Genomic DNA, 57,671 nt, shown 5'->3' on the forward strand with positions numbered 1-57,671 from the left:
CGAAGTTTCGCTTACAGGGCTATCACCTTCTCTGGCTGATTTTCCCAAATCATTCAACTACTTCGTTTCTTGGTAACTCAAATGTCCAGTCCTACAACCCCAAGAAGCAAGCTTCTTGGTTTGGGCTGTTCCCTTTTCGCTCGCCGCTACTCAGGGAATCGAATTTTCTTTCTCTTCCTATGGGTACTTAGATGTTTCAGTTCCCCACGTCTACCTTCAACTGAGCTATGTATTCACTCAGTGATAACAGGTCTTTACTCCTGTTGGGTTTCCCCATTCGGAAATCTCCGGATCACAGTTTACTTACAACTCCCCGAAGCTTATCGCAGTTAGTCACGTCCTTCATCGGCTCCTAGTGCCAAGGCATCCACCATGCGCCCTTAATAACTTAACCTATATTATCTTACGATAATGGTTATGAGTTTAGCGATTAAACATTAATGTTTTAAACTCTTTAAAACGCGGTGTTCTCGGTTATTTTAATTAACAAAGAAATAAAAGATATTATCTAGTTTTCAAAGAACAAGTTTGATAACTAATGTTATCAATGGAGCTTAACGGGATCGAACCGTTGACCTCCTGCGTGCAAAGCAGGCGCTCTCCCAGCTGAGCTAAAGCCCCATATAATGGGCCTAAGTGGACTCGAACCACCGACCTCACGCTTATCAGGCGTGCGCTCTAACCAGCTGAGCTATAGGCCCATTTAGCTCTGAGAGTAGACCTCTCAAAACTAAACAAAGTTTACGATAAAGTGCAGGTTTCCGAAATTATCCTTAGAAAGGAGGTGATCCAGCCGCAGGTTCTCCTACGGCTACCTTGTTACGACTTCACCCCAATCATCTGTCCCACCTTAGACGGCTGGTTCCAAAAGGTTACCCCACCGGCTTTGGGTGTTACAAACTCTCATGGTGTGACGGGCGGTGTGTACAAGGCCCGGGAACGTATTCACCGCGGCATGCTGATCCGCGATTACTAGCGATTCCGACTTCATGTAGGCGAGTTGCAGCCTACAATCCGAACTGAGAACGGCTTTAAGAGATTTGCTAAACCTCGCGGTCTTGCGACTCGTTGTACCGTCCATTGTAGCACGTGTGTAGCCCAGGTCATAAGGGGCATGATGATTTGACGTCATCCCCACCTTCCTCCGGTTTGTCACCGGCAGTCTTGCTAGAGTGCCCAACTTAATGCTGGCAACTAACAATAAGGGTTGCGCTCGTTGCGGGACTTAACCCAACATCTCACGACACGAGCTGACGACAACCATGCACCACCTGTCATTCTGTCCCCGAAGGGAAAGTCCTATCTCTAGGATTGTCAGAAGATGTCAAGACCTGGTAAGGTTCTTCGCGTTGCTTCGAATTAAACCACATGCTCCACCGCTTGTGCGGGCCCCCGTCAATTCCTTTGAGTTTCAACCTTGCGGTCGTACTCCCCAGGCGGAATGCTTATTGCGTTAGCTGCAGCACTGAAGGGCGGAAACCCTCCAACACTTAGCATTCATCGTTTACGGCGTGGACTACCAGGGTATCTAATCCTGTTTGCTACCCACGCTTTCGAACCTCAGCGTCAGTTACAGACCAGAGAGCCGCTTTCGCCACTGGTGTTCTTCCATATATCTACGCATTTCACCGCTACACATGGAGTTCCACTCTCCTCTTCTGCACTCAAGTCTCCCAGTTTCCAATGCACTACTCCGGTTAAGCCGAAGGCTTTCACATCAGACTTAAAAGACCGCCTGCGTTCCCTTTACGCCCAATAAATCCGGATAACGCTTGCCACCTACGTATTACCGCGGCTGCTGGCACGTAGTTAGCCGTGGCTTTCTGGTTAGATACCGTCGAAACGTGAACAGTTACTCTCACGCACTTTCTTCTCTAACAACAGGGTTTTACGATCCGAAGACCTTCTTCACCCACGCGGCGTTGCTCCATCAGGCTTTCGCCCATTGTGGAAGATTCCCTACTGCTGCCTCCCGTAGGAGTTTGGGCCGTGTCTCAGTCCCAATGTGGCCGATCAACCTCTCAGTTCGGCTACGCATCATTGCCTTGGTAAGCCTTTACCTCACCAACTAGCTAATGCGCCGCGGGCCCATCCAAAAGTGGTAGCATAGCCACCTTTTACATAGTTACCATGCGGTAACTATGGTTATGCGGTATTAGCACCTGTTTCCAAGTGTTATCCCCCTCTTTTGGGCAGGTTGCCCACGTGTTACTCACCCGTTCGCCACTCAACTCTTTATCGGTGAGTGCAAGCACTCGGTGATAAAGAAGTTTCGTTCGACTTGCATGTATTAGGCACGCCGCCAGCGTTCATCCTGAGCCAGGATCAAACTCTCAATTTAAAGTTTGTGACTCTTTATTTTTACTAGCGAATTGACTTCGCAAAATGTTTATTTCTCTTATCACTTAGATAAGAGACCCTGCACATTTGCTTATCGAAACTTTGTTCAGTTTTCAAAGATCTACTCAACTTTTATTCATTCGCTTGAATAAAAATTCATTGATATGTCTTATTGACTTAATTATTATATCCAAACTTGCATCTCAATGTCAACAAGTTTTTTGAATTAATTTTTAAGCGATTTGAAATGTTTGATCACATCTCAACGACAAGAACTACTATACTCACTTTTGGCTTAAACGTCAACCCTACTTTTAAATTTTTTTGCATAAACTTTCACTTTCTACCGCTTAAAAAACGAACATAAATTATCACTAAATATTATTGTTCGTTTTTTACTCAATTAATCAGTATCTCTTTAACTAAAAAATAGTTTTTTACCCAGTAAAACACTTACATTTTCCGTGAAAAAATTTTTTCAAAAAAATCTGCAGACAAACCGTCTACAGATCCTTTAACAATTATTTAGTTACACGTGCCAAGAAATAACGCTTCTTGCCCCGACGTGCGATCACAAATTTTCCATCAAAGTTTTCTGCTGGATCGATCACCGCATCTAGATCTTGAACACGATCACCGTTGATATAGATCGCACCATTGGTTACATCTTCACGGGCTTGACGCTTAGATTTTTCGATCCCTGTGTCAACAAGCCATTCAACGATATTTTCCGGTTCAGAACTGATCTCAACTGTTGGCATATTCTTAAAACCTTGCTCGATCTCAGCTGCAGTCAAAGCTTTCACTTCACCTGAGAAGAGGGCCTTAGAGATATGTTCAGCCTGCACAACAGCTTCTTTTCCGTGAACAAATTCGGTCACTTCTTCGGCTAAGCGACGTTGAGCTTCACGCAATTCTGGATGTTCTTCAAGTTTCTTCGCTAATTCTGCGATCTGAGCTTCATCCAAGAAAGTAAAGTACTTCAAATATTTCACAACATCACGATCGTCTTGATTCAACCAGAATTGATAGAATTCATATGGTGTTGTTTTTTCTGCATCGAGCCACACTGCACCACCAGCTGTTTTACCAAATTTTGTCCCGTCAGCTTTCAACATCAATGGGATCGTCAAGGCAAATGCTTGAGTATCTGAGCCTTCCATTTTGTGGATCAGATCGATCCCAGCTGTGATATTGCCCCATTGATCAGCCCCACCGATCTGAAGTTGCACATCTTTTGTCTTCAATAAATGATGGAAATCGATTGCTTGCAAGATCTGGTACGTAAATTCAGTATAAGAGATACCTACTTCTAAACGGCTAGCAACGACTTCTTTGTTCAACATCGTGTTAACATTGAACAATTTACCGTAATCGCGCAAGAAATCTAATAAGCTGATCTCCTTTAACCAATCATAGTTATTAACGATCGTGATATTATCTTTACCGAAAAGAGCCTTCATTTGTCCGGTCAAGGCTTCTTCATTGTGGTGAACTTGTTCCATTGTTTGTAAAGTCCGTTCTGACTTCTTACCCGATGGATCACCGATCGAACCAGTCCCCCCACCGATCAAGATATGCGCACGATGACCAGCCATTTGGAATCGTTTCAACATCATAAATGGGATCAAGTGCCCAATATGCAAACTATCACCAGTCGGATCGACCCCACAGTAAACACCGATCGATTTTTTAGCTAATAATTCTTCCAGACCCGCTTCATCTGAAACTTGGTTGACAGCGCCCCGCCATTTTAATTCTTCTAAAATATTTTCCATTTAAGATCCTCCTTTTAATAAAAAAGTCCCCGATGAAAAATCATCAGGGACGAATTAATTTCCGCGTTACCACCCAGATTGCTACATAAATGTAACCAACTCTGTCATCGATATCGGAATGACCCGTTGTTGCTCCATAGTGTACTTCGCAAAAATCATATATACCACCTTCCAGCATCAGTGGCTCTCTGTGATAGGGATGAGATCTGCTACTATCTATTTCATCGCAAATAATAAAATATCTTGGTTGATTATAGCACAAAACTGGCTACTTACTCCAGAAAATTTATGCGTTAGTCTTCTTTTGCTGACATTCTGGGCAAATACCATACACATCATAGCGACTATTAACGATCTCGTAGTCACTTTGCGCCTGAGCCAGTTTTTCCAATTCTAAGTAAGTGTCATCAAAAATATCCTCGATCTTGCCACACTCTAAGCAGATCAAATGATAGTGGGGCTTAGCGAAATAATCATACCTCACATGTCCCGCACTATCCAAAGCCACTTCAGATACTAGGTCAGACTTCGCCAACAATTCGAGGGTATTATATACAGTCGCCAAACTCACCTTGATATCTTGCTTTTGCAGATATTGATGGATCATCGTGATCGATGGATGCTCATCTGAACACATCAGATATGCTAAGATCGCTTGGCGTTGTGGTGTTGATTTTATCCCGTGTTGCTTTAACTTTTGTGCTGAAGATACTAATAATGTTTGATCTTTCATTGGCTCCACCCACGCTATTATATATAGCCTGTCCTTTCTTGTTGACTTCTCACTTAGATGATACGCTATTTTTTCAAAAAAATCATCAAATACTTTTTCATGTCAAACATTTAGTATTTCAATGTGGTAAAAGAAGGAGCTGTAACTTAGCTATCAATAGTTTGAGTGACGCGGCCCAGCCATGATCAAATAAACTTGTTAAATGCCCGGACCATAGTAAGTTCAATTCGATCAGTAAAAGACATAGCGCAAAGCCTAAGATCAAATACTCACTCACATGCCCTGTTCGATAATAAAACAGGCGTTTACGCGCACTTTTCTTGAATTTAGAAAAAGGCCAAAACCAATGGATACTATTTTTGGAGAAACTATCTTCGATCAAATGCAAAAGATAGCCGATCAGTAGCCAAAATGGTAAGTGCATCGCTGCGGTCGCCAAATATGCTTTAGCAATAAATAAAGCCAACAAATAGACCCCTGCCGCAACAACTAATGAATGGGTCGCTCCACGATGGCCCAATGTTTTATTGGCTACTTTACTAACAACTTGACTCCGCTTACCGATAAATGACTTTGGATGGTCGATATCTGGTAAAACACTACCACAGACTAACGCCGCAGTATTGATAAATGTCACTTGATCGACTGCGGCTAGCATTGGCAAGCCTACAGCCAGTGAGACTGTTATATGTGTACGATATTGCATCGTTTTTCCTCAAATCTAACTAAATTGTCGTCACATACCGCAAAGTACTTCGCTCACCCTTAGTAACAACTTGTAATTGATATGGCAATTGCGCCTGTAATTCGGTAACGTGACTGATTATCCCGACCATGCGATTTTTCCCCTCGATCGTTTGCAAAGTTTCTAAAGCAACTCGCAAAGCTTCTTGATCGAGCGAACCAAAACCTTCATCGACAAATAACGCTTCAATCTCGATCCCTCCGCTCTTCTTTTGGATAACTTCTCCGAGTGCCAAAGCTAAGGCTAAAGCTGCTAGGAAACTTTCTCCGCCTGAAAGAGTGTGGACGCTACGTCTTTTGCCCGCATTATCATCGTAAATATCTAGTTCTAACCCCGTACTCGATGCTCCACGCCCAGTATCCTCATTTAAGCATAATTCATAGCGGCCATTAGTCAAATGGGCTAGGCGCGCATTGGCCGTTATTAAAACTTCCTTGAGATAGGTTTGTAAAATGTAGCGCTCAAAGCCCAATTTTTGTTCACCTTTACCTGTCACAACATCGACGAGCTCCTTTAACTGCCCTAACTGTGTAAATTCAGCTTGCTGTTGTTCAAAGAGCTTCTTTACCTGTTGATAGCATTTAGTATTGGAACTATATTTATGCTCTAGCTCAGCGACTGTTTGCTGTAACTTAGCTTCCGCCTGTTTTGCCTGCGATAATTCTTCGTTAGTTTGCTCCAAGTCAGGCTGTTTTTGACCAGCTACTTGTTTTGAAAGGATCTCGACCTGACCAGCGATAGAATCTAGCTCTTTTTGTTGCTCAGCTAAAGTTTGTTCTAAATGTCCAAGCTGAGCACTTTGGGATAACAATTCTTTTAATTCTGCTAACGTCATCCCTTTGGCAGCACAGGCCGCTTCTAAGTCGGCTTGTCTTTGAGCGATCACTTGTTGCAATTCTTGAGCTTGTTGCTTGGCTTCATTTAGCTTGGCCTCAGTTGCTACTAATGACTGCTCAGTTTGTTTTATATGTGCATTCAAGTCAGCCCAATGCGTTTCAAACTCAGCTATCTTCTGTTGCCAAATTCTCAACTGTGCCTTAGCTTGTTGTTCAGTCTGATACTCTACTGGCAACTGAGCTTGTTTTTCAGCCAATTGCGTCACCAATTTTTGCTTCTCAAGTTGGGCAGTTTGAGCTTGTTCATTTAACTCAGTCAACTTTGTCTGGGCTTGAGCGACCTTTTGTTCTAGGGTCGTCTTTTGTTCCTGCAAGCTCGCTGCTTCTTTTTCCTTATCTGTGAGTCCCCTTATCTCTTGGGTCAATTCGTGTTTAGTTTGGGTCAGTTCAACTTCTAAATGAGTTAACTCGCTTTGCTCTAAAGCAGGATATTTTTCAAAAAAATCCTGCATTTTCGTCTCAAATTCACGTTTCCGTTCAACATTTTCAGCGTTGATCTCATCTATTCGTGCCTGCAAAGCAGTAACTTTATCTTCCAGCTCACGTGCTTGTTGTTTAGCTTGTTCGACTTGTTCTTCATCGATCCCAGCCACTTCACTGACTTTAGCTGGAGCCGGATGGTCTAAACTCCCACAGACTGGACAGGGCTTGCCTGCTTGCAGTTTTTTGACCGCTGCAGCAATATAGTGATCCGCTAATTGATTAGCTAAAGTTCGAGCCTTAGCCCGAGCTTCTTGGCTGATAGTTGTTTCAGTAACTAATTTATTTTGCAAGTTTGCAATATTAGTTTGGCGCTTATCTAAGTCTGCTTGCTTTTCCAAAAGCTCGGCTAATTCTGCTTGTTGATACTTTACCCTTTCTAATTTTGCCTTTAACGTTTCTTTGGCTTGGATCGATTCTGTGAGCGCGTGCTGTTTTGCTTCGATAGCAGCTATTTTTGCTTGCTTTTTCTCTAAAATCGTCGTTATTTTTTGGATCTCAGCTGCCAAAGCATTCTGGCTAACTTCGACCTCTTCTTGCGTGGCCAAAAGCTCACTGACAACTTTGTATAGGGGCAAATTATTCTCCAGTTGTTTATGCTGGTACTGATAATTTGCGATCTCTTTACGCTTAGCTTCATACTCTGCCAATTGTGCAGCTGAACTTAACTGTTCTTTTTTTAGTTTTGCCTGTTTTTGTGCGGTCTTTTGGATGTCAGCTTCAGTCTTAACAAGTGTGGCCTTATTATTTTCCAATAGCTCAAAGTTTGTTCGGTGTTCCAATGCCCATTTCAACGCAACTATTTGCTGGCGTAAAGCTTCACGTTTAGGGGCTTTAGCTAGCAGGTCAGCCTGCTTAGCTTGTAACTTTGCCAGTAGATCGAAGTCTTTTTGAAGCTCTTCTTGTTTACTCAAAACATGCTGCAAGCTCTCGGTTTCTTTTTTAGCTTGTTGCCAGGCTTTGTCTTGTTCCGATAATTCTGCCTTGACTTGTTCGAGCCAGCTTTTGATCTGTTCGAGCCATAATTCAGGGATCTGTGTCTCACTGGTAAAGTCAGCTTGTTGCATCCTCAGTGTTAGTTGCTGTTCTTTTTGTTGGTAACTTGCATTTTGCTCTTTAAATTTTGCCTTGAGCTGTTCGGCCCAGCGTTCAAATAATTCACTGCCAAATAAATTGCGCAAGACTTCTTCTTTTTCCTTACTATCAGCTGCTAAAAAATTACGAAATTCCCCTTGAGGCAACAAAATGACCTTGGTAAATTGTTCCGCCGTCAAATGTAACAACTCATCGATAAAGCGCCGGGCTTCAGGGATCTTTTGGATGGCCAACTTTTCTTCATCCGGACCTGGATAGATCAATTCGACTTTGGCCTTTTTTTCAACGGGCTTGCCACCACGCCCAGCTAAAACTTGTTTTGGCTGACGCTTGATATAATAGATCTTGCCTTGATGCTCAAAGGTAAATTCAACACTAGTCTCGGCTTTATCGCTAGCAAAATCAGAGCGCATTTGGAAGGCTTGCCGTTTTTTACCCGAAGTTTCATTGAAAAGGGCGTAACACATCGCATCAAAGATCGTTGTTTTGCCACTCCCTGTCTTACCCGTGATCAAAAACAACGGTGCCTGCTCGAAGCGGGTAAAATCAACAGTCTCATCCACATAAGGACCAAAATTTTTGAGTTTTAATTCTAATGGTCGCATCCCTACTCACCTTCCTTTTTTAAGGCTAATAGACTTTCTTTAGCCCACTTTTGTTGGAGTTGTGTTGGCTCTTGACCAGTAGCTTGGACAAAGAAATCAGTAAATAACTCCAACGGGGTCTTGCTTTCGATCTTTTCAGCTTGCTTAGTGTGGACCAAACGCTTCTTGCGCTTCAATTCAACTATCCGCGGATAATACTTGCGCAATTTATTCATCACATCAATGATCTCATGTTCATCGGTCAATTCGATAGCCACGTAGTCATCTTCTGCAACATTCTGATAAAGTTTTGTCGTCAATTCTGCGTATGAGGCCTCCAACCGCCGAATGTCATTGAGCGGATCTAATGGGATCCATTTGCACGAAAAAGGCTCCGTCTCTACGATCCAAACACCTTTTTGACTATTAGCCTCAGCCACCGAATATTTCAACAAACTCCCACTGTATTTGACCGTTGGTAGATCCAATGCTCGCTTGTCATGCAGATGACCTAGCGCCACATGATCGAAATCGCTGAATAGTTCAGGCGGTACTGAATCAAGTCCGCCCACTTCGATCTTAGTCTCGGAATCCGACCGTAAACTGCCAGCCGCAAAAAAATGGGCCACTAAGACCTGTTTTTTAGTCGGATCAAATTTGGTTTTCAACTTTGCAACGATCAGTTTCATTGCTGAAGTCAGATCACTCAAACTTTCATCGGCAAAATAGTTACGCGCTTCTTGAAGTTCAAAATACGGTAATAAGAAAAATTGCGTATCCGCAAATTCGATCGGGGTAAAAGCTTCGGCTAGCTTAGTATGCAAGTATAGTTTAGTTTGCTTGAACCACTCTTGTCCTGTTGCCAAACGGACTGCGGAATCATGATTGCCACTGATCGCTAGTAAAGGAAGATCCGCTTTTAGATTCAAGTTTTTTAAAGCTTGATTCACTAATGTCACTGCTTCTTCACTAGGTAAAGAGCGATCATAGAGATCACCCGCGACGACTACTGCATCGACTTGCTCTTTTTGAGCGATCTGAGCGATCTGGTCTAAAGCATCTTGTTGCTCTTTGACTAATGGATATTCGTGAAGTCGTTTTCCGATATGCCAATCTGCCGTATGTAAAAATTTCATCGTCTACCCCCTAAATCAAACTTTTGTTCGTTATTAAAAATATTATACCACGAAATTCCCAAGCCATTATTACAAAAATAGCAACTGTAGTCTTCAACTTCGAAAACTCAGTTGCTATCAAGCTAATCTAAGCTATTAAATTTTTCTTTAGCAGCTAGATATTTATCTTTTTGGGCCTGCCAATATTTGCGATCGGCTTCGCCTAGCGTTTTAATGACCTTAGCTGGATTGCCAACGGCTACGCTATCTGCTGGAATATCTTTAGTTACTACAGCTCCACTGCCGATGACTGCATTTTTACCGATCGTAACTCCCGGTAAAACAATGGCATTTGCTCCCAGCCATACATTGTCTTCGATCACGATCGGAAGTCCAAATTCGAGCTGATCTTCATTTCTGATCTGACTATCTAAGGGATGACCAGCAGTATAAAGGCCCCCTCGTGGTCCAAGCATGACATTATTACCGATCGTGATCCGATTGACATCTAAAAAAATACAATCCATATTAGCATAAAAATTCTCACCAATGCTCACATGTCTACCATAATCGACGTAGACCGGTGGTGTAACGTAGTAATTTTTACCCGTTTTTCCAAAAAGCTGTTTGACCAATGCCTTTAATTTAGCTTTATCCTCGATCGGAGTTTAATTGATCTGTTGGGCGATCTTTTTGCCGTGGACTGACTTATGCTCAGGTAAAATACCTCCAGCCAGATAAAGCTCACCTGCTAGTATTTGTTGGTATTCAAAGTCTTTTTCCATCAATGCTCACCTCACAAATTTATCTAACTATATTGTATCAAATTTTTAAATACTTCTCTTAAACAAAAAGCACCGATCTCCTGCTAGACTGGTGCTCATTATTAGCGATTATATGTTTTTTCTTGCTTTTTATCGCTATTATTTCGTGTATGTATATCGATCAACCCCACACTTACTTTAAGTGCATAGTCGACCGATCTCATAGTCGAATCATCTAAATGGGATATCTTATCCCGTAAACGTTGTTTGTCCAAAGTGCGTAATTGCTCTAATAGTACGACCGAATCTTTCTCAAGGCCTTTTTTACCCTTTGGCGCAGCTTTTAAAGCCACATGGGTCAACATCTTAGGCTTCGAGATCTTCGACGTGATCGCAGCTACGATCACTGTTGGACTAAACTTATTTCCAATGTTGTTTTGGATGACCAGAACAGGTCGCATCCCACCTTGTTCAGAACCCACTACAGGCGACAAGTCGGCATAGAAGATATCTCCTCTTTTAACCAGTTCCTTTACCATAGGATCACTCTCTCTAATTTATTTATTAGCTCACCGATCCATAATCGGCATCGCAATCACAACTGCCGAAAATACCACAAATTTCTTGATTCAAACCACCCATTTGACCGTAACCATCGATCAGCTCTTCCAAGGCTGTATGATACTTTTCGATCCGCTCAGCGTATTCGGGATGGTCCTTTATCTCTTCCACCTCAATAGTATAGAATTCACAGAACTCTTTAATATTTTGATATTGCAACACGGTCATTTTCTTCCTCAAATCATCTTCCACCATGACTAGCCCTCCGTGACCATTAGTTATCGCAATCTTAACATAAATGCGTTTAAAAGTATACTTTAATTGTAATAGCGTGGCAACCGCTCAGATAGTGCACAGACTATCTCATAATTGATCGTTTGCGCATACTCAGCTGCATCTTGCGCTGTGATCTTGTGCTCACCATTTTGTCCGATCAAGGTTACCTTTGTTCCCAAAGGTAATTTATCGGGTAGTCGCACCATAAACTGATCCATGCACACTCGTCCCACGATCTCACATGGTTGACCAGCGATCAATACGTGATAACCTTGCATCCGTCGCAACCACCCGTCGGCATAACCGACTGGCACAGTTCCTAACCATTCTGGCTTAGAAGCGGTATACGTTTTACCATATCCCACTCCATCACCTGGACGCAACTGCTTGACTGCAACCAATTCACTTTCTAAACTCAATGCTGGCTTGAAAGTCTCCGGTAATTCTAATTCTGTTCCCGACGGATTTAGGCCATACATCGTGATACCGTAACGAACGACATTACCCCCACAATCCGTATGCCACATTGCAGCCGCTGAATTAGCCACGTGAATATAACGCGGTCTAGTCGTCACGACTTCCATCAACTCATTGAATTTTTTTAGCTGGTAATTGTAGTGCTCTTGGTCTTTAGCATCGGCAGTCGCAAAGTGCGTAAAGATCCCTTCGAATTCAAATTGTGCTGCATGTTCGTGCAAAAAAGCGAGCGCTTGACTCAATGTGGCTTGATCTCTAAAACCGATCCGCCCCATACCAGTATCTAAAGCCAAATGAACTTTGAGTTTAGCACCAGTTTGAGCTAATTTGCTTTGTGCCTGGATCAGAAATTCTAGATCTCCAACAGCAGTTGAAAGATCATATTTAGCCATCAAAGTAGCCTCATTAGCAGGCGTAACACCTAAGATCAAGATCGTTTCAGTGATACCGGCTTCACGTAAAGCCAGCCCTTCATCGATCAGCGCAACACAAAAGCCAGTCGCTCCCGCTTGTTTTGCAGCTTTAGCGACGGGGACGATCCCATGCCCATAAGCATTAGCCTTTACGACAGCAAAAAGTTCTTGTTGTTCATCCATGCGAGCTAATTCAACTGCAATATTATGCTTGATCGCAGCTAGATCAACATTTACATGGGCGTTGCGGTGCAAACCTATAACCATTTTGATCATCTTCTCTCTTACTTGATTTTTTCTAAAACAACCATCGTGGCAACATGTTCTTTGGTATGTGATATCGAAATAAATGCGTTACATTCATTTTCGAGGGGATGGTACGAAAAATACGGACGGCCCAAGGGATCATTTAGGATCTCAATATCTAAAAAACTGACAGTTTGACCGATCCCAGTTCCCACCGCCTTACTATATGCTTCTTTAGCGGAAAAACGGCCAGCCAAAAACTCCCCCTGACGTTTTGGGGACAGCTCAGCAAAAAACGCTAATTCCGCTGGAGTCAAGATCTTAGTCGCCGTTTTGGGCAATTTAACTAACATCTGCTTGACCCGTTCGATACATTCTAAATCATTTCCGATCCCCAAGATCACTCGATTTCACCCTAACATCATCACAATTTTTTTACATATCAATCATACTTTTTCTCTCCAGCTTAATCAAGCCAAAAATCCGCTAGTCGCCTATAGCAACTTCAAAGAGCTTGAACTAAAGAGAAAAGGGGCCTAAATAGCCTCTTTTGCGTAATTATAGATCTTCCACCACGACATAAGTCATATCAAGTGGACCATGAACACCCACGATCAGTACCATTTCAATATCCCCCGAATTAGACGGACCTGAAATGAAATTGATATTTGAAGTCTTGAGTTTGCCAGTTTTCATTGCTTCATCGTAGCGGTCGATCGCTTGGCGCATCCGAGGTAAGATCTTACTTTTTGGAATGATCGCCAAATAGTGCGTCGGTAAGAAATGAAAACCTCGGCCTTGTTCCTTAACGGTGGCAGCTGTGATCGTCCCCGACTCAGCTAAGAGATAATCGGCAAAACCGATCGCTGCATCACTTTGGTCAGCATCGACTAAGTTATCTCGACCGCGTTTGGCATCCCAAAAATACAATTTATCTAAGTCTAATGCATTCCGCCAATCTAAAATACCATATTCTTGCCACTTTTCATCCGCAAAAGTCGGCAACATCAAACTGTGGATATCTTTTTCATGTAAGAAATTTTCCAGTGTCTCACTCAATTTAGCTACTGGTACTGTCTTAAAATCAACATGGATCGCCTCACTATTGGTCTTAGCCAAGGCTAATAATTCATCTTGATCCAGACCTGATAGCGTCGTCTTCGGTAGATCATTGATAAATACTAGCGGATCATTTGCTAGCTCATGGCGGGGACGATCAGCTTTTTTGGCGATAAAATCTAGAAATTCTTCACGGTTTTTAGGATCATTTGCTTTGATCGTTTCAGTCATTTTGTTCGCCTCGCTTCCGTTCTTTTTCATGTCGATCGTACCAATGGCGGAAGTTTTCTCTCAACTTCGGTGGCTCAGCCAGATCTCTGACATCGACCCAACCATGGATCAACTTCGGTGCGATCTTTGGAACTTTATCGATCTTACCTTCTGGATAAAGGTTCTCAACACTATTTTCTTTCTTATTGGAGAATGGCTTCATTGCCAAATGTTCACCCATCAAAGCGCCTTTAAAGAGGATTGGAGTCTTAGTCCCGACACTGATCGTCTTAAAGATAACATTATTTAGACTATGATCTAAATGAAGTTTATTCATCTCGACTTTACGGTGTTCCAAGATCAGATCATGCAGTGGGATCTTGACCGGACATGTTTCTGTACAGGCTCCACATAAACTGCAGGCATATGGCAGCTCACCAAAGTTTTCATAACCATCTAAAATTGGAGATAAAACTTCACCCATTGGTCCAGGATAGATCGAACCATAGCCTTGGCCTCCAATCTGGCGGTAAACCGGACAAACATTCAAACAAGCTCCACAACGAATACATTGCAAGATCTGTTCAAAGACTGTATTCAACGCATTGGAACGACCATTATCAATGATAACTACGTGGAAATCCTCTGGACCATCAAGTTCGTCGTCTAGTTTTCCTGCACTAAAAGTACAATAACTTGTCAATTTTTGACCGACCGCACTGCGGCAAAGCAGATTATCCAACACTTCGGCTTCCTTTAGCCCAGGAACGATCCGCTCCATCCCCATGACAACGATCTGCGTCTTTGGTAACGCCATCGTCAAGTCAGCATTACCTTCGTTAGTGACCAAATTGATCATTCCATTGTCGGCGATCGCAAAGTTACACCCGGTGATCCCCAAGTCGGCTTCCATAAAATACTTACGTAAATAGCTACGAGCAAAACGCCCCATTCTTTCAGGATCATTATCGCCCTCATAGCCGATCTTTTGGAAGACTTCCCGTACTTGATCGCGATTTTTGTGCAAGGTCGGAAAAACGATATGGGTCGGTTCATCCCAATCATCTTCTTGTAGGATAAATTCCGCTAAGTCAGTTTCCATCAATGATAATCCGGGGATCTTCAACAATTCCTTGTCTAGATTGATCTCCGTCGTGACCATTGATTTAGATTTAACGACCTTTTTGACATTCTTCTCACGTGCGACTTGCTTGATGTAAACCGTTGCATCGGCATCTGTCTTAGCAAAATAAACATGTCCGCCATTTTTTTGGACATTTTCGCTAAATTCTTCAAGATAATCTGGTAAATGTTTAACGGCATGTTGGCGGATCTGCTCACCTAACTCACGCCACTCGTTCCAATGGCCCAATTGTTCCCGGGCACGTGTCCGCTTCTCAAATTGCGCATCTTGGGCTTTAGCCACTGATGCACGCATAAACTTGTCTTTTTTAGCATTTTTTACGCGTTCGTCAAATGAAAGTTCACTTGTCTTTAAGCCCATCTAAAACACCCCGCTTCCATTAGCTGGTACCATCTGGTGATCCGTATCCTTGACGTATTTGACCCGGGAAAGATCGACATTATGATTCAAAACTTCTGCAATATGCATCACTTTGATCTTTTCCCCTCGACGATTCATCCGTCCACCAATATTCATCAAACATGCTTGATCTGCCCCGATCAAGATCTGGGCATTCGTAGCTACGATATTATTGACCTTATCGTCGACCATTGCTTCGGATATCTCGGGTTCTTTAGCCGAGAAAGTACCACCAAAGCCACAACATAATTGCACATTATGCAATGGGATCATCTCAAGATCTTTAACATGATCGAGCAAGACAAATGGCGCAGTCCGTTCACCTAACAGCCGTGTCATGTGACAAGAGCGGTGGAAGGTGGCAGTTGCATCTAATTGAGCTCCACAGTCTAAGATACCTAGCACACGATAGATAAATTGTGAGAACTCATAGGTCTTATCATGTAAAATCTGAGCCTTTTTGGCATAGTTAGGATCATCTTTTAAGATATCTTTATATTCCTTTAACATCCCGACACATGAACCCGAAGGTCCAACAATGTAATCCGCATCTACACTTAATAATGCATCGATCTCATTGTAAAATGTCTTGATCGTCCCCTTACTGTAACCGCTATTATACGTTGGCTGACCGCAACAGACCTGCCCCTTAGGAAAGACCGTCTCACAGCCAAAGCGCTCTAATACTTCGACCATCGCTTGACCTACATTTGGAAAAAGCAGATCAACGATACAGGTTGAAAAAATACATACTTTCATTGATAAGTGCATTTAAAATGCACCTCCACCTCCTTTGATAAGGCTTGGGCAACATATAAATCAAAAAATACCAATAATCATTGCTATACCATAATTATACTCCAAAGCACGTAAAACGCTTGCATGTTTTGTTTTTAATTATTGTATATTTGCACAAAAAAGAACGTAGACAGTTGATCCTACGTTCTTTTACCTAAAATATTAGTGATATAAGTCGAAACGACCTTTAGCAATAAATTCTTTGAACCCGCCGATCTCAAAGAGTGACTTGTTCATGATCATCTTCTTCATCATCGAAGCCGGATAACCCTTGATCTCCAACTTGCCGATCACCCCAAAGCCATGGGTATTACCGACTGAAGCGACCGTCCCTTTGCTCTTATATACAAATGGTGTACTTAAATGACCATTGCCGTTGATCTGTGATTCGAGATCTTTAGCCGCATAGACTGCCATCTCAGTAGCGATCTGCGCCGTTGTTGGATATGGCCGGCCGCTTTCTTTATCCATCACAGCCGCGACATCACCTAAGATATAAAGATCATCAAAGTTTGGATCAGTCAAATTATCTGTGACTACGACCCGCCCGCGACGTTCTTGTAAGTTGGATTCACCTACGACTGGACTGCCTGAAACACCTGTTGTCCAAATGATCGTTTCAGCTTTCAAGGAGTTGGTTTGACCATCTTTTTCATAGATAACTTCGCCAGGTGCCACTTCACTGATCTTAGCACCGCAAAGTAGTTCAACCCCCAAGCTCTCAACTAGTTTGACACCATAATCCGCTAGTTTTTCGCTAAACATTGGCAAAAGACGTGTTGCTGCTTCAACAACTGTGATCTTGACTTCAGATGGTGCTACTCCAGCAACTTTAGCATATTCTGGACGTCCTTCAGCTAAAGCACCGGCTAATTCGATCCCGGTAAAGCCAGCACCACAGACAACAAGTTGTAAGTACCGCTTATCTTTTGTTTCTTTGTATTTTTCCATCGAAGCTAAAATATGGTCATAGATCGCCAATGATTGCTTAATATTTGTCATTTCAAGTGCATTTTCTTTAGCGCCCTTGATCCCAAAAGTCTCGGAAACAAAACCTAATGCTAAGACACAGTAATCATAGTCGAGCATACCATGTTGTTTTAATTGTACTTGTTTTTTAGTAGCATCTAGTTTCACCACTTCATCTTGGATAAATTCAGTCACTGCCGGATCAACGATATCAGCGATCGGATAAGTGATCTTCAAAGCCGATTGGGTCCCAGAAGCAACTTCGTGTAATTCCGTTGTTTCATAATGATAGTCATCTTTATCGACTAAGATGATCTTAGCCTTACCCTTGACATTCTTTTGTAACTTATGCACAGTTTGTAACCCTGCGTATCCAGCGCCTAAAACAACTACTTTTTTCATAAAAAAATCTCCTCGTTAAAAAATAAAATCAAATAAAATACCTAACAGATATAAAATAACTTGTAAAAACGAACCTACAGCTAAAATCTTGACGGCTGTGATAAAAGTCTCATTTTTTACTTGTTTTTCCCAGAGTAATTTATTTTGCCGGTAGAAAAATGGGAGTGTTAAAACGATCAATAAGACCGTGTAGGGTGCCAAGCCGATAAATGGTGTTGAACACAAACTGACTAACGCCAAAATATTTTTTGCAGTATAGACCTGCAAGGCTCGTTTTTTCCCTAAATAGTGTACGATCGTATATCGATGATTGCGCTCATCTTCAGCTAGATCACAAATATTATTAGCTAACATCAGATTTGAGATCCAAAGCATATTCGGTAACGCTAATAATGCGATCCGCCAAAGATCAGAGAGATCAAACGTAAATTCTTGATAAGTATTGATATAAATACTTATCAACATGATCATTCCGCCCATGGTAAAACCAGAAAAGAACTCGCCGACCGGTAAACTCGATAGCGGACGCGGACCAGCGGAATACAAGATCCCGACAGCAAAACAAAATATCCCCATCAATAATAACGGCCACCCAGTGCGTACGACCAACACTAGTCCTAAAACAGTTGCGACTCCAGCCATTCCAAGCAACATCCATAAAACTTCTCTGGGTGATAAGTTTTCTCGACCGATAATATTGGTCTTTTGTTTATACTCCTCTTTATCAAGAGCATTATGATAGTCATTGTAATTATCCCACGCATCGACTGACATGTTAAATAAAAACATCGCGATAAAAAAGAGCAACAGATTCGCCCAATTTAGTGAATGATAATAATAATAACTAAAACATACTCCGAGCAAAAAAGGTAAAACACTGGCTGTTTTGGCCTTGATCTCAACAAGTTCAAGGAAAACCTTAAGTGACATTCAAATTACCTCGCTTTGTACTGGTTTAGTCTTCACAGTATAGTGTACAATAAAACTAGATAAATATGTCGGAAGGAAACCTAAATAATGAAATTAAATTTTTGGCAACAGTATCCGTTGGTCAAAGATGATCTCCAGATCGTCAACCAATTGATTGCAAAAAAGATCGAAGTCAACGATCCTAAACTTAAAAGCGCTCTCTTACAGATGGCAAATAACGGGGGAAAATATCTCCGGCCAGCCTTGTTATTGCTCTTTTCCAAAGAAAATGCGCCTACGACTGCCGATGAACGTCTCCTTAAACTCGCAGCTTCGATCGAAGTTTTGCACACTGCAACTTTGATCCACGATGATATCATTGACGATTCCCCTAAACGACGGGGGCAGGTCAGCATTCAATCTGCTTTTGGTAAAGACATCGCCGTATATGCTGGAGACCTATTATTTACTGTCTTTTTCGATCTGATCGCTGACGCTTTGTACGCTTCACCTTATCTCAAAGTCAACGCACAAATGATGCGTCAGATATTAAACGGCGAGATCGGCCAAATGAACGCTCGTTTTGATACAGAAAAGAGCTTTTTGACTTATCTTCGCAATATCAACGGTAAGACCGCTGCGATCTTTAGCCTCGCCTGTCAAGAAGGGGCTTATTTCAGTGGGGCTGACCGTCGTCAAGTTGCTTTAGCTAAACGGATCGGGCAAAATATCGGCTTGAGTTTTCAAATGTTAGACGATATCCTTGACTACTCTGATGGCAAAAATTTAAACAAGCCGGTCATGGAAGATCTCGCAACTGGCGTTTATTCTTTACCACTATTAATGGTCTTACAAGAACACAAGGCTGAACTGATGCCTTATCTAGCTAAAAAAGAACAGATGACCACTGCCGATATGGAGGCCGTTAAACAACTTGTCTTAAAATACGGCGGTGTCACTAAAGCTAAAGCCCTAGCAGAAAAATTCATACAAAAAGCGCTCGATCAAACTTCACAGCTTCCAGTCTCGCAAAAACGTGACTTGCTCGAAAAGTTGATCAAACGCCTTTTGAAGAGAACTAACTGATCAATAGCCGCCATCGACTTGTTTAAGTTTTTGATAGCGCTTATTGTCGGCCAATTGCTTAGGTGTCCCTTGCAGTTCGATCTGGCCATCTTCGATAAAGACGATCTGATCTACATGCTCGACGCCTTGGAGATGGTGTGTGATCCAGATCAAAGTCTTATCCTGTAAGACATCCATGAATGTCTTAACTAAGGCCCGTTCAGTGATCGGATCAAGTCCGACTGTCGGTTCATCCAAAATGATGATCGGCGCATCTTTTAATAAGATCCGCGCTAAAGCTAGCCGGTGTCTTTCACCACCTGAAAATCTCAATCCTGCCTCATCGACCATTGTTTCCAGTCCTTGAGGCAGTTTTTTTATCAATTTTTTCAAGCCTACGCGCCCTAAAACATCCCAAACTTCTTCATCACTAGCAGCTTCATTACCGATCCGGACATTATTGACCACAGTCGTATTGAAAAGATATGGCGTTTGGTGGATGACACCGATATATTTAGCAATATCATCGCCAAATTCGGTCGTCTTGATCTCGTTTAAGGTCACTGAGCCGGCTGTTGGAGCCAAATCGCCCCGCAATAAACTAGCTAGGGTACTTTTCCCCGAGCCACTCCGACCTAAAATCGCCAACTTTTCGCCTGGTTTTATCTTTAAGTTGATCCTATTCAACACATTATGATGTCCATCGGCATAAGCGTACACCAAGTCTTTAACTTGCAGTTCGTATGGTGCTGTCACTGCTGGTGCTTTTTTACGTTCTTCTTCTGGGTGTGGTAAAGCATTTAAGCGCTTGATCGAATCTAAATATACATTTGTCTCTTGTGCAGCCGTTGGCAGTGGCATAAAGGCATCCGCCAAAGGAAAGACACAGAGCACAAACGCTGCGATCCAGTTGATCGAATCAGTCTCGGTACCACCAAAACGGCCTGAAGCCCAAATGATCAAACTAACAACGATCGCTAAAAAGATAAATTGTCCCACTAGATCACGGCGACGTTCAAATTTTCGCATCTTTTCTTGCATCGTGAGCAATTTTGCTTCATTTTCCTCGTGTCGTTTAAGATAATCATTGGCACGTTCCGAAAAGATCCAATCCGAGACCCCCAAGACATTATCGGTAAGATCAAGATACAATGCATTTTTGATCTGCTTTTCGTACTCTTGCCGGGCCCCGTTGACAATAACTGACCAAAGCGGGAGCGCAAAGATCAAAAGGCCATATAACACAAGCATCCATAAGGCAAACAGAGGTGAGATCACACCTAACCCAACAATGATAAAAACGTAAAGCCCACAGACCGTAAAATATGGGAAAAGTGTTCGCAAATATAGATTTTGGATGTGGGCAACGTCTTCTGATAACAAGCCTAAGATATCTCCTAAGCGATATTTGTTATTGAAAAAGACCGCATCCCGTTCCAAAGCATCATACATCTTGCGCCGAAACTCTGAGGTCATCTTAAAGACCCAGTTATGGCTGGTCAACCGTTCTAAATAGTGCAATAATGGGCGAAAGATCCCAAATGCTCTCGTCAAAACGATTGGAACATAAACTAATAAGATATTTTCCGGTGGTGTTGCTGATTTTGTGATCAGATAGCCACTAGTAAACATCAATCCCCCTGCACAGATAAAAGTTAAAACGCCGAGGAAGATCGCTAACCAAAGCGTTTTTTTGTAGTGCTTCAAAAACGGTTTGACCCAGCTATCATGTTGCAAAGCTTTAAAAAATGATAACTTATTTAGCATCTGTATCCCCCCTCATTTCACTTAATAACTTACAGAAGTAACCATTCTTAGCTAAGAGCTCACTATAGGTTCCACTTTCAACCAATTTACCTTCATCCATGACTAAGATATAGTCCATTTGGTGCATCCAATGCAGACGGTGTGTAGCAAAGAAAACCAACCGATCTTGCATCAGTGGCATCATTTTTTCTTTCAATTCCAATTCAGTCTCGATATCTAAGTGCGCCGTCGGTTCATCAAAGATCATGACCTTGCGTTTTTTATCCAAGAAGGCACGCGCTAAAGCGATCCGTTGCGCTTGACCACCTGAAAGTGCGCGTTTCCCGCTCCCAATCTTAGTATCCAAGCCTTCAGGTAACTCAGCGACTAAACGCTCAAGACCGACCACTTTGATTGCTTCGTAGATCTCCTCATCCGAAACATCAGGCGTATAAAATGCGATGTTGTTTCGTAAAGTATCTGAGAAAACATAAGGCGACTGTGGGATATAAAGTACCTGTTTACGCCAGTCAGCTAGATCCAAGTTAGGTAACTTATGTCCTTGAACAGTAAACTCACCCGAATCAGGTGTATAGAACCCACTTAACAAATTGATCAAGGTCGTCTTACCTGAACCACTCATACCAATGATCCCAACTTTTTGATAGCCTTTGACTGCAAAGCTCACAGGTGCGATCCCATTTTGTTCATCGTAGCTAAACCCGATCTGTTCAGCTTTAAAACCATCTGTGGCTTGCCATGAAGTCAACTCGACCTCAGGTGCTTGAGGTAATGGCGCATGGATGATCTTAGCGATCGCATGAAATGAATTCTTACCATTCAGTGTGGCATGATAGTCATTGGCAAAATTTCTGATCGGCAAGAAATATTCAGGGGCTAAGATCAAGATCGAGAGGCCATAGAAAAGCGACATTTGCTGATCGATCAATCTCAAGCCTAAAAAGACAGCCAAAACAGCGATCGATAAAGTCGTGAAGAAATCGAGCGCAAAAGTCGATAACATAGCTACGCGCAAGGTCTGCATCGTAGTCTTACGAAAGTTTTCACTTGAGCGATAAACACTCTTAGAATATCGCTTACTTAAGCCAAAATACTTTAAGGTATCAATGCCTCGCAACGAATCGATAAAATGATTGGACAGACGTTGAAACGTCGAAAATTGACGATCAGCTTTAGCTTTAGCCGCAAAGCCTAAAATGACCATGAATAAAACGATCAAGGGATATACCAATAACATGATGACCCCAGAAGTGATATCCATCCAAAATGTCACTAACAAGATCAAGACTGGCACGATCGCCATGCTCATCATTTTACTCAATAATAATTTGATGTAATTTTCTACCTGAAAGATACCATCCAAAGTTAAAGTCACTAAATTACCTGTTCCTTGCGTTTGGACCACTCCAGTCCCTAGAATGAAGATCTTCTCTAACAATCGTTTACGCATTTCTTTGGCACTTTGCCGCGCATAGTTATCTAATAATTTGGCATCGATCAGATCTATTCCCTGACGCAGGATAAAACAGACCGAAAAAGCACAAATATTGAATACCTGACTCCTCAGTGGCTTTCCCAACCACAGATCGGTCAAAGTAGCACTTAAAAATAAAGCTTGCCCTATGATAAGTAAAGCTTGCAGAAACGAGAGTCCTGCAAGCTTTACCATGATCTGTCTTATTCCTGCTAGTTTAAATAGCAGTTTATCGACCATTATTTAACTACCTCCGCTGTTTGTACAACTGGGAGTGCAATCCGTTTTCTAAAGATCCAGTATGACCAGATCGTGTATGCCAAAACAAATGGCAACAAGCAGATCGTTGCGATCGTCATCACCGTCAATGTATATGAGGTCGACGAAGCATTTTGGATCAAGAGGTCATACTTATCACTGATGCTAGAGATCATTACCCGTGGGAACATGCCAACAAAGATCATTGCGACCAATGAGACCATTGTCAAACCACTAGAAATGAAAGCTAACATTTCGTTGCCCTTGAAAGTTGCGATATGACCTAAAACAGCAAAGCAAACGATCAAGGCTACTGTGATCAAAGTTCCGACCGGACGAACTTGGAAGAAGTCTGTCTGGAAGAATAACAAGATCGCAAAGACTACTAGTCCAGCATATAAGACCCAGTAGAGAAAAGCAGCGTAATTGCGTGCACGTTCACGAATATCGCCAAGTGTCTTTAATGCAATGTAGTTAAGGCCGTGTAAGTAAGTCAATAAGACTAATGCCACACCACCAACAACTGACATCACATTGAAGTAATCAAAGAAACCAGCGCTCATGTTACCATTAGCATCGATCGGCATACCTTGGATCATCGAAACAAACATCACGCCCAAGAAAAATGGTACGATCAAACTACTTAATGCCAAAGCTGAGCTCCAAATATGTTGTTTCTTTGGATCACTAGCTGTTCTAAATTCAAAAGAGACACCACGAATGATCAAGCCAAACAAGATCATCAACAAGATCAAGTAGTAGCCACTAAACAATGTTGCATACCAATATGGGAACGAGGCAAACATGGCACCACCAGCAGTGATCAACCAAACTTCATTACCATCCCAAACTGGTCCGATCGTTTCAATAATTTGTGAGCGTTCATCTTCATTGTGAGCTAATGACCGCGTCGCCATACCGACTCCAAAGTCAAAACCATCAAGGAAGAAGAAGCCTGCAAATAGGACGCCGATCAAAATAAACCATAAAATTTGTAAGAAACTCATTTAAAACGCCCCCTTATCGAATGGATCCAAGATCTTGTCCGCATAGCCGTGGCCTTGCATTTGCGATGGATCGTTTTGCAATTGACGTTTTACCAAACCGATCATTACGATAGCAAGTGTCGTAAAGAGCGTGAAGTAAACAATATTCGAGATCAACAAGGAAGTTACAGAAACATTTGGTGAAACACTTTGTTGGATCGTGAACAGACCATAAACGGTCCATGGGTAACGACCAAATTCAGTGATAAACCAGCCCGCTGTATTAGCGATAAACGGTACAAATGTCGTTAGTGCTAAAGCCCACAACATCCAGCGCCGTTGGTACAATGTTTCTTTTTTCTTGCGTGTCATCAGTAAGCCGACAAAGGAAACTAAGATGATCCAAGCACCAAAGCCAGCCATCACTCTAAAACTCCAGAAAAGTGTATTTACTGGTGGAATATAATCCATCTTGGTCCCATCGATCGTGGTACCATATTTTTCCTTCATTTCAGCGTTGATCTCATCCATCCCTTTAACTGAACCAGATGGCTTATTGTATGACAATAAACTCAAAAGAACTGGAATATCGACCTTGTACTTGACCGTATGATTCTTAGTATCAGCGATCCCCACAGCTGTCCATGGTGCAGGGTCTTCTGTAGTTTCATAAATTGCTTCTGTTGCAGCAAATTTCATAGGTTGTTCAGTAACAAGATATTTCATTTGGAAGTCACCGACTAAGATCGTCCCAACTGAAAAGATCATTGCCATCCACAAGCCTAAACGCATTGATTTCTTATAAAGGACCTTAGCTTCTTTGGTAGTATCTTTCTTCAACATTTGGAACGCTGTTAAACCAGCGAGTACTACCCCACCCATAGTTAAAGCAGCTAGGATAACATGCCCATATTCGAACCAAAGTTGTGGGTTCTTCAATAAGGCAAAGAAGTCGACCATTTCGGCACGACCGCCTTTGATCGCATACCCAACTGGATGTTGCATAAATGAGTTAGCTGCCAGGATCCATAACGCAGACGTTAAAGTCCCAAAGCAGACCATCCACATAAAGAATAAGTGCGTGCCCTTCTTCACTCGATCCCAAGTAAACATCCAAAGACCGATAAATGTAGACTCAATGAAAAATGACAATAAAGCTTCTAAGGCTAAAGGTGCCCCAAAAATATCCCCCATGAAACGTGAGTAGTCAGACCAGTTCATCCCAAATTGGAACTCTTGGATCAAACCGGTAACAACACCGACTGCAAAGCTCAACAGGAAGATATTACCCCAGAACTTGGCTAATTTTTTATAAGCCTCATTCTTGGTACGGACGTAGAATGTTTCTAAAATTGCAACTACAAAGGCCGTCCCGATCGAAAATGGTACGAAGAAGAAGTGAAAGACCGTCGTCATCGCAAATTGGAAACGCGCTAGATCTACAATATCCATTTCTATCCCTCCATTCTAAAAATTGTTCCATAGTAAAGCCTATACACCTTAAGTTTACTCTTGCGACTAAGCGTTTTCAATTATTTAACTCTTTAAATACAGAATAATTTGGTTTTTTTTGTATTTTTACGTTTATAAATTTAAAAAGATCCTAATAGGAAATTCCTACTAGGATCTTTTCGTTAACTAACTATTTTACTTCGTCATCTTTTTTCTTACGCTTAGTAGCGCCAAAACCAAGAATTCCCGCGAGAACGGTCAGCATAGATCTCATATACGATCTGAGCTACTGCCGGACGATCTGGTCCTATCACACCTGCAAATCTGTATTTGCGGTACTAGAGTCCGTTTCCGTTGTTGCTGGTGGTGGCGCGGAGGCTTACTTCTGTTTCTTAGGCTGCTACGTAGCCTTTTTTGCTGGTAGCGCTTCTTGTGCTAAGAAAGTGGCTTCAGAAGCACCACTATCAGCTGAAACAACTGTATTTCCAGGATAGATGGCACATGTTGTTCCGATCAAAACAGAAATTACCCCGACCGTGAACCTTTTAATAGTAAACCGTTACTGGGGCGGTTCCATTTTTTGTGCTTGGAGATTCTTATTATTTTTTTGAAAGCATATCCTCATCTACTACGTAAAAGCGTTATGTTATTTAATTTTCCCAAAGCCTTTTTCTAATCTAAAAAAATCCTAGTAATTTATAAAACGCTCTTTTAAAAGACCATTTCATTCAATTACTAGGATCAATTATTTGTATTCTATTTTTGAATCAGTAAAAACTAACTCTTATCAATGCTTCTTCTTATCGTAACTTACTCCAAAATTAAACAATCCTAACAACATTAGCAGTACTAAGACTAATAGAGAAGTGTTCTTTGAAGTAGTTTCCCCGGTTTGTGGTAAAACTTGCTTGTTGTTTCCAACAGTAGCAACAGCATGTTGCTTATGACCTACTTGACGTGTCGAAACTACCTTCTTAACCACCTTAGCTTGCGGATGATCCACTTCATGCGTCATCTTAACAGCCTTGGTTACATCAACTACTTTCGCAGATACATTTACTTTATCTTTAGAACCGTCCGCATACATAACTTCTAACTTACCAAGTTGTGTACCAAGCTTTTCAGTATCAACTGGTACTGCCCAGTTCAATTGAGAACCAGCTGGAAGTGTTCCCGTCACTAAGTCAGCCAAAACTAATTTAGTCCCTTTAGTAACGACTAGATTTTTAACAGCCGTTGGCGTGAACTGATCGGCAACAGACTGAACTTTGACTGTCACATCCACTACATCACTAGACTTATCTGGATATACGACCTTAACTTCACCAGTCTGGTTTCCAGTTACATCCGCATCGACCGCTTTTGCCCAAACAAATTGAGTTCCTTTAGGTAGTTTGTCAGTTGCAACCAGTAGTTGTTGTGGTGCTACTTTTTCATGAAGTTTAATGACTACACCTACTTTAGCCAATAAATCGTTCAAATCTGCATCTGTGCCGACTTTCACTGAAACTTTGACTAAGTCCTGCGAGCCATCTGGGTAGGTTACTTCCAATTCGCCTGTTTGATGACCTGCTTTGGTTGTATCTACTGGTGTCTTCCAGTTCAATTTAGTTCCGGTTGGCAACGTTACGCTCGGATCTAAAACTTCTTCTGGGGTCAATTTAGAGCCTAGGGATACTTCTAAGTTTGCTTTAGCTTTTGGTGTCACTGCTTGTCCATCTGTTCCTACTTTTACTGGAACCTTAACTAGGTCTTTCGAACCGTCTGGATATGTTACTTCTAACTCGCCTGTTTGGTGACCCGCTTTGGTTGTATCCACTGGTCTCTTCCAGCTTACTTTAGTCCCGGTTGGCAACGTTACGCTCGGATCTAAAACTTCTTCTGGGGTCAACTTAGAACCTAAGGACACTTCTAAGTTTACTTTAGCTTTTGGTGTCACTGCTTGTCCATCTGTACCTACCTTCACTGGAACCTTAACTAAATCTTTCGAGCCATCTGGATAGGTCACTTCTAATTCACCCGTTTGATGACCTGCTTTGGTCGTATCTACTGGCGTCTTCCAGTTTAACTTGGTCCCTGTTGGCAACGCTACACTTGGATCTAACACTTCTTCTGGTAACAACTTACCACCTAAAGCTACTTTTAAGTCCGATTTTACTTTTGGCATTGTTACCTGTGTGTCTGTACCTACCTTCACTGGAACTTTCACTACATCTTTCGAACCATCTGGGTAGGCCACTTCCAATTCGTCTGTTTGATGACCCGCTTTGGTTGTATTCACTGATGTCTTCCAGTTCAACTTAGTTCCGGTTGGCAATGCTACACTTGGATCTAGCACTTCTTCTGGGGTCAACTTAGAACCTAGCTTCACTTCTAGATTGTTCTTTGCTACCGGTGTTAACGCTTCGTCATCTGTGCCTACTTTTACTGGAACTTTCACTACATCTTTCGAGCCATCTGGGTAGGCCACTTCCAATTCGCCTGTTTGATGACCCGCTTTGGTTGTATCCACTGATGTCTTCCAGCTTACTTTAGCCCCGGTTGGCAACGTTACATTTGGATCTAGCACTTCTTCTGGGGTCAATTTAGAGCCTAGAGATACTTCCAAGTTTGTTTTTGCTTTCGGCGCTGTTGCTTGCGCATCTGTACCCACTTTCACTGAAACCTTGACTAAGTCTTGCGAACCATCTGGATATGTTACTTCCAATTTACCTGTTTGATGACCTGCTTTGGTCGTGTTTACTGGCGTCTTCCAGTTCAACTTAGTTCCAGTTGGCAATGTTACACTTGGATCTAGCACTTCTTCTGGCAATAACTTATCACCTAGTGTTACCTTCAAATCTGATTTGACCTTTGGCATTATTGCTTGTGCATCTGTACCAACCTTCACTGGAACCTTAACTAAATCTTTTGAGCCATCTGGATAGGTCACTTCCAATTCACCTGTTTGATGACCCGCTTTGGTCGTGTTTACTGGCGTCTTCCAGTTCAACTTAGTTCCAGTTGGCAATGTTACACTTGGATCTAACACTTCTTCTGGCGTCAATTTAGAACCTAAGGAGACTTCTAAGTTTGTTTTTGCTTTCGGTGTTGTTGCTTGCGCATCTGTGCCGACTTTCACTGAAACTTCGACTAAATCCTTAGAGCCATCTGGATAGAGCACTTCTAGCTCGTCGTTTGGGTGACCCGCCTTTGTTGTATCTACTGGTGTCTTCCAGTTTAACTTGGTCCCAGTTGGCAATGTTACACTCGGATCTAACACTTCTTCTGGAGTTAACTTAGAACCTAATGCCACTTCCACGTTTGCCTTTGCTTTTGGTGTTAAACCTTGGGCATCCGTACCCACTTTAACTGGCATCTTCCAGCTCAACTTGGTCCCTGTCGGCAACGCTACACTTGGATCTAACACTTCTTCTGGTAACAACTTACCACCTAAAGCTACTTTTAAGTCCGATTTTGCTTTTGGCATTGTTGCTTGTGTGTCTGTACCAACTTTAACTGGAACTTTCACTTCGTCTTTTGAACCATCTGGGTAGGTCACTTCTAATTCTCCCGTTTGATGACCCGCTTTGGTCGTATCTACTGGTGTCTTCCAGCTCAGCTTAGTTCCTGTCGGTAACGCTACACTTGGATCTAACACTTCTTCTGGTAACAACTTACCACCTAAAGCTACCTTCAAGTCCGCTTTTGCTTTTGGTGTTAATGCTTGTGCATCTGTCCCGACTTTTACTGCAACTGGAACTAGATCTTTTGATCCATCAGGATACGTCACTACTAGTTCGCCAGTTTGATGCCCTGCTTTAGCCGTATCCGCTGGTGTCTTCCAGCTTGCTTTAGTTCCGGTCGGCAATGATACGCTTGGATCTAATAACTTGGCTGGTTCCAATACTTCCGACACTTTGGCAGTTAGATCTTGCTTAGCTACTGGAGCATATTTTTCAGCTTGCGAAACGACTCTAACCGTCAATGGAAGCTTAGTTGTCGAACCATCGGCAAAACTTACTGTTGCAGTATAATCCTTTTCACCAACTTTACTTGTGTCAACAACTTGATCAAAGCTTGCAGCGGTGACTGAATATTTCTGCTTGGTTCCTGCCGTTAATCCTTTGGCTGCATCCGTAGCTGGAACATTTGTGTTCAGGTCTTCTTCCACCAATTGGGTTTGAAGCACTTTAGCAGCTACTTCTGCCATTGATAGAGCTACTGTTAGACTTACAGGCACCTCTTGCTTAGCCCCATCAGCAAAGGTCACTTGTAAAGTTCCCGTTGTTTGATGACTTTGTTCTGGAGTCGGTGTAGTTACCGGCGAAGCCTTCCAAGTATATGTCGGACTAAATTTAGTTAATTCTGCTGGATCAGAGACAACTGTGCTGGCATCAGGCAAAACACCCCAAGTAGTTTTAACTACTGGTTTCACTTGAGCTCCGACCACCTTAACTGGAAGCTGAGCCGTCATATTCGAGCCGTCTGTAAAGCTCAATGTAGCAGGATAATTCTTAGTCCCCAATTCCGTCGTTTGAACAGGTACTGTAAACTTAGCTGTAGCCAGCTTGAGTTGTTGTTGCATCTCAGCAGAAACTTCAGAGAGTGCCTGGGTTGGATCTACCTTAGCACCATAATTGACCGTTAGCGGAACATATACTTGCCGAGTATTTTCCATCAATTTTTCAGCAGCTGAAGGTTCCACTGCAAAGCTTACTGGCAATTGTTGTTTTGCTCCGTCACCATAAGTTACGGTAACGACCCCTGAGACAGTATGATTTTGTTCTTTAGTAGGCGTTACAACCGGTTCGGATAACCACTGATACATAACTGGATGATCTTTTGACCCAAATTGAGCTAAATTATCTGCATTAGCGACTAGCTGTTTGGCAGCAACTTTAGTCCCCCACGGTGTACTTATGCCTTGTTTGGCTACAGCTCCAACTACTTCGACTGGAACATTTGTCTCTAGCGTAGAACCATCAGTAAATGATACCTGAACAGGCTGTAAACTCTCCCCAACAGTTAACGTATCGACTGCATTCTTAAAGTTAACATCAGCTACTTTCAAATTAACTTTTTCCGTTGGAGTCAAAGCTTTATTGGCGGCATCAGCCATAACTGTCGCACCATAGTTGACCGTTAATGGCCGTAATACTAAATGATCCCTAGCCGCCACAAATTCCTCACCGGCTGATTTTTTGACCGTTACCGTTACCGGCAATATTTGTTTGGCACCATCGCGGTAAGTTACCAAAAGTTGCCCCATCACTTTATGATCTTCTTTAGCTGATGGAGTTGTAACTGGAGCAAGCCCCCAACTATAAGTTGCACCAAATGGCTGTAGTTCAGCAGTATCAGCAACTACACTTGCAGCCTCCGGGACCTTGCCCCATTCTGTTTCGACTGGTGACTTCACCGTAGTCCCGACTACTTTAACTGGAACAGCAGCGGTTGTCGTTGAAGTATCTGCAAAAGTTAAAGTAGCAGGTACATTTTTAGTTCCATCTGTTGTCGTTTCAACGGGTGTGGTGAATGTTGCTTGAGTCACTGCAAACTGCTTACGACTTTCAGGCGTCAGTGCTTGTAAAGCATCTGTTGTTGCCACAGTAGCTCCATGGTTGACAACTACTGGGACTATTTTTCCAGTAGTTGCTTCATCGAATACTGTTGCTTGTGATCTACCGACCTCCAATGTCACTGGAACTGCTTGAACAACTTTATCTGGATAGGTTACGTTAACGACCCCTGAAACTACAGGGGGTTGATTTTTACCAGGTGTCACATTTGGCTGTGATTGCCAAGTATAAGTCGGAGTATATTGAGCTAAAGCTGACACATTATCCACTAACGCCTGAGCTGCTGGCAAAACGTTCCACGCCGTCTTGACACCTGTTTTAGCGGTTGCACCCAGAACTTGAACTGGAAGTAACATAGAAGCGGTCGAACCATCTTCAAAGGTCAAAGTTGTTGCCACTTGTTTATTGCCAAGACCTGTTGTTACGACCGGGGCATTAAAAGTAACTTTTCTTACTTTTGCTTGAGCCTTTTGCTCCGAGGTCAATACAGTAGCCGGATCTAAGTTTTGTCCATAATGAACAGTAACTTGATCCAAAGGCGCTTTGAACTTACTTGCCAATGAAGCACCGACCGTTACTGTGACTGGAACTTCTTGCATCGTTTTATCGCCATAATCCACCACGACCGTATTGTGCACAATGTGAGCTTCATTTTCAGTCGGAGTTACGCTTAATGGTGTCTTCCAAGTATAGGTAAGTGGCGTCACTTTACCAAATTGTGCTAACTCAGTTGTATTAGCGATCATATCCTGAGCTTTTACACTAGTTCCCCAAGGTGTCTTCATCCCTTGTTTGGCAGTTGCTCCAATAATATTTACCGGTACATTCGCTAAGGTAGTCTTATCATCTTTGGTAGTAACTGTTACGACTCCTTGTGCCGTTCCAGCTAGCTTAGTAGATGGACTTTGACTCCAAGTTACACTCTTGACTAAGGACCATAGCGGTTCCCCACTAAGTGTCTTTTTACCACCTGTTTCCTGCCAACTTTGTAGCTCTTCTACTGGCAAAGGTCGCATATCATCATTTACTTCATTGACGTGCATCACTAATGGTTTAAGTGTAAATTTACCTGCTTTTAGATCAACATCTTCCACATTGACAGGAACATTGACTTCCATTTCGTGATGATAATTAGGATCATATTCGTCAGGGAAACTTACTTTAACGACTGCGTTTTTCATCCCACTTGTACTTAGATCTGGTTTTTTGACAAAAGTATAGGTCGCATTGGCAGGTAGTTCCTTAACATTAGCGATCAATTCTTTAGGATCTTGTAGAAAAACAGCATTTAATGGATACGTAAATCCACTCGCAGCAACCGGTCCGACCTTGACCTTCAAAACGGTTTCTTGCGGGACTTCATTTTCAGTTGATTCACCATTCCCACCAAGTTTACTTGCAACACGCACCACTAAATTACTATTAGCTGCTAAAGCATTTCCTGTTAATTCCACCTCAAACGGCAAAGCTTTAGCTAAGCCATTGAAACGAACAGGTTGGACATCTGTCTCACCTAAAACTTTACCTGTCTTATCCTCAACTGTTACATGTTGTGTATTTTTTTCAACATTACTAAAGACTAATTGGCCGTGTACCCTATTTTCCGTTCCATATGCATTGGAAACATTAGGCATCGACACATGCGGATTAGTGAAAACTGATTCTTCCTTTAAATCCGGTAAAGTGTCACCATCAGAATCATTGAAAGTAAGCATACTTGTCGCTAAAGAATAATTTTGCATTGTATCACTGGAATCCCCGTAATACTGGCTAAACAGCAAGTTTCCACCTGCAGTTCCTTTTTTTAGCATATCCGTGTAGATATCTTCAGGCTTTTTGTTCAAATGATAGACTAACCGAACCATCACTGGACGACCAGCGATCGACACTGAACTGTTAAATTGAACATAGTCAGCCATATTGGTAGGATCAAACACACCCGTTCCGTCCAAATTCAGCGGAAGATCTGCCACTTTGTGCTCAAGTCTAGACAGATAAGCTATCCGCTTCCACAAAGACTTTCCGGTTTTAGGATCTGTAACTTGTTCAAAACCATAAGAACCATCTGCACCCCAACCATCTGCAGCTTTATCAAGCTCTACCGTATATGCCCCGTTATTTTTTTCAATATAAGGAAGTAGTGCACGGTCGATCGCATAATGTAATTTGAATTTCCAGTCACTATTATACGACCACATACTGCTTTTTTCAGCTTGATAATAGACAACCAAAGCACCATTTTTTCCAACACTAGGATCATAACTGACCGTCGAATTGGCCCCCATGAACTTGCCACCAAAATCACTCGTAACTGGGACCTTAGCTAATGGATCATTAGGTCCAACGATATAACCTTCATTGTTAGTCGATAACAACGCCGTACGACTTGAATTATCGTAGACATATGCATTATATACGAGCGGGCTCTTAGCGATATTTGGCAGTTTAGGATAGATGTTATCAAGAGTATCATTTAACATGATCTTCCCATTGCGCGCCATCGTAGCCTTACCTGCGCTGGTAAATAAACCGCCAAAGATCCCACCTTGCTTATAAACAACATTAGCTTCCCAAATATTAGTTGGTTTTTGGGCATCATTGTATACCCGCTTAAAATGGACGACTTCATTTACAGTATCAGCTGGACTGATCGAGATATCGGCTACTTTATCGACTAAACGATCGTCTAATTGGATCCTAAACTTATAATCTGCTGATAGAATAGCAGTGGCATTGCTCCGGTGATTGACCGCTGTAAATGGGATCGAATTGCCTTTCATCACATCAGGTGTCAATCTTCCTGGATCGACCGACATTGAATACCACTTAGCGTTATAACTCAATTGTGGCGTATATAGCCCCGTCTTATTATCGACCGCTTTAGTTGCATCAGCTTGCCACTGCGGTGATTTTTGCGTCTGGACGGCTGGTGTTACTTGAGTTGGTGCAGTTTGGGTCGGTTGAGCCACGGCAATTTCAGTTGCTTTAGGTGCACTGCCAACAGGTGTCGTTGTTACCGTTGGTTTACTTTGTGGCTGAACATTGGCATTTTCCTGTGGTTTGCTTACAACTGCACTAGAACTCGCCGTAGTTGCAGGTTTAGCCTGTGGTTGACTTTCTACCTGAGAGTGCTCAGTTTCAGTCGCCTTAGCAGTGGACGCAGCAGCAACCGGTTCTGTACTTGATACCTCAGCTGTAGATTTGGCCGGCGTTTCCCTAGTCGTCTCTGGCTTAGCGCTATTTAAAACGACTTCTTTTTTCATATTTTGCTTGTTACTATCAGTTTTTTCACTTGCTGTATCGGACTGTGGAGCCGTTTCAGCAGCCATTGCAGTGTGTGATCCTGCATACATAGCAAAGGTCGAGCTGATCAAAACTGAGGCCACACCGATCGTTAGTTTTTTGATTGCAAAATGCTGTTGCTTGGCTTCGAGTTTTTGCGCTTGAAGTTGATAATTGTTTTTCGAAAGCATACGCTCACCCTCCATTGATTATTTGAAATCAAGTATCTATTTCAGAGATACTCAACAACTTGAACATACTTTATCCCTAAAATAAGAAATAATCAATAGATTCAATCACTTTTTATTAATTATATTCAATAAAAACTTATTTATTCATTAAAAATATTATATAAATTTAAATAGATTTTGTATTACAAAAAAACACTCCAGTCTTCACTTAAACTGGAGTGTTTTAAGACACTTAATTAATCTTTAGTTCTGATCGTAAAGCTACGTTCGCTATTTTTTTTGGAAAAACGTTCGCGCGAATCGTTTCTCCGCTTCTTTTTATTATCACGATAAGATTTTGATTTACCATAGTCGCGTTTATTATTAAATTTATTGTTACGACGACTACCGTAACGCTTATACTTACCTGTACTACTGCTCTTACGTCTTGGTAATGGACGTTCAGGCGTGATCTTGACCGGAACTGAGCTAGCATCATCTTTAGTCATGTTATTGAGTAAAGCGGCTACTAGATCAACATCGTCATATTCCGCCAATAATTCCTTAGCTTGTGTTTCATATTTAGACGTTTCTGTTTTAGCAACTAATTCTTTGACATCGTCTAAAGCTGATGAAACTTGACCAACAAAAGCTTCTTCTTCTGTTGGTGGACGCAATGGATCCATGCGTTTCTTAGTCAAACGTTCGATCACACGTAAATAATCCATCTCATTAGGTGTTACAAAAGTCACCGAAACACCGTGGCGTCCAGCGCGTCCTGTACGTCCGATCCGATGAACATAACTTTCTGGATCTTGTGGGATATCGTAGTTGTAAACATGGGTCACACCTGAGATATCTAGCCCACGAGCTGCCACATCAGTTGCAACTAAGATATCTAACTTACCTTCCTTAAAGCGCTTAAGGATACTCATTCGACGTTGTTGCGAAAGATCACCATGGATCCCAGCCGCGTTATATCCTCGTGCTTCCAAGCCCTTGGATAATTCATCGACCCGACGTTTCGTCCGCCCAAAGACGATCGTTAATTCTGGGGCTTGAACATCCAAGATCCGTGTCATGATATCAAATTTTTCATAATCACGTACTTTAACAAAATATTGATCAACTAGATCGGTCGTCAATTCTTTAGCCTTGATCTTAACAACTTCTGGTTCAGTCATGAATTTTTCGCCGATCCGCAAGATCGCTTTTGGCATGGTTGCTGAGAATAACAATGTTTGGCGTTGACCGGGCACATTAGAAATGATCTTTTCGATATCATCTAAAAAGCCCATATCTAACATTTCATCAGCTTCATCGAGGACCAACATCTTAACCTTGCTCAAATCAACAGTTTTACGGTTGATATGGTCCAATAAACGACCTGGTGTACCCACTAAAATTTGTGGTGGATTCTTCAAGAGTTTGATCTGACGACGAATATCAGCACCGCCATAGACAACTTGGACGCGTGCGCGCTTATCTTTTCCTAAGCGATAAAGTTCTTCTTGTGTTTGGATCGCCAATTCACGCGTTGGTGAAATGATGATCGCTTGAATAGCATGTTCCTTAGGATCAACATGCTCTAAGATAGGCAAACCAAAAGCTGCTGTTTTACCAGTCCCTGTTTGAGCTTGACCGATCACATCTTTACCTGCAAGAACCAGCGGGATCGTTGCCTCTTGAATTGGCGTAGCTTCCTCAAAGCCACTACGCTTAACAGCTTTCAACAGGTCTTCTGAAAGACCGAGTTCATCAAATTTCAAAAATTATTTCCTCCTAGTTTCGGTGGTCAGGCCACCTGTCTGCACAAAATAACAGACCACTAAACTTCGCCAAAGCCCGCCAGCCCGCAAAGTTCATCTCATACTTATTCATTTTGTACGTATCATAATAGCATATCACTATTATTCACTCTTAGCAATCTTAGTTAGAACTTCTTCTAAATGGATCCCATGACTAGCCTTTAATAAAACTGCATCATCAGGTGTCAATTTTGCCAATAGATCTGTAGCTAACTGTTCTTTTTGCTCTGGTGAATAGCAGTGGATCTGGTCCACATCAAATTTAGCTTGTAAAGCTTTAGCCAAACTTTCCATCAATGGACCACAAAGGTAGACCTCACTGATCTTATTTGGATCGATCGCCTCAGCTAAACTAGCATGCATTTGACGTTCATTTTCCCCTAATTCCAACATATCTCCCAAAACAGCGATCCGTTTTCCCGCAACTTTGACCTCAGCAAAGGCTTGTAAAACCTCTTTAGCTGCTGTTGGATTTGAATTGTAGACATCGCTTAAGACCATAAAACCGTTTGTCCCTGTACGCCATTCCGTACGATTTTTGGTAAGATCGAAATTTTCTAACGCTTTAGCCATTTGTGCTACATCGATCATAAATTCCTTTCCGACACTTAAAGCTGCCAAAGCATTTTTGACATTATATGCCCCGATCATTGGGATCGTAAAGTTTTCATCTGGCCATAAAGTCACTCTAAAGCTGGATTTAGTAGCATCACTTACGACGTTTACCCCTTGAAGATCATCTTTAGGTTCATTACCAAACGTGAAGGTCGCTTGTTCGATCTTAGCCGCCCGTTCGACTAAAAGTGGTTCATCTCCGTTGTAGATCAAGAGACCATCTTCTTTCAAACCGTTAACGATCTCCATCTTAGCATCAGCGATCTTGGCGCGCGTACCGAAAAATTCGATATGTGCTTCACCGATCATCGTGATCACAGCTACATCTGGTTGCGCTAAACGACTTAACTCATCTATCTGTCCAAAGCGGTCCATCCCCATCTCGACGACCAAGATCTCAGTATTAGGTTCCATTGATAAGATCGTCATTGGGACCCCGATCTCGTTATTGAAGTTAGCAAAAGTCTTTTGGACGTTGAATTGAGTGCTCAAGATCGCAGCAATCATGTCCTTAGTGGTCGTTTTACCGTTACTTCCAGTCACAGCTACGACCTTTGGATTTATCTTTTGCAAATAATAACGACCTAATGCTTGTAAAGCGACCAACGTATCCTCGACCACCAAAGCTGGAATATCAGTTGGTGTCTCAGGATGATCAGCTTGCCATAAAACTGCACTCGCTCCATTATCTAGCGCAGCTTGAACATAACGGTGACCGTCTTGTTCGCCAATAAGTGGCACAAATAAAGCCCCCGGTTCTAGCTGGCGGCTATCAAAGCTGACGCTGGTAATGGTAATATCTTCCCAAGTTTCTTTTGCTTCTATCTCTAAAGCACGAGCAATTTCGGATAATTGCATCTTCATGCGGATGTTCTTCCTTTCTGCCGATCAAATAATGATCAACATAACTTTTTTTGTCAGTTCCTATCCATTGTATCACAAACAATAATGAGCTACAAAAAAGGCACTGCTTGCACAGTACCTTCCGATTACATTTTTTGCAAACGTGCGATCCGTTCTTCGATCGGCGGGTGGGTATCAAATAAATGTGCCCACGTTTTACCCTTGAATGGATCGGCAATATACATCGAAGCGCTACTTGCATCAGCAGCTTGCATCGGTTCACTATTTGAGATCTTAGCTAGTGCATTGATCAACCCCAATGGATTTCGGGTCAATTCAACTGCTGAAGCATCAGCCAAATATTCTCGATTACGCGAAAGCGCCATTTGAGCCATTGAAGCTGCCAACGGGCCTAAAACGATGGCTAACAAAGCCAAGACCAACATGATGATCTCAAAGATCCCATTGCCACCTTCACGATCATCACGCCGTCTAGTGCCACCCCAAAAGAGTGAATGTGAACCAAAGTTAGCCAACAATGAGACAACTGCAGCTAAGGCTAATGCTGTGGTCTGCAACTTGATATCGTAATTACGAATATGTGAAACTTCATGTGCCATCACACCTTCGATCTCTTCACGATTCAAACGCGCCAATAACCCCGTTGTAGCTGCTACAGCAGCGTGTTCGGGATCACTACCTGTAGCAAAAGCATTGGGACTTGGATCATCAATGATAAAGACCCGCGGCATCGGGACCTTACCAACTAATGCCATGTCTTCTACGATATGCCACAATTCCGGTGCCTGGCTGGGATCGGTGATCTCATGTGCATTGTTCATATTCATGACTACATCAGTCGACTGACCTAACATGACGAACATGTAGACAAACCCTAAAACGATCGCAAAGATCACACCCATCGTCGCACTACCAGCAAAGGCGTAGCCGATCGCTGCTCCAATCACGCCTAATAATAATAAGAAACCAAGTACTACCAAAACGGTTTTTCGTTTATTTGAGGCGATCTGTTGATATAACATCTTGCATCCCTCTAATCAAATGAAACTTTTGGCGCTTCCTTTTGTTCTTCTGGAACAGAAAGATAGTCGACTTTCGTAAAATGATGGATCTTAGCGATCAAGTTAGATGGGAAAGTCAATAACTTTTGGTTAAAAGCAGCTGCCGAAGAGTTGAACAATTGACGTGAATAAGCGATCTTATTTTCAGTATTTGTCAATTCTTCCATCAACTTAGTAAATTCTTGATTTGCTTTTAAATCTGGATAGCTTTCAGATAATGCAAAAATAGAACGCAATGTATCTGATAATTGATTAGAGACTTCCATCTTAGCTTGATGGTCACCATCTGGGATCGCAACTAATTGATTCCGCAATTTAACGACCTCAGCAAAGGTCTCCTTTTCATGCTTAGCATAGCCCTTAGTTGTTTCAACCAAGTTAGGAATCAAGTCATTACGGCGTTTCAATTGAACATCGATCTGACTCCAAGATTCTTCTGTGTAAACTTTTGCCTTTTGCAAGCCGTTATAAAGTGTGATATAAACAACGGCTAACAATAAGACGATCACGACTAAAACGATCAAAGCCATAAAATTTCCTCCTTAAATCTCTTTACAAAAAAAGCCAAGGGTGAACCCAATCACTCTCGGCTAGCGCAGTATTCATTGCTGAATAGAAGGCCACACTCCACAATGTAGACCATTCAAGCACGCTACATCCGGTAGCTAAATGTGCCCTGCTATCGACACTGACCACTAGTCGCCGCAGCGAAACAACAAAATGTTGCCTGGTCTATCTCGACTCATCGCATATTTTAATTTTACCCTATATCAAATAGCGATTCAAGTTAAGAGTTTGTTAAGATAATAGAGACTTATCCATCCTATGATGGGCGATACCAGCCTCCATAAAGCCTTCTCCGACCACTTGATAGCCTAATTTTTTATAGAAAGCTTGCGCCTGGTCCTGTGCCCCTAAAGTCAAAGTGTTTATCTTATGGTCACGTGCGCTCACTTCGATACCATTCAACAACTCACTAGCTAGGCCTTGACCACGATGTTCTTTTTTTACAGCAACACGCTGAATATGCCAAACACCTGGCTCTTCTTCAAAGGCTCGTGCCGTAGCGACAGGGAGCTCATCTAAATAACCTGTAAAATATAATGGTCCTTTTTCGCCTGCGACTTCAAGTTCTAAACTCACACCTTGCTCCATGATAAATACTTCTTTTCTAAGAGCTAATGCATCTTTATAGACTGAACTTTCAAGTGAATTACTACTTTTGATCTCCATATTGTCCACTCCATCAATAATTTTGCTTTATTTTAGCTAAACTTATTCCATTATTCAAGTAGTAGCTTTTGCTTGAACTAATTTGAAATAGAACTATAATGTAGTTGTGAAATGATTTCACCGCTTTGTGGAGCATTTTACGGAAAGAGGCGAAGGATTATGGCTAAGAAACTAAGTAAAGAAGAACGCAAGGCTATGGCACGTAAAGCAATGGAAGCCCGTGCTAAACAACCTAAACCAGCAGCTGGCTCAGGCTTTGCAAAACTTGATTCTGATGCTGAACACCTACGCGGCTAATTACCGTTAGATATTCACAGCGCTAGCACCTGTTTTTGGCAGGTGCTTTTTTTATGAAATTTTTTTGAGTTTTATCTTCCCGCAAAACTCACTTTTTTGTCGCTCAATCTGTCATAAAATTAAATCATTATTCATTTTTTTCGGAAGAATTTCAGATTTTTCTAGCCCCCATTGTTAAGCTTAAGAAAGCGGTTGTCAAAGATTTTCACAATTTGCATGTTTTTTGCGTATATGCTAAGGTTTTTATATCGTTTTTCTGCGCAAATACTTAAAAAACAGAAAGGAAGATTACATGACAGTCGAAATCGACGTAAGAAATGTCAGCAAAATATTTGGGCGCCAAGTTGAAAAAGCTGAAAAATTAGCTGCCCAAGGTTTAAGTAAAGAAGAAATTTTAAAGAAAACCGGAGCTACGGTCGGGGTCGACCGTGTCTCTTTCCAAATCGAAAAAGGTGAGATCTTTGTGATCATGGGACTCTCTGGGAGTGGTAAATCAACTGTTTTACGGATGTTAAACCAGTTGATCCCAACTACCTCAGGCCAGATCATCGTTGACGGTCAAGATCTCACTAAATTGACCAAAAAAGAACTACTTGATTTTAGACGTAATAAAATGAGTATGGTCTTCCAAGACTTTGCTCTTTTTCCACACTATACAGTGCTTGAAAATGTTGCTTATGGACTTGAAATCAAAAATGTATCTAAAGAAGAGCGACTAAAAAAAGCCCAGCACGCACTTGAATTAGTCGGCCTTAAGGGCTATGGTGAACAATATCCTGACCAATTATCCGGTGGGATGCAACAACGTGTTGGCCTTGCTCGGGCGCTTGCCAGTGATGCACAAGTCTTATTGATGGACGAAGCTTTCTCCGCCCTTGATCCTTTGAACCGTAAGGAAATGCAAGACGAACTTTTACGGATCCAAGCCGAGTTAAACAAAACCATCGTCTTTATCAGTCATGATCTGAATGAAGCTTTAAAATTAGGGAATCATATCATGATCATGCGCAACGCTAAACTCGTTCAAGTCGGCACCCCCGAAGAGATCTTAACTTCACCTGCCGATGACTATGTTGAAAAATTTATTGAAGATGTTGATCGCAGTCGGATCTTGACGGCTGAAAATGTGATGATCAGTCCCGCAATGGTCAACATCGAAAAAGCTGGTCCTCGGACCGCTCTTCGCGAAATGCGCGAAAATCACACTTCTTCAATTTATCTCGTCGATAGCAAATATCGCTTTAAAGGCATCGCTTCTGCCCAAGATGTGTCTCAATGCCTTAAAGCGGGCAAAACAGACCTTTACGATGTTATTCAGACAGATGTTCCAACTACTACACTTGATACAGTCTTAACTGATCTTTTGGCTGATATTTCAACAACTACGATCCCATTTGCTGTCTTAGATGACCACCAGCGCCTCCGCGGGATCATCATTCGTGGCGCTGTCTTGGCTGCACTTTCAGGAAACGAGGTTGATGCTTAATGTTTAATATTCCAAAATTACCACTTGAAGATTGGGTCAACTCAGGGGTTGACTACTTAGCCAAATTTACCGGATTTTTTGATGCGATCTCAAACTTTATTTCGATGATCGCAAATGCTTTTCAATGGTTCTTTGACCTTTTCCCAGTTTGGCTCTTTATCCTATTACTGTTATTAGTAACTTATTACTTACGCCGTGATCAAAAGAAATGGGGCTTACTGAGTCTCGAGTTAGTCGGCCTACTGTTTATTTGGAACATGGGTTACTGGCGTGATATGACACAAACTTTGACTTTAGTTTTAACTTCATGTGTGATCGTCTATTTCTTTGGGATTCCCCTTGGAATTTGGATGGCTAAAAATAAAACCGTCAAAGCGATCGTCCAACCGATCTTAGACTTTATGCAGACGATGCCCGCCTTTGTCTACCTGATCCCTGCAGTTGCTTTCTTTGGGATCGGGACAGTGCCTGGAGTCATCGCCTCGGTTATCTTTGCGATGCCACCGACAGTTCGTATGACTGATCTAGGTATCCGTCAAGTTCCAGCCGATCTGATCGAGGCCGCTGATTCTTACGGCTCGACTGCTTGGCAAAAATTATTCAAACTGCAATTACCTTTAGCTAAAAATACGATCATGTCTGGGGTAACTCAATCCTTGATGTTATCGCTATCGATGGTCGTGATCGCCTCAATGATCGGGGCTTTAGGTTTAGGAACTAAAGTATACTTTGCTGTTGGTCGTAATAATGCCGGGGCTGGTTTTACTGCTGGGTTAGCGATCGTTATCTTAGCGATCATCTTAGATCGTTTGAGCCAATCTCTCCAAAATAAGTAAGGAGGGCTAATGTATGAAATATTTAAAAAAAATACTATTACCTGTGATCTTACTTGGGGCCTTTATCCTGAGTGGTTGTAGCAGCTCGACGCAAGCTAAGTACGACGCTACTAAAGCACTCGGCCCCCAGGTAAACTATACAGTCACCGGGATCGATGCTGGGGCTGGTGTGATGGATAACACCCAAACTGCATTAGAAAAATACGGACTAACGCAAAAAAACTGGCAGTTACAAACCAGTTCGACCGCTGCCATGACGAGTGTTTTAGATAAAGCGATCAAAAATAAGCAACCGATCGTGATCACTGGTTGGGTCCCTCACTGGATGTTTACCAAGTATGACCTAAAATTCCTAGATGACCCTAAAAAAGTTTATGGTGAAAGCGAAGGGATCCACACGATCGCCCGCTTGGGTCTCAAAAAAGAGCAACCAGGTCTTTATCAATTTTTAGAAAACTTCAACTGGACTTCAGATCAATTAGCCCAAGTCATGTTGCAAATAAATGATGGGGTCGATCCTGCTCAAGCTGCTAAAAACTATCTCAAAAAGCATCCCGATCAATTAAAGGCTTGGCTCAAAAACGTTCCTGAAGGCAATGGCAAAACGGTGACCTTAGCCTATGTTGCCTGGGACTCCGAAATCGCAAGTGCTAATGTCGCTAAAGCTGCCTTAGAAAGCCGTGGCTATAAAGTCAACATTCGCTCGATGGACGCGCAACCGATGTGGACTGCTGTAGCCACAGGTGCTGCTGATGCTTCTTTAAGTGCTTGGCTACCTGTGACCCATGATGCCTATGCTGAGCATTTTAAGGGAAAATACATTGATGTTAGAACTAACTTGAAAGGTGCTAAAACTGGTTTAGCCGTTCCCACTTACATGACAAATATCAATTCTATCTCTGATCTAAAAAATAAATAGTAGTGTGTGCAACACCGTTTGAATAACAAGGGGGCCCGCCATGATGTTTTGCATCGTAGCTGGGCCCTCTTTGTTATCAACAAAAATAACGCCCAGTGGATATGACTCTCACTAGACGTTATCGATTACTTATTTTTAACTTTGAGCTGCGATCTCATCAGCAAATTGGCTGTTGTACAGATCAGCGTAGAAGCCACCTTTAGCCATCAAGGCTTGATGATCACCAGTTTCAACGATCGAGCCGTGATCCATCACGATGATATTATCGGCATCTTTGATCGTGGATAAGCGGTGGGCGACCACAAAGCTCGTACGGGCCTGTAGTAGACGTTCCATCGCTTGTTGGATCAACACTTCAGTCCGGGTATCGACTGAACTCGTAGCTTCATCTAAGATCAAGATCTCAGGATCAGCCAAAAAGGCGCGGGCGATCGTGATCAATTGCCGTTGTCCTTGGGAAATATTGGATGCTTCTTCATTTAAGACCGTATCATAGCCTTCAGGAAGTTGGCGGACAAAGGCATCAACGTGGGCTGCCTTGGCTGCTCGAATGACATCTTCTTTAGTAGCATTCTCACGACCATACTTGATATTGTCATAGATCGTTCCCGTAAAGAGCCAAGTATCTTGTAACACCATTGAAAAATGTCCCCGTAGATCTTCACGCGTGAATTTACGTGTATCTTTTCCATCCAAACGGATCGCACCATCATTGATATCATAAAAACGCTCAAGCAAATTGATCAGAGTCGTCTTACCGGCCCCAGTTGGACCAACGATCGCGATTTTTTGTCCCGGCATTGCCTTGAAACTAAAATCATCCATCAAGATCTTATCATCGGTGTAGCCAAATTTAACGTGATCAAATTCAAGTTTGGCATTGGTTTGAATATCTGGCTTTGTTTCGGTAGCGGGATGCATCTCAGGTTCATCTAAAACTTCAAAGATCCGTTCAGCCGAGACGATCGTTGCTTGGATCGTATTGGCTAAGTTAGCTAATTGCGTGATCGGCTGGGTGAATTGGTTGACGTATTGCAAGAAAGCTTGCACGTTACCTAATGTGATCGTACCATTTGAGACTTGGATCCCACCAACAACGGCAACTAGCACATAACCGATATTTTTAACAAGGTTCATCAGTGGCATGATCAGCCCGGAAATAAATTGTGCCTTCCATGAAGCCTTGTAGTAGCGCTCATTTTCAGCTTCAAATTCAGCGATCATATCATCGGCCTTGTTGAAAGTCTTAACGACTGTATGGCCCGCATAATCTTCTTCGACAAAGTTATTCAACTGGCCCAAGCTCTTTTGTTGCGCTGCAAAATGCTTTTGTGAACGTGGAGCAACGACTGCAACTGTGACTAACCCCAGTGGGATCGTGATACAAGCGATCAGGGTCAATTTCCAACTGATCGAAAGCATCATGATCAAAACAGCGATAAAAGTCACCGAACTAGTCACTAGCTGTGTCAAACTCTGTTGAAGCGTTCCCCCGATATTATCCATATCGTTGACCGCACGTGACATGATATCCCCATTCGAGTGAGTATCATAGTATGAGATCGGCAAACGCTGCATTTTTTCTTTAAGATCTTTACGCAAACGGTAAACGATCTTTTGGGAAATATTGGCCATGATCAGCTGTTGGGCAAAACTCAAAACAGCTGCGATCGCATAAAAGCTTCCGACGATCAATAATATGTGTTTGATCGCATCGAAATCGATCGGCAAACTGGTCAAATGTTGTCCAGCTTTCATCTGCCTATAGCCCAATAAAACTCCATTGAAGATCTCTGTCGTGGCTTGACCTAAGATCTTTGGCGTGACCGTTTGGAAAATGACAGAACTGATCGCAAAGATGATCACCAAAAGCAGGCCCCACTTCCATGGATCCATATACTTGATCAATCTAAAAGTCGTCTTCCAAAAATTCTTAGCTTTCCGATTCATCGGATCTTTTGTACCATGTCCGTGCACTAGTGCTCATCTCCCTTCTTTAATTGTGACTCAACGATCTCTTGATAAGTCTGGTTGTTTTCGACTAGCTCATCATGTGTCCCTTGACCAACTACTTTACCTTCATCCAAAACGATGATCTCATCAGCAGCGGTAACTGTTGACACACGTTGGGCCACGATCACTAGTACACTCTTTTGGATCTCAGGATCGTTTTTCAAACCTTCACGTAATTTAGCATCTGTCTTAAAATCAAGCGCTGAAAAAGAATCGTCAAATACGTAGACCGCAGCTTTTTTCATCAAAGCACGAGCGATCGCTAACCGTTGCTTTTGCCCCCCAGAGAAGTTGTCGCCACCCTGTTCTACCTGAGCATCTAAACCATCTGGTAGTTCAGAGACGAATCCCTTGGCTTGCGCTAATTCTAAAGCATGCCACATCTCTTCATCCGTCGCTATTTCATTGCCAAACTGCAAATTGCTTCGGATCGTTCCCTTAAAGAGCACGGCTTTTTGCTGTACAAATGACACATGCTCATGCAGATCACTTTGGGCCACTTCTGTGATCGGCGTTTCATTTAAGGTGATCTGCCCTGCTGTCGGATCATATAACCGTGGGATCAAGTTGACTAAGGTCGATTTACCCGAACCAGTCCCCCCGATCACAGCTAACATCTGCCCTGCTTTAGCCGAAAATGACACATTTTCTAAAGCGAGATTTTCGGCATTTTCATAGCGAAAACTGACATTATCAAAGACCAAATGACTCGGTTTATTTTGATCGATCACTTGATCACCAGTTGTTTCGACGATCGAGAGTGGCATCTCCAAAACTTCATTGATCCGCGCAGCCGCCGCTTGACCACGGGGGATAAAAACAAAGACCATCGACAACATCATAAAGCTAAATAAGATCATGCTGGCGTAAGTCATAAATGAAACTAAATTACCGACACCCATTTCTTGGTTGCCGATCAATTTAGCCCCAAACCAAACGATACCCATGTTCGTTCCGCTTAAGATCAAAGTCATGATCGGAAACATCAAGGATACGATACTAAAAACTTTGATCCCCGTGTTCGTATAATCTTTATTAGCATCATCAAAACGTTTTTGTTCAAAATCATCCCGGCGGAAAGCCCGAATGACCCGCACCCCAGTCAAACCTTCTCTGAAAGTCAAGTTGATCCGGTCGATCTTTTTTTGCAGGCCTTTGAATAAAGGAACCGCAAAATACATAATGACCGCGATCGCCACTAATAATAATGGGATCGAAACTAAAAAGACGCCCGTCAAACGTTTTTCACTTTGATACGCCATAAAACTAGCCCCGATCAGCATCAAAGGTGCCATCAACATCATTCTAAGCAACATGATCAACACATTTTGGATCTGCAAAATATCATTGGTCGTCCGTGTGATCAAAGAGGAGGTCCCAAATTGATCGATCTCGCGCCCACTAAATTGCAATACCTTGCGAAAAACGGCTTCACGTAACTTAGCCCCAGTTTTTTGTGCCTGTGTCGAGGCAAAGTAGACATTACCCACAGCTGCCACTAAGCCAATTGCGGCAATCAATAACATTTGAAGCCCGATCTTCCAAATATAAGCTGTATCTCCCTTAGCAACCCCATTATTGATCATATCTGAGGTCAAAGCTGGTAAATTCAGATCGCAGATGACCTGAATAAATAAAAAGAATACCGCTGCCAAAACTGCACCTTTTGACAGGCGTTTTTTGACTAACTTAAACATACGATTTTCACTTCCTCAAGATTAAATTTGTATAGTTATCTTACCGCCCTCGCCCCTTAATGTCAACTTACTTTACAGATATAATCGATTTTATAACAATTATTAAGAAAAATAGCTAAAAAGGGTAAGCAATGACTTACATCATCACCTACCCTTCTAAGCTGCAAAAGCTCGTTGAAATTCCGCTAATGTAGCCGTATCTTGCCAAATATCAAAATATATCTGTTCAAAGGCTCCATCAAATTCCGCTCGCTTTAAACACGAACGGAAACTTTGCGCGACCATCTTAGGATCATTTCCTGCAGCACCACACCCAAAAGCACCTAAAATAAGAACAGTTGCTTGCGCTTGTTTAAAAGCGCGAAGTGTTTGTAAGATCTTATTTTGCACGCTCAGTTGAAGCTGCTTTTGATCTGGCTTTTGGCCTAATAATTCAGTTATCTGGTGAATATTTGGCGGACTGATCGCCGCCACATCAGCATAGCGGGCCTGTGCCAAGATCTTGTCTTGCTTAGCATCCCGCAAAAATTTGACATGTTCAACATAGATCAGTGCTTCTGAATAAAACCCCTTCTTTGGATCGAGTTTATTTCTATAATAAAAGTTACGCCGATACTTATATAATTCCGGATATAAAAAACTATTTCGACACAATAAGCGCTCTTGGCTATCAGTTTGCAATAACCGACTTCCGATCAAAACCGGATCAGCAAAGTCCATTACACCAACTTTTTTAGTTGTATTTATCTGTTGTAAACGTGACAACAAATGCTTATTTTCAACCAAGATCTGCGTAATAAAGCTATTTTGCGTCCTCGTTTCCGGCAAAAGTCGTGTGATCAACTGTGATTTTTGCTTTAAACTCGGCATCTGGATCTGATAGAGATTCATCGCTTTATGCTCAAGCGCGTCACTTGTTGATTTATCCATCTCATCCACCTCTTTTTTACCGTTATTTGGTCCAAATCGAATATGACATTTCGTATTTTGTCTCTAGGCTTTGTAAATTGACTTTAGGAGCTTGATGAGTCGTATTGAACAAGGCGATCCCCTTAGTCAAATTGAGGGGCAAGGTGACTAACCTGATCTGATCTACTAGGTCGCCACAGACAACCTGGTCGATCAGATCTCCGCCGCCAAAGAGCCAAATATTTTTCCCTTCATTGGCCCGCAATTGTGTGATCAAAGAGATCACATCACCTGAAAAGCACCGCATATTAGCTCCCAGTCCTGCTAATGGGGTATGTGAAAAAACGATCACTTCTTTTTGCGTCATATTCAATAAACTATGGTAGTAACACTTATAGGTATTCTTTCCCACCAAAACTGTATCAAAATCCGGGGGAACTCGCCAATCTACCACCCCCGCAGGTAAATGATCTCGATAAAATCGTTCTAAAGCTAAAACACTTCCTTGCTCATCTGCAATGTAGCCATCCAGACTAACGAGCACTGAGATAATTAAATTTCGCGTCATCTTCTCTGCTATATCCTTTACGTTTAATTACGATCCCTAAACACCCCAACCAAACAAAGGTTGGTAACACTAAAAATACGACCGTTGTTTTAGCTGGAACATAGGAGATCTCTAACCGATTATGTCCCCGCTCTTGTCTTAATTTTAGCGCGCCGATCCGTGTATGTCCAAATTGAGCATCTGTCAAAGTTTTTCCATTTAGCACAACTTTGGTGTTTTTATATCCGATTGCAGGCACAATGATCTCTTTAGCTTCGGCAGCATCCCATTGATAGACCAAAGCATCCTTAGTAGCCGTTTTGGTAAATTTTTGTTCTTGCATGATCACTTGTTTGCGATAATGCCGGTAACCATGGATCTCATCTTGATCGGTCAACTTGGTGTAAAGCGGTAAATAATCAGGCGTCGATTTTTGAACATAGTACAGGCCTAGAGCAAGATCCTTACTAAAGAACGCTTGCTTGATCTGCTGGGTATCATCGGTGAAATAGGTTGTATTTTTTTGATACATAAATTCTTCAGGCTCATCCCACATCGCTAAACTCTGCTCAAGCGCTTGGATAGTTTGAACAAAAGAACAGGTAACTAATACGGCTAACGCACCGATCACCACCCATCCATTTATCTTTAGTTCAGTCGCAAATAAACCTAGCGACATGAGCAAGAGCACCGTGTAAGGGACAAAGAAGCGAAATGGGAACTGTAAGATATTGACAAATTCAAAGGTCTGACTCAACCATTTCCAAGGTAATAACCGCGATGACAGGATCAAAAAGAGCAAGGCTTCTAGCGACACGATCTTATTTAAAGTGGAGATCTTTTTCCAAAATACGAGCAACAGGATAATTTGCAGCCCACCCAAGATAACGATCCCAAACGGTGCGAGCCAATTTGATAATCGATAAACACTCAAGGAGATAGCTGTTCCATAAATATTTTTATTGATAAATGGTTGTAAAACAGTATTTCCAAAGTAGACCTCGACTAAACCAGCCCAAATATTAGTTGTCAACAAGAAAAATAACCCAATTGCTAGAGCCATATGTTGTAACAATTTAATACGTTCAGGCGTTTTGATGAAAGCATAGATAAAGGCGGGAAGGTAAGCCATGACGACAAATAAACTTGTCAAAAAGTGGATCTGAAACATCAAAGCCGTGCATAAAGCCAATTCTAAAACATTGACCCGCTTTTCGACGATAAAGGTCACTAGTGGCAACAAACATAGTGGCAATAAGGCAGCAGCCCAACCGGAAAATGCCTGGGATAGCGTCCAGTACTGGACCGCATATGTTGTTAAGTAAAAAAGCGCTAAGCCTAAACTATAACTCACCCTAAGTTTGCATTTCCGCAAAAGGGCATACATCGACCCACCAGCTAGTAAATAAACAGCAATATCAGAGAGAATTTGGTAGTTGAACCAAGTCTTGCCCACCAACAACAAAGCTCCATTGAAATAAGCGACCACCGGCCCATAAAGCGCATTGATGATCCGCCCCGACTGCTGAAAGCCATACATTGTAATAAAGTGGTGGAAATTCCCTTCTTTTAACTGCATTGCTGCTTCATAAAAACGATTATAGTGGAAGATTGAATCTGATCCCAAAAGCATTTTATGAGCCAACACTTGTGGTAAAACTAAGACGAGCGCACCGATCACAATAACTAACGCGATAAATAACCTTGAACGCATTAATTTAGACATCTTCACTTGAAGAACCTCTTTCAATAAAATGATAAAAATATCTCTATTTTTTAACTAATTTATTTTCATAATTTATTATACACTCTTTTTGAAATTAAACGTAAAAAAACAACAGTTTAACTAAACTGTTGCTTAAATTTAAACTTTTATTTGAATTTAGGCCAAATAGACCGCTGCTTGTTGACCTGCTTGGCGCCCAAACACCACTGTTTCAGCGATCGAGTTGCCACCGATCCGATTATTACCATGCAATCCGCCTGTGACCTCGCCGGCAGCAAAGAGTCCTGCCATGATATTACCCGATTGATCTAAAACTTGAGCTTTTTCGTTGATGTGTAAGCCCCCCATCGTGTAATGGATCGCAGGAGCAACGTGGATCGCATAATAAGGAGCTTTTTCTAGCTTGCGTTGCATCCCTGTTGTTCGACCAAATTTAACATCCCGCTTGGTTTCGACTGCTGTATTCCATTGGATCAAGGTATCTGCCAAAACAGTTGGGTCTAGCTGAAGCTTTTGTGCTAGCTCAATTGGGGTAGCCGCACTGACGACCAAACCCTTGCTAGCGTAAAAATCGATCGCTTTGACCCGTTCTTTGACACCCTGATCAAAAATCAAATAGGCAGCTTGCTCAGGTAACGCTGTGATCTGTTCGGAAACAACTTTCCGCGTCCCTAGCTCATTAGTGAAACGAACGCCTTGTTGATCAACTAAGATCGCACCTTCCCCCCGCACAGCTTCACCGATCAAGTAGGTATGTGGTGTATCTTGTTGCACGGTCGGATGGATCTGGATCATTTCCATCTGTAATACTTGCGCTCCAATATGCTCTGCTAAAATGATCCCATCCCCAGTCGCGCCGACATGATTAGTCGTCTTGTAAGCCAAGAGATCGGGACGATAGCGTTTGAGCAATTGCTTGGAAGCACCAAAACCGCCCGTTGCCAAGATGACTGCTGGGGCAAAGATCGTTTTGGGCTCACCCGCAACTTGGACATTTACCCCTTTGATCTTACCAGCATCGTCTTTTAACAGCTCTGTGACTGTTGCTTGGGTAAAGATAGGAACTCCGACTTGGTCTAACAACCACAAGAGATTATTGACTAAAAAAGCTCCAATCGGGGCAGTACTCTTAGGCCGATGGGCGCGTTTTTTCTTCATTCCTCCAGTGATCGTCAAGTCATTTAAGATGATCCCATGTGAACGTAACCAATCGATTGCTTGCCCACTATGCGTCGTGAAATAGTTCAATAATTCTGGATCATTTAAGCGCCCCCCACCTTGGTAGGTCTCTTGATAAAATTCAGCAAAGCTATCCACGATCCCTTCACGCAACTGAATGTTCGTTTCAGCTGCATTCATGCCTGAAGATGCTCGCATAGTGTTGCCCCCAACTGTAGGCATCTTCTCTAAAATAACCGGTCTTAGACCTAATTCTCGTGCTTGAAGAGCACTGACCAGTCCAGCTCCACCTGAACCGATGATCACAACATCATACTGTTCCTTTAAGTCACTTGGTGCACTTGGAGTAAATTTAAATTTTTCAGCCACGCTTTATCATAACTATACAAAATGCGGAATTATGTAGTTCATAACTAGAAAGAATATAGTTTTTCCTTTCTAAATCTCGCTTACCAGTAACACACAATACTCCCCACTAAATATCCACCCCACATTTCTCTTCCTAGTGAATATCAGTCAGCCACTACTGGTTTCTTTGCGCTAATTCTATTTTATTGTAAAACACAAAAAAAGTGTAGTTCAAATCGCAAACTACACTTCATCTTATTTTATTTTTGATCCAAGCTTTTCCCTTTAAAAATCATTTAGTGTTGTTTCTTCAGACAAAACCTCGACTAATTGACGTAAGATACGTTGAAAAACAGCCAGATCACGAACTGAAACTGTTTCTTCTAAACGGTTTTGTAAAAGTTTCCAAAATTCGGAATTGGATTCCAATGCTTCGTGATATTTATCGGTCACAGAAAGATGTGTTACACGATGGTCTACATCATCTAGCCTTTTTTGAATCAAACCAAGCTCAAGCAACTTTTTGATGTGATAGTTCGTATTTGGAGTCGATTGTCCCAACAGTTTTGAGATCGTCCCGATGGTTGGATCTTTCAACTGATAGATCGCTTCCAAATAGTAAATATCGATCGCACCGAGTTTTTCCAAACCTGGCATGTTGCTATTACGATACTCGTGCAAGCGCAAAACTTGGCATAAGTTAGTCGTCATTTTTTGTAATGAACTCATTACGTTAACTCCCCTCTAAATCAATGAGCGCTGAAACTCGTAAGCTTAGCAATAAAATCTGACACGCTAATCTACTGCCATGCGCTCGCTTGCTGTAAAGGAAGGCATGACACACCCCTCGTAGATAGTATAGTTTCCACCATACTAATAGCAATTACATTGTACACTATTCTAAAATTAAAGTAAAAGATTATGATAAATTTATTTCTTCAAAAAAATCAATGCAAGTGTTTGATAAAGTCACTCAGCTCGGTTGAACTCATTTGATAGTTACTGTCGACCCATTTGAACAGCAATGTTAAAAAGGCACCAGCTATCATATCTGCGGCTAATTTTTGGTCAGTTGCATTGAGCACCGTTTCTTCTATCCAAAGAATATTATGCAAACGATTATTTAAACTTGCTTCTAAGATCTGTTCAGCAACCATATCGATCATGAGCGCATATAAGGAATTGTTGCTATTGTTGATCGAAATATTCCGGAAAATATCCTTATCGTGAACAATCATTTCGATCATCGAATCAACAACATTATTCTCATCGATCTGTTCCAACCAGATCGTTTGAAAAACATAATGCAATAGATCGTACTTATCTTGAAAATAGCGATAAAATGTACTCCGGTGCACATTTGCTTCCCGGCAAAGTTGATCGACTGTTATCTTTTCGACTGCCTCATGATGCAAAAGAGCTAATAAAGCTTGCGCAAGGGCGTCTTTTTTTCTCACTTGACTCTTACTCATAGATCTAACCTTTATCCTTATCTTATCATTAGCATATCAAAAAGGTAGCTTTCCTTTTTTGCCTTATTAAATAATATAATGGAGCCTGCAGTAATTCAAGTACACATCCAAGTAAAAAAGGCAACAGCAAAAACCCAGACTGCTTTTAGATCTTTACTGTAGCCTCTTTTGCCGCTTTTCTTAACGCACCACTAATACAGAGATCGGTGCATTTTTTGCCATATAAGCTGCTTGGGAGCCAAAGAACTTCTTGACACCCTTCTTGGAAAGCGCCCCAATGATCAATAGATCAGGTTCAACTTTCGGAATGACACGCTTGATGATAGTTTCACCAGCGTCACCTTCAGCAATTACGACTTCGACCCGTTTGATCCCAGCTTGAAGTGCGATCTTGCGGTAATTTTCAACGTGCTTTTCCAATTCCTTACGTTCACCATGAATGTAATCGGCACTCAAGGCTTGGAAAACGTTCATCTCATCTGATTCAAGGATCGAAGTGATGCATAAAGTAGCATCTAGATCCAAGGCCCGACGCATCGCCACCCGAAAAGCAAGCTGCGCATCTTCAGAATCATCGACCCCAACGAGGATCTTTTTGATGTTTTTGATCGGTTCTTTGTCCATATCAACCATCCTAACTATAAATATTTTTTAACGTTCTTAGTATAACACATTTTTTAATATCCGAAAGAATAAATTAGGCGCTCCTAAATAAGATAAATTCATTTACATTGTTGGCAACCTACTCGATGAAATTCTGCCGGAATACAGTCACACTCCAATTTCTCGGGTGCACTACTTTTTTTATCTTCAAGTTTGGCAGTTATTTTAGCGATATCACCCTGCGTTAAATTGAGATTTTCCACTAAATAAGCTAAAGTCTTGCCCACATGCATCTGACAAATATTGCTAAAATTTTGCATCAACTGGGCATCGATCGTTGCTTGTTCTTGGACTAAAGGCGAATAGATAAAGCCACGCCCTTCTTTTTTAGTTTCAAGTACATCTTTAGCGACTAACCGGCCTAAAAGAGTTTTAGTCGTTGCTGGTTTCCAGTTTTGCTTTACTTCCATGATCTCGATCAACTGGCGACTAGTTGCTTGCCCCAAGGTCCAGATCACACGCATTACTTCCCACTCAGCGTTACTGATTTCGATTTGTTCTGTCATTTGATCACCCTGTCACTTTATTAACTATAATTATACCACGTACGCGTAATATCCCCTTGTTTTAACTCTTAGCTGCCCTCTAAAAATTACTCTACTTGTCACTTAAAAAAACTTATCTTATAATGAATAAGATTCTTAATACTGAGAAAGGAATTTTCACTAAATGTTACTTGAACTCTTAAAGGCTTTCTTATTCGGGGTCGTTGAAGGGATCACCGAATGGTTGCCGATCAGCAGTACTGGACATATGATCTTACTTGATCAATTTGTCCAACTTGGTGTCTCAGAAGATTTTTACAGCATGTTTGAAGTGGTGATCCAACTTGGGGCGATCTTAGCCGTAGTTGTGATCTACTGGCACAAGATCTGGCCGTTCCACCAAGCCGATAAAAGCGCACATGCTCAAGGTATCTGGCGTTATGTCGACAAAGATATCATGGTCATGTGGCTCAAGATCTTCATTGCTTGTTTACCTGCTGGGATCATCGGTGTAGCTTTCAATGATACTTTTGAACGTCTCTTTTATAACCCGACCTGCGTAGCTATCGCCTTGATCGTTTTTGGTATTGCTTTTATTTTGATCGAAGATATACATAAAAATAAGCAACCTAAGATCACCTCGATCGCTGAACTTTCGTATTATACCGTAGTTTTGATCGGCTTTTTCCAATTGATTGCAGCCGTATTTCCCGGGACATCTCGTTCAGGGGCCACGATCGTAGGGGCTTTGATCTTGGGTGTTTCGCGGACAGTTGCGACTGAATTTACTTTCTTCTTGGCAATTCCGGTCATGTTTGGGGCTGCGCTATTCAAATTAGTAAAATTTGGGTTTAGCTTTACACCTTTAGAAATTTGGATCTTGGTTGTTGGTCTAGTCACAGCCTTCATCACTTCGATCATTGCGATCAAGTTCTTGATGCAATATATCAAAAAGCATACTTTCAAAGCTTTCGGGTGGTATCGCATCATCTTAGGACTTTTGGTCATTGCCTATTTCTGGTTTGTAAAATAACTTTATTGAATATTTACCGATACAAAACAAGGCTCTACCACGATACAGTGTGGTGGGGCCTTATTTGTATGTCTTACTTTAAAAGTAGTAGCCATTATTTTTTAAGGAATTTCAAAATTTGATATGAATTTGCTTAATTCAGTTGTCTTTTTGGAGCGTCTCCAGTAGAATCATATTTATTAACTTAAGAGGAGAATTTTAATGGACACAACAGTTTTGACCGAACTTATCGGACAGTATGGGTATCTCGGGATCGCACTGCTGATCGCCCTTGAAAATATTTTTCCCCCGATCCCTTCAGAAGTCGTTTTGACATTTACCGGATTTTTGACTCTGACTGCCGGCCTAAATGTTTTAGGTGCGATCACCGCAGCTACGATCGGCGCCGTTTTAGGGGCAGTGATCTTATATGCGGTGGGCCATTTCTTATCTGTCGAACGCCTTGAAAAGATCTTAAACGGTAAAATTGGCCAAACATTGCGTTTCAAAGCAGAGGATCTAAATAAAGCGACTAATTTCTTCCAAAAAAATGGCGTCTTAGCCTTATTCTTTGGCAGATTCGTCCCCGTAGTTCGCTCTTTGATCTCCGTTCCTGCAGGTATGACCCATTACAAATTTACAAGTTTTATCATTTTAACGACGCTTGGTACTTTGATCTGGAATACCGTCTTGATCATCGTTGGTCGTATGGCTGGTTCAGCTTGGCCTCAGATCGTTGCCATGATCGAGACCTATTCGTTAGCGACCGTGATCGTCTTAGCCCTCGCATTTGTAGGCGGTGGCTTTTACTTCTTTAATCGTAAAAAAGCATAAAAAAATGGAGATCATTGCTACGTGATCTCCTATTTTTTATGCTTGATACATATATTCACGTGTCATTGGTAAATTGCTACCACTTGGTCCTTTCGAGATCAAGTACTGGATCACATCGATGTTGCCCGATTCAAATGAAGCTGCACAAGCTTGCAGATACAGATCCCACATGCGAATAAAACGTTCATCTTCGATTTTTTTGATCTCAGGTAGTGCCCGGCGGAAATTTTGATCCCATAATTCCAAAGTCTTTTGGTAATGACGCCGCAAAGTTTCAATATCAGCCACTTGCATCCCTGCATCAATGATATGTTCGATATTTTCAGTCAAACCAGGGACATAACCACCTGGGAAGATATATTTATCGATCCACGCATTGACTGCACCACCCTGTTGCCGTGTGATCCCGTGGATCAAAGCTACGCCGTTTGGCTTTAAATATTCGGAGATCTTTTGGAAATATTCACCTAGATTTTCCTTACCGACATGTTCAAACATCCCTACACTAGTGATATAGTCAAATGGTTCATGTTTGAGCTCACGGTAGTCTTCCAAAATGACTTTAGCCCGATCTTCGAGGCCTTCAGCTTTGATCCGTTCGTTAACTAGATCGTATTGTTCCTTACTCAACGTGATCCCAACAACATTTAGATCGTATTCTTTGCAAGCAGTCAGCATCAAGGTGCCCCACCCGCAACCGATATCAAGCAAAGTTTTCCCGGGTTTAGGGTCTAACTTATTGATGATATGATGCACTTTATTTAGTTGCGCTTCTTCCAGCGTATCTTGTGGTCGCTTGAAATAGGCACACGAATAGGTCAGTGTCTTATCGAGCCACAAACGATAAAAATCATTACCGATATCGTAATGGCTTTGCACATCTGACTTACTTTTTCGCTCAGTATGTGATTGTTTGGGTAAAAAGTGTTTGAGCTTATTATTGTTCAAAAAGCTACCAGCTGATTCATAGGCTGAGGTTATCAAGTCTTGGATTGAGCCTTCGATTTCAATCTCTTTATCCATATATGCTTCACCTAAAGTCAATGAAGCATTATGAACTAACTCTCGCATCGAAAAATCTCGGTGGAAGGTTATTTTTACTTGCGGTTCACCATCTCCGTACCGTTCTGTCTTACCATTAGCATAAGTCACTTGTACTGGAATATTGAATGAATGTTCGAGCACTTCTTTTAACAAGAAATTATTAAACATCTAAATTCCGCCGCCCTTCTAAAAATAAATATAGTAACAAGTACATT

The 57,671-nt window shown here is 42.0% G+C and carries 42 protein-coding genes, 2 tRNA genes, 2 rRNA genes, 1 pseudogene and 1 other annotated feature (1 of these 48 only partly in view); of the genes and pseudogenes, 7 read left to right on the forward strand and 40 right to left on the reverse strand.

Annotated elements, in window-relative coordinates; all coding sequences use genetic code 11:
- From GSR62_RS07205 to GSR62_RS07295, 19 genes and pseudogenes are all read right to left on the reverse strand, one after another.
- A 23S ribosomal RNA gene (locus GSR62_RS07205) occupies nucleotides 1–394 on the reverse strand; it reaches 2,523 nt to the left of the window's first position.
- Nucleotides 395–548: 154 nt separating this feature from the next.
- Nucleotides 549–621, reverse strand: a tRNA-Ala gene (locus tag GSR62_RS07210).
- A 6-nt stretch (nucleotides 622–627) separates the two neighbouring features.
- Nucleotides 628–701, reverse strand: a tRNA-Ile gene (locus GSR62_RS07215).
- Nucleotides 702–777: 76 nt separating this feature from the next.
- Nucleotides 778–2,341 (reverse strand): 16S ribosomal RNA (locus GSR62_RS07220).
- Together the 16S and 23S rRNA genes with 2 tRNA genes alongside form the textbook arrangement of a ribosomal RNA operon.
- Before the next feature lie 520 nt (nucleotides 2,342–2,861).
- Nucleotides 2,862–4,118 (reverse strand): tyrosine--tRNA ligase, encoded by a 1,257-nt coding sequence (gene tyrS / locus GSR62_RS07225; protein ID WP_066023503.1) that lies wholly within the window; start codon nucleotides 4,116–4,118, stop codon nucleotides 2,862–2,864.
- Between the two features lie 42 nt (nucleotides 4,119–4,160).
- Nucleotides 4,161–4,352 (reverse strand) — a binding site (T-box leader).
- A gap of 52 nt (nucleotides 4,353–4,404) precedes the next feature.
- Nucleotides 4,405–4,851: a Fur family transcriptional regulator gene (locus GSR62_RS07230; RefSeq protein ID WP_035447832.1), complete on the reverse strand. Its 447-nt coding sequence runs from the start codon at nucleotides 4,849–4,851 to the stop codon at nucleotides 4,405–4,407.
- A 118-nt stretch (nucleotides 4,852–4,969) separates the two neighbouring features.
- Nucleotides 4,970–5,557 carry a metal-dependent hydrolase gene (locus tag GSR62_RS07235; RefSeq protein WP_035447830.1) on the reverse strand — a complete coding sequence of 196 codons (588 nt, stop codon included), beginning with the start codon at nucleotides 5,555–5,557 and terminating at the stop codon, nucleotides 4,970–4,972.
- 19 nt (nucleotides 5,558–5,576) lie between these two features.
- Entirely contained in the window at nucleotides 5,577–8,672 is a 3,096-nt protein-coding gene (locus tag GSR62_RS07240; RefSeq protein ID WP_052006347.1) for an AAA family ATPase, read from the reverse strand.
- Between the two features lie 2 nt (nucleotides 8,673–8,674).
- On the reverse strand, nucleotides 8,675–9,787 hold the full coding sequence (locus GSR62_RS07245) for an exonuclease SbcCD subunit D (protein ID WP_066023504.1): 1,113 nt from the start codon (nucleotides 9,785–9,787) through the stop codon (nucleotides 8,675–8,677).
- Nucleotides 9,788–9,909: 122 nt separating this feature from the next.
- A pseudogene (locus tag GSR62_RS09615) lies at nucleotides 9,910–10,551 on the reverse strand (sugar O-acetyltransferase).
- 101 nt (nucleotides 10,552–10,652) lie between these two features.
- Complete coding sequence (locus tag GSR62_RS07255; protein ID WP_010688102.1) at nucleotides 10,653–11,069, reverse strand: type II toxin-antitoxin system PemK/MazF family toxin; 417 nt, start codon at nucleotides 11,067–11,069, stop codon at nucleotides 10,653–10,655.
- 25 nt (nucleotides 11,070–11,094) lie between these two features.
- Nucleotides 11,095–11,346, reverse strand: coding sequence for a hypothetical protein (locus GSR62_RS07260; RefSeq protein WP_010688103.1), 252 nt, complete (start codon nucleotides 11,344–11,346; stop codon nucleotides 11,095–11,097).
- A gap of 62 nt (nucleotides 11,347–11,408) precedes the next feature.
- Nucleotides 11,409–12,524, reverse strand: a complete 1,116-nt coding sequence (alr, locus tag GSR62_RS07265; protein WP_010688104.1) for an alanine racemase — start codon at nucleotides 12,522–12,524, stop codon at nucleotides 11,409–11,411.
- Between the two features lie 17 nt (nucleotides 12,525–12,541).
- Complete coding sequence (acpS, locus tag GSR62_RS07270) at nucleotides 12,542–12,907, reverse strand: holo-ACP synthase (RefSeq protein ID WP_010688105.1); 366 nt, start codon at nucleotides 12,905–12,907, stop codon at nucleotides 12,542–12,544.
- A 154-nt stretch (nucleotides 12,908–13,061) separates the two neighbouring features.
- A complete protein-coding gene (locus tag GSR62_RS07275; protein WP_035447824.1) occupies nucleotides 13,062–13,793 on the reverse strand; it encodes a LutC/YkgG family protein in 732 nt (243 codons plus the stop codon).
- Entirely contained in the window at nucleotides 13,786–15,276 is a 1,491-nt protein-coding gene (locus GSR62_RS07280) for a LutB/LldF family L-lactate oxidation iron-sulfur protein (RefSeq protein WP_066023505.1), read from the reverse strand. Before GSR62_RS07280 ends, GSR62_RS07275 begins: the two co-directional genes overlap by 8 nt.
- On the reverse strand, nucleotides 15,277–16,074 hold the full coding sequence (locus GSR62_RS07285) for a (Fe-S)-binding protein (protein WP_029507265.1): 798 nt from the start codon (nucleotides 16,072–16,074) through the stop codon (nucleotides 15,277–15,279).
- Nucleotides 16,075–16,275: 201 nt separating this feature from the next.
- The gene (locus GSR62_RS07290; RefSeq protein WP_066023506.1) at nucleotides 16,276–17,484 is read right to left on the reverse strand and encodes an NAD(P)/FAD-dependent oxidoreductase; all 1,209 of its coding nucleotides are present in this window, start codon (nucleotides 17,482–17,484) and stop codon (nucleotides 16,276–16,278) included.
- 15 nt (nucleotides 17,485–17,499) lie between these two features.
- Entirely contained in the window at nucleotides 17,500–18,414 is a 915-nt protein-coding gene (locus GSR62_RS07295; RefSeq protein ID WP_035447817.1) for a prenyltransferase, read from the reverse strand.
- Between the two features lie 87 nt (nucleotides 18,415–18,501).
- Here GSR62_RS07295 and GSR62_RS07300 point away from each other — a divergent pair, with 87 nt between their 5' ends.
- Entirely contained in the window at nucleotides 18,502–19,479 is a 978-nt protein-coding gene (locus GSR62_RS07300) for a polyprenyl synthetase family protein (protein WP_066023507.1), read from the forward strand.
- Here the strand turns inward: GSR62_RS07300 and cydC are convergent, their stop codons facing one another.
- From cydC to GSR62_RS07355, 10 genes are all read right to left on the reverse strand, one after another.
- Nucleotides 19,480–21,225, reverse strand: coding sequence for a thiol reductant ABC exporter subunit CydC (cydC, locus tag GSR62_RS07305; protein WP_066023508.1), 1,746 nt, complete (start codon nucleotides 21,223–21,225; stop codon nucleotides 19,480–19,482).
- A complete protein-coding gene (gene cydD, locus GSR62_RS07310; protein WP_066023509.1) occupies nucleotides 21,215–22,939 on the reverse strand; it encodes a thiol reductant ABC exporter subunit CydD in 1,725 nt (574 codons plus the stop codon). The genes cydC and cydD overlap by 11 nt, the downstream gene beginning before the upstream one ends.
- On the reverse strand, nucleotides 22,939–23,964 hold the full coding sequence (gene cydB / locus GSR62_RS07315) for a cytochrome d ubiquinol oxidase subunit II (protein WP_066023510.1): 1,026 nt from the start codon (nucleotides 23,962–23,964) through the stop codon (nucleotides 22,939–22,941). Before cydB ends, cydD begins: the two co-directional genes overlap by 1 nt.
- Nucleotides 23,965–25,395, reverse strand: a complete 1,431-nt coding sequence (locus GSR62_RS07320; RefSeq protein WP_035447808.1) for a cytochrome ubiquinol oxidase subunit I — start codon at nucleotides 25,393–25,395, stop codon at nucleotides 23,965–23,967.
- A 787-nt stretch (nucleotides 25,396–26,182) separates the two neighbouring features.
- Nucleotides 26,183–34,429, reverse strand: a complete 8,247-nt coding sequence (locus GSR62_RS07330) for a Rib/alpha-like domain-containing protein (protein WP_066023511.1) — start codon at nucleotides 34,427–34,429, stop codon at nucleotides 26,183–26,185.
- Nucleotides 34,430–34,665: 236 nt separating this feature from the next.
- Entirely contained in the window at nucleotides 34,666–36,177 is a 1,512-nt protein-coding gene (gene cshA / locus GSR62_RS07335) for a degradosome RNA helicase CshA (protein ID WP_010688119.1), read from the reverse strand.
- Between the two features lie 141 nt (nucleotides 36,178–36,318).
- Complete coding sequence (locus GSR62_RS07340) at nucleotides 36,319–37,695, reverse strand: UDP-N-acetylmuramoyl-tripeptide--D-alanyl-D-alanine ligase (RefSeq protein WP_066023512.1); 1,377 nt, start codon at nucleotides 37,693–37,695, stop codon at nucleotides 36,319–36,321.
- Nucleotides 37,696–37,820: 125 nt separating this feature from the next.
- Complete coding sequence (gene htpX / locus GSR62_RS07345) at nucleotides 37,821–38,717, reverse strand: zinc metalloprotease HtpX (RefSeq protein ID WP_066023513.1); 897 nt, start codon at nucleotides 38,715–38,717, stop codon at nucleotides 37,821–37,823.
- 11 nt (nucleotides 38,718–38,728) lie between these two features.
- Nucleotides 38,729–39,286, reverse strand: a complete 558-nt coding sequence (locus GSR62_RS07350) for a LemA family protein (RefSeq protein WP_010688121.1) — start codon at nucleotides 39,284–39,286, stop codon at nucleotides 38,729–38,731.
- 268 nt (nucleotides 39,287–39,554) lie between these two features.
- A complete protein-coding gene (locus GSR62_RS07355; protein WP_010688122.1) occupies nucleotides 39,555–39,989 on the reverse strand; it encodes a GNAT family N-acetyltransferase in 435 nt (144 codons plus the stop codon).
- A gap of 159 nt (nucleotides 39,990–40,148) precedes the next feature.
- Here GSR62_RS07355 and GSR62_RS09450 point away from each other — a divergent pair, with 159 nt between their 5' ends.
- The 4 genes from GSR62_RS09450 to GSR62_RS07370 all read left to right on the forward strand — a co-directional run bounded on the left by GSR62_RS09450 (nucleotide 40,149) and on the right by GSR62_RS07370 (nucleotide 43,527).
- Nucleotides 40,149–40,286, forward strand: a complete 138-nt coding sequence (locus tag GSR62_RS09450) for a hypothetical protein (protein WP_004051144.1) — start codon at nucleotides 40,149–40,151, stop codon at nucleotides 40,284–40,286.
- A gap of 292 nt (nucleotides 40,287–40,578) precedes the next feature.
- Nucleotides 40,579–41,772 carry a quaternary amine ABC transporter ATP-binding protein gene (locus tag GSR62_RS07360; protein WP_010688123.1) on the forward strand — a complete coding sequence of 398 codons (1,194 nt, stop codon included), beginning with the start codon at nucleotides 40,579–40,581 and terminating at the stop codon, nucleotides 41,770–41,772.
- A complete protein-coding gene (locus GSR62_RS07365; protein ID WP_010688124.1) occupies nucleotides 41,772–42,608 on the forward strand; it encodes an ABC transporter permease in 837 nt (278 codons plus the stop codon). The genes GSR62_RS07360 and GSR62_RS07365 overlap by 1 nt, the downstream gene beginning before the upstream one ends.
- A gap of 13 nt (nucleotides 42,609–42,621) precedes the next feature.
- On the forward strand, nucleotides 42,622–43,527 hold the full coding sequence (locus GSR62_RS07370) for a glycine betaine ABC transporter substrate-binding protein (protein WP_066023514.1): 906 nt from the start codon (nucleotides 42,622–42,624) through the stop codon (nucleotides 43,525–43,527).
- A 135-nt stretch (nucleotides 43,528–43,662) separates the two neighbouring features.
- Here the strand turns inward: GSR62_RS07370 and GSR62_RS07375 are convergent, their stop codons facing one another.
- The 10 genes from GSR62_RS07375 to GSR62_RS07420 all read right to left on the reverse strand — a co-directional run bounded on the left by GSR62_RS07375 (nucleotide 43,663) and on the right by GSR62_RS07420 (nucleotide 54,587).
- Nucleotides 43,663–45,477: an ABC transporter ATP-binding protein gene (locus GSR62_RS07375; protein WP_035447857.1), complete on the reverse strand. Its 1,815-nt coding sequence runs from the start codon at nucleotides 45,475–45,477 to the stop codon at nucleotides 43,663–43,665.
- A gap of 26 nt (nucleotides 45,478–45,503) precedes the next feature.
- The gene (locus GSR62_RS07380; RefSeq protein WP_066023515.1) at nucleotides 45,504–47,237 is read right to left on the reverse strand and encodes an ABC transporter ATP-binding protein; all 1,734 of its coding nucleotides are present in this window, start codon (nucleotides 47,235–47,237) and stop codon (nucleotides 45,504–45,506) included.
- A gap of 156 nt (nucleotides 47,238–47,393) precedes the next feature.
- A complete protein-coding gene (locus GSR62_RS07385; protein ID WP_066023516.1) occupies nucleotides 47,394–48,167 on the reverse strand; it encodes a TIGR02452 family protein in 774 nt (257 codons plus the stop codon).
- Between the two features lie 22 nt (nucleotides 48,168–48,189).
- The gene (locus GSR62_RS07390) at nucleotides 48,190–48,714 is read right to left on the reverse strand and encodes a dihydrofolate reductase family protein (protein ID WP_035447793.1); all 525 of its coding nucleotides are present in this window, start codon (nucleotides 48,712–48,714) and stop codon (nucleotides 48,190–48,192) included.
- Complete coding sequence (locus GSR62_RS07395; protein ID WP_225362218.1) at nucleotides 48,680–50,419, reverse strand: hypothetical protein; 1,740 nt, start codon at nucleotides 50,417–50,419, stop codon at nucleotides 48,680–48,682. The genes GSR62_RS07390 and GSR62_RS07395 overlap by 35 nt, the downstream gene beginning before the upstream one ends.
- Before the next feature lie 156 nt (nucleotides 50,420–50,575).
- The gene (locus tag GSR62_RS07400) at nucleotides 50,576–51,967 is read right to left on the reverse strand and encodes a flavocytochrome c (protein WP_035447791.1); all 1,392 of its coding nucleotides are present in this window, start codon (nucleotides 51,965–51,967) and stop codon (nucleotides 50,576–50,578) included.
- A gap of 264 nt (nucleotides 51,968–52,231) precedes the next feature.
- Complete coding sequence (locus GSR62_RS07405; RefSeq protein ID WP_010688132.1) at nucleotides 52,232–52,675, reverse strand: MarR family winged helix-turn-helix transcriptional regulator; 444 nt, start codon at nucleotides 52,673–52,675, stop codon at nucleotides 52,232–52,234.
- Between the two features lie 218 nt (nucleotides 52,676–52,893).
- Nucleotides 52,894–53,418 carry a TetR/AcrR family transcriptional regulator gene (locus tag GSR62_RS07410; RefSeq protein ID WP_010688133.1) on the reverse strand — a complete coding sequence of 175 codons (525 nt, stop codon included), beginning with the start codon at nucleotides 53,416–53,418 and terminating at the stop codon, nucleotides 52,894–52,896.
- 180 nt (nucleotides 53,419–53,598) lie between these two features.
- Nucleotides 53,599–54,042: a universal stress protein gene (locus tag GSR62_RS07415; protein ID WP_010688134.1), complete on the reverse strand. Its 444-nt coding sequence runs from the start codon at nucleotides 54,040–54,042 to the stop codon at nucleotides 53,599–53,601.
- Between the two features lie 98 nt (nucleotides 54,043–54,140).
- Complete coding sequence (locus GSR62_RS07420; protein WP_010688135.1) at nucleotides 54,141–54,587, reverse strand: CopY/TcrY family copper transport repressor; 447 nt, start codon at nucleotides 54,585–54,587, stop codon at nucleotides 54,141–54,143.
- 163 nt (nucleotides 54,588–54,750) lie between these two features.
- Here GSR62_RS07420 and GSR62_RS07425 point away from each other — a divergent pair, with 163 nt between their 5' ends.
- Both GSR62_RS07425 and GSR62_RS07430 read left to right on the forward strand, forming a co-directional pair.
- Entirely contained in the window at nucleotides 54,751–55,599 is an 849-nt protein-coding gene (locus GSR62_RS07425) for an undecaprenyl-diphosphate phosphatase (RefSeq protein WP_010688136.1), read from the forward strand.
- A 201-nt stretch (nucleotides 55,600–55,800) separates the two neighbouring features.
- Nucleotides 55,801–56,412: a DedA family protein gene (locus GSR62_RS07430; protein ID WP_010688137.1), complete on the forward strand. Its 612-nt coding sequence runs from the start codon at nucleotides 55,801–55,803 to the stop codon at nucleotides 56,410–56,412.
- Nucleotides 56,413–56,448: 36 nt separating this feature from the next.
- On the opposite strand, the gene GSR62_RS07435 is transcribed toward GSR62_RS07430, so the two are convergent.
- The gene (locus GSR62_RS07435; protein WP_066023517.1) at nucleotides 56,449–57,624 is read right to left on the reverse strand and encodes an SAM-dependent methyltransferase; all 1,176 of its coding nucleotides are present in this window, start codon (nucleotides 57,622–57,624) and stop codon (nucleotides 56,449–56,451) included.
- Nucleotides 57,625–57,671 lie beyond the last annotated feature (47 nt).

It is taken from the genome of Ligilactobacillus animalis (genome assembly GCF_009933595.1).
GTDB classification, from domain to species: domain Bacteria; phylum Bacillota; class Bacilli; order Lactobacillales; family Lactobacillaceae; genus Ligilactobacillus; species Ligilactobacillus animalis.

Bases quoted from the DNA above. Each gene is read 5' to 3' on its own strand.
- tyrS (WP_066023503.1), bottom strand. From the start codon at position 4,118: ATGGAAAATATTTTAGAAGAATTAAAATGGCGGGGCGCTGTCAACCAA.
- GSR62_RS07230 (WP_035447832.1), bottom strand. From the start codon at position 4,851: ATGAAAGATCAAACATTATTAGTATCTTCAGCACAAAAGTTAAAGCAA.
- GSR62_RS07235 (WP_035447830.1), bottom strand. From the start codon at position 5,557: ATGCAATATCGTACACATATAACAGTCTCACTGGCTGTAGGCTTGCCA.
- GSR62_RS07240 (WP_052006347.1), bottom strand. From the start codon at position 8,672: ATGCGACCATTAGAATTAAAACTCAAAAATTTTGGTCCTTATGTGGAT.
- GSR62_RS07245 (WP_066023504.1), bottom strand. From the start codon at position 9,787: ATGAAATTTTTACATACGGCAGATTGGCATATCGGAAAACGACTTCAC.
- GSR62_RS07255 (WP_010688102.1), bottom strand. From the start codon at position 11,069: ATGGTAAAGGAACTGGTTAAAAGAGGAGATATCTTCTATGCCGACTTG.
- GSR62_RS07260 (WP_010688103.1), bottom strand. From the start codon at position 11,346: ATGGTGGAAGATGATTTGAGGAAGAAAATGACCGTGTTGCAATATCAA.
- alr (WP_010688104.1), bottom strand. From the start codon at position 12,524: ATGGTTATAGGTTTGCACCGCAACGCCCATGTAAATGTTGATCTAGCT.
- GSR62_RS07275 (WP_035447824.1), bottom strand. From the start codon at position 13,793: ATGACTGAAACGATCAAAGCAAATGATCCTAAAAACCGTGAAGAATTT.
- GSR62_RS07280 (WP_066023505.1), bottom strand. From the start codon at position 15,276: ATGGGCTTAAAGACAAGTGAACTTTCATTTGACGAACGCGTAAAAAAT.
- GSR62_RS07285 (WP_029507265.1), bottom strand. From the start codon at position 16,074: ATGAAAGTATGTATTTTTTCAACCTGTATCGTTGATCTGCTTTTTCCA.
- GSR62_RS07290 (WP_066023506.1), bottom strand. From the start codon at position 17,484: ATGAAAAAAGTAGTTGTTTTAGGCGCTGGATACGCAGGGTTACAAACT.
- GSR62_RS07295 (WP_035447817.1), bottom strand. From the start codon at position 18,414: ATGTCACTTAAGGTTTTCCTTGAACTTGTTGAGATCAAGGCCAAAACA.
- GSR62_RS07300 (WP_066023507.1), top strand. From the start codon at position 18,502: ATGAAATTAAATTTTTGGCAACAGTATCCGTTGGTCAAAGATGATCTC.
- cydC (WP_066023508.1), bottom strand. From the start codon at position 21,225: ATGCTAAATAAGTTATCATTTTTTAAAGCTTTGCAACATGATAGCTGG.
- cydD (WP_066023509.1), bottom strand. From the start codon at position 22,939: ATGGTCGATAAACTGCTATTTAAACTAGCAGGAATAAGACAGATCATG.
- cydB (WP_066023510.1), bottom strand. From the start codon at position 23,964: ATGAGTTTCTTACAAATTTTATGGTTTATTTTGATCGGCGTCCTATTT.
- GSR62_RS07320 (WP_035447808.1), bottom strand. From the start codon at position 25,395: ATGGATATTGTAGATCTAGCGCGTTTCCAATTTGCGATGACGACGGTC.
- GSR62_RS07330 (WP_066023511.1), bottom strand. From the start codon at position 34,429: ATGCTTTCGAAAAACAATTATCAACTTCAAGCGCAAAAACTCGAAGCC.
- GSR62_RS07340 (WP_066023512.1), bottom strand. From the start codon at position 37,695: ATGAAGATGCAATTATCCGAAATTGCTCGTGCTTTAGAGATAGAAGCA.
- htpX (WP_066023513.1), bottom strand. From the start codon at position 38,717: ATGTTATATCAACAGATCGCCTCAAATAAACGAAAAACCGTTTTGGTA.
- GSR62_RS07350 (WP_010688121.1), bottom strand. From the start codon at position 39,286: ATGGCTTTGATCGTTTTAGTCGTGATCGTCTTATTGTTAGCCGTTGTT.
- GSR62_RS07355 (WP_010688122.1), bottom strand. From the start codon at position 39,989: ATGGAGATCAAAAGTAGTAATTCACTTGAAAGTTCAGTCTATAAAGAT.
- GSR62_RS09450 (WP_004051144.1), top strand. From the start codon at position 40,149: ATGGCTAAGAAACTAAGTAAAGAAGAACGCAAGGCTATGGCACGTAAA.
- GSR62_RS07360 (WP_010688123.1), top strand. From the start codon at position 40,579: ATGACAGTCGAAATCGACGTAAGAAATGTCAGCAAAATATTTGGGCGC.
- GSR62_RS07365 (WP_010688124.1), top strand. From the start codon at position 41,772: ATGTTTAATATTCCAAAATTACCACTTGAAGATTGGGTCAACTCAGGG.
- GSR62_RS07370 (WP_066023514.1), top strand. From the start codon at position 42,622: ATGAAATATTTAAAAAAAATACTATTACCTGTGATCTTACTTGGGGCC.
- GSR62_RS07375 (WP_035447857.1), bottom strand. From the start codon at position 45,477: ATGAATCGGAAAGCTAAGAATTTTTGGAAGACGACTTTTAGATTGATC.
- GSR62_RS07380 (WP_066023515.1), bottom strand. From the start codon at position 47,237: ATGTTTAAGTTAGTCAAAAAACGCCTGTCAAAAGGTGCAGTTTTGGCA.
- GSR62_RS07385 (WP_066023516.1), bottom strand. From the start codon at position 48,167: ATGGATAAATCAACAAGTGACGCGCTTGAGCATAAAGCGATGAATCTC.
- GSR62_RS07390 (WP_035447793.1), bottom strand. From the start codon at position 48,714: ATGACGCGAAATTTAATTATCTCAGTGCTCGTTAGTCTGGATGGCTAC.
- GSR62_RS07395 (WP_225362218.1), bottom strand. From the start codon at position 50,419: ATGTCTAAATTAATGCGTTCAAGGTTATTTATCGCGTTAGTTATTGTG.
- GSR62_RS07405 (WP_010688132.1), bottom strand. From the start codon at position 52,675: ATGAGTTCATTACAAAAAATGACGACTAACTTATGCCAAGTTTTGCGC.
- GSR62_RS07410 (WP_010688133.1), bottom strand. From the start codon at position 53,418: ATGAGTAAGAGTCAAGTGAGAAAAAAAGACGCCCTTGCGCAAGCTTTA.
- GSR62_RS07415 (WP_010688134.1), bottom strand. From the start codon at position 54,042: ATGGACAAAGAACCGATCAAAAACATCAAAAAGATCCTCGTTGGGGTC.
- GSR62_RS07420 (WP_010688135.1), bottom strand. From the start codon at position 54,587: ATGACAGAACAAATCGAAATCAGTAACGCTGAGTGGGAAGTAATGCGT.
- GSR62_RS07425 (WP_010688136.1), top strand. From the start codon at position 54,751: ATGTTACTTGAACTCTTAAAGGCTTTCTTATTCGGGGTCGTTGAAGGG.
- GSR62_RS07430 (WP_010688137.1), top strand. From the start codon at position 55,801: ATGGACACAACAGTTTTGACCGAACTTATCGGACAGTATGGGTATCTC.
- GSR62_RS07435 (WP_066023517.1), bottom strand. From the start codon at position 57,624: ATGTTTAATAATTTCTTGTTAAAAGAAGTGCTCGAACATTCATTCAAT.